At 38.6% G+C, this 57,671-nt stretch carries 47 protein-coding genes (1 of these 47 running past the window's edge); 26 read left to right on the forward strand and 21 right to left on the reverse strand.

Annotated features, from left to right (window positions below):
* Window positions 1–233: 233 nt before the first annotated feature.
* The 4 genes from GJV03_RS12220 to GJV03_RS12235 all read right to left on the reverse strand — a co-directional run bounded on the left by GJV03_RS12220 (window position 234) and on the right by GJV03_RS12235 (window position 5,058).
* Window positions 234–2,873: a bifunctional aconitate hydratase 2/2-methylisocitrate dehydratase gene (locus GJV03_RS12220; RefSeq protein WP_004720906.1), complete on the reverse strand. Its 2,640-nt coding sequence runs from the start codon at window positions 2,871–2,873 to the stop codon at window positions 234–236.
* 384 nt (window positions 2,874–3,257) lie between these two features.
* On the reverse strand, window positions 3,258–3,527 hold the full coding sequence (locus GJV03_RS12225) for a hypothetical protein (protein ID WP_004720907.1): 270 nt from the start codon (window positions 3,525–3,527) through the stop codon (window positions 3,258–3,260).
* Window positions 3,528–3,847: 320 nt separating this feature from the next.
* Window positions 3,848–4,222, reverse strand: a complete 375-nt coding sequence (locus GJV03_RS12230; RefSeq protein WP_154130183.1) for a hypothetical protein — start codon at window positions 4,220–4,222, stop codon at window positions 3,848–3,850.
* A gap of 71 nt (window positions 4,223–4,293) precedes the next feature.
* The gene (locus GJV03_RS12235) at window positions 4,294–5,058 is read right to left on the reverse strand and encodes a glutathione S-transferase (RefSeq protein WP_004821170.1); all 765 of its coding nucleotides are present in this window, start codon (window positions 5,056–5,058) and stop codon (window positions 4,294–4,296) included.
* A gap of 396 nt (window positions 5,059–5,454) precedes the next feature.
* Here GJV03_RS12235 and GJV03_RS12240 point away from each other — a divergent pair, with 396 nt between their 5' ends.
* The 9 genes from GJV03_RS12240 (at window position 5,455) to GJV03_RS12280 (ending at window position 15,387) form a co-directional block, all read left to right on the forward strand.
* Window positions 5,455–6,660 carry an SfnB family sulfur acquisition oxidoreductase gene (locus tag GJV03_RS12240; protein WP_004720914.1) on the forward strand — a complete coding sequence of 402 codons (1,206 nt, stop codon included), beginning with the start codon at window positions 5,455–5,457 and terminating at the stop codon, window positions 6,658–6,660.
* Between the two features lie 36 nt (window positions 6,661–6,696).
* Complete coding sequence (locus tag GJV03_RS12245; RefSeq protein WP_105712789.1) at window positions 6,697–7,929, forward strand: SfnB family sulfur acquisition oxidoreductase; 1,233 nt, start codon at window positions 6,697–6,699, stop codon at window positions 7,927–7,929.
* On the forward strand, window positions 7,929–9,362 hold the full coding sequence (locus tag GJV03_RS12250) for an LLM class flavin-dependent oxidoreductase (protein ID WP_151801700.1): 1,434 nt from the start codon (window positions 7,929–7,931) through the stop codon (window positions 9,360–9,362). Before GJV03_RS12245 ends, GJV03_RS12250 begins: the two co-directional genes overlap by 1 nt.
* 55 nt (window positions 9,363–9,417) lie before the next feature.
* Window positions 9,418–10,299 (forward strand): MetQ/NlpA family ABC transporter substrate-binding protein, encoded by an 882-nt coding sequence (locus GJV03_RS12255; RefSeq protein ID WP_105712791.1) that lies wholly within the window; start codon window positions 9,418–9,420, stop codon window positions 10,297–10,299.
* A gap of 10 nt (window positions 10,300–10,309) precedes the next feature.
* Window positions 10,310–11,146 (forward strand): MetQ/NlpA family ABC transporter substrate-binding protein, encoded by an 837-nt coding sequence (locus GJV03_RS12260; RefSeq protein ID WP_056510766.1) that lies wholly within the window; start codon window positions 10,310–10,312, stop codon window positions 11,144–11,146.
* A gap of 11 nt (window positions 11,147–11,157) precedes the next feature.
* Complete coding sequence (locus GJV03_RS12265) at window positions 11,158–12,228, forward strand: ATP-binding cassette domain-containing protein (protein WP_004720923.1); 1,071 nt, start codon at window positions 11,158–11,160, stop codon at window positions 12,226–12,228.
* Complete coding sequence (locus GJV03_RS12270; RefSeq protein ID WP_004720927.1) at window positions 12,209–12,868, forward strand: methionine ABC transporter permease; 660 nt, start codon at window positions 12,209–12,211, stop codon at window positions 12,866–12,868. The genes GJV03_RS12265 and GJV03_RS12270 overlap by 20 nt, the downstream gene beginning before the upstream one ends.
* A 350-nt stretch (window positions 12,869–13,218) precedes the next feature.
* A complete protein-coding gene (gene ychF / locus GJV03_RS12275) occupies window positions 13,219–14,310 on the forward strand; it encodes a redox-regulated ATPase YchF (protein WP_004720929.1) in 1,092 nt (363 codons plus the stop codon).
* Window positions 14,311–14,775: 465 nt separating this feature from the next.
* Window positions 14,776–15,387, forward strand: coding sequence for a superoxide dismutase (locus tag GJV03_RS12280; RefSeq protein ID WP_154130184.1), 612 nt, complete (start codon window positions 14,776–14,778; stop codon window positions 15,385–15,387).
* Window positions 15,388–15,609: 222 nt separating this feature from the next.
* Here GJV03_RS12280 and GJV03_RS12285 read toward each other — a convergent pair whose 3' ends face one another.
* Window positions 15,610–16,152 (reverse strand): Mpo1-like protein, encoded by a 543-nt coding sequence (locus GJV03_RS12285; RefSeq protein ID WP_004821154.1) that lies wholly within the window; start codon window positions 16,150–16,152, stop codon window positions 15,610–15,612.
* A gap of 332 nt (window positions 16,153–16,484) precedes the next feature.
* Between GJV03_RS12285 and GJV03_RS12290 the strand changes: the two genes are divergently transcribed.
* Both GJV03_RS12290 and GJV03_RS12295 read left to right on the forward strand, forming a co-directional pair.
* Complete coding sequence (locus GJV03_RS12290; protein ID WP_353160533.1) at window positions 16,485–17,186, forward strand: Crp/Fnr family transcriptional regulator; 702 nt, start codon at window positions 16,485–16,487, stop codon at window positions 17,184–17,186.
* Window positions 17,187–17,354: 168 nt separating this feature from the next.
* Window positions 17,355–17,762: a hypothetical protein gene (locus tag GJV03_RS12295; RefSeq protein WP_004720938.1), complete on the forward strand. Its 408-nt coding sequence runs from the start codon at window positions 17,355–17,357 to the stop codon at window positions 17,760–17,762.
* Window positions 17,763–17,839: 77 nt separating this feature from the next.
* Here GJV03_RS12295 and GJV03_RS12300 read toward each other — a convergent pair whose 3' ends face one another.
* Complete coding sequence (locus tag GJV03_RS12300) at window positions 17,840–18,322, reverse strand: hypothetical protein (protein WP_004720940.1); 483 nt, start codon at window positions 18,320–18,322, stop codon at window positions 17,840–17,842.
* 102 nt (window positions 18,323–18,424) lie between these two features.
* Here GJV03_RS12300 and GJV03_RS12305 point away from each other — a divergent pair, with 102 nt between their 5' ends.
* From GJV03_RS12305 to dapC, 6 genes are all read left to right on the forward strand, one after another.
* Window positions 18,425–19,162: an AzlC family ABC transporter permease gene (locus GJV03_RS12305; RefSeq protein ID WP_004720941.1), complete on the forward strand. Its 738-nt coding sequence runs from the start codon at window positions 18,425–18,427 to the stop codon at window positions 19,160–19,162.
* A gap of 1 nt (window position 19,163) precedes the next feature.
* A complete protein-coding gene (gene ygaH / locus GJV03_RS12310) occupies window positions 19,164–19,499 on the forward strand; it encodes an L-valine transporter subunit YgaH (RefSeq protein ID WP_151956842.1) in 336 nt (111 codons plus the stop codon).
* Between the two features lie 168 nt (window positions 19,500–19,667).
* Window positions 19,668–20,165, forward strand: a complete 498-nt coding sequence (locus GJV03_RS12315; protein WP_151956843.1) for a metal-dependent hydrolase — start codon at window positions 19,668–19,670, stop codon at window positions 20,163–20,165.
* A 190-nt stretch (window positions 20,166–20,355) separates the two neighbouring features.
* Window positions 20,356–21,564, forward strand: a complete 1,209-nt coding sequence (purT, locus tag GJV03_RS12320) for a formate-dependent phosphoribosylglycinamide formyltransferase (RefSeq protein ID WP_004720948.1) — start codon at window positions 20,356–20,358, stop codon at window positions 21,562–21,564.
* 26 nt (window positions 21,565–21,590) lie between these two features.
* Window positions 21,591–24,257, forward strand: a complete 2,667-nt coding sequence (glnD, locus tag GJV03_RS12325; RefSeq protein ID WP_056510738.1) for a [protein-PII] uridylyltransferase — start codon at window positions 21,591–21,593, stop codon at window positions 24,255–24,257.
* A gap of 28 nt (window positions 24,258–24,285) precedes the next feature.
* On the forward strand, window positions 24,286–25,455 hold the full coding sequence (dapC, locus tag GJV03_RS12330) for a succinyldiaminopimelate transaminase (RefSeq protein WP_154130186.1): 1,170 nt from the start codon (window positions 24,286–24,288) through the stop codon (window positions 25,453–25,455).
* A 51-nt stretch (window positions 25,456–25,506) separates the two neighbouring features.
* Here the strand turns inward: dapC and GJV03_RS12335 are convergent, their stop codons facing one another.
* Window positions 25,507–27,729: a TonB-dependent receptor gene (locus GJV03_RS12335; RefSeq protein ID WP_154130187.1), complete on the reverse strand. Its 2,223-nt coding sequence runs from the start codon at window positions 27,727–27,729 to the stop codon at window positions 25,507–25,509.
* A gap of 413 nt (window positions 27,730–28,142) precedes the next feature.
* Between GJV03_RS12335 and GJV03_RS12340 the strand changes: the two genes are divergently transcribed.
* Complete coding sequence (locus tag GJV03_RS12340) at window positions 28,143–29,336, forward strand: efflux RND transporter periplasmic adaptor subunit (RefSeq protein ID WP_171501854.1); 1,194 nt, start codon at window positions 28,143–28,145, stop codon at window positions 29,334–29,336.
* Window position 29,337: 1 nt separating this feature from the next.
* A complete protein-coding gene (locus GJV03_RS12345) occupies window positions 29,338–32,508 on the forward strand; it encodes an efflux RND transporter permease subunit (RefSeq protein WP_154130189.1) in 3,171 nt (1,056 codons plus the stop codon).
* A 99-nt stretch (window positions 32,509–32,607) separates the two neighbouring features.
* Here the strand turns inward: GJV03_RS12345 and GJV03_RS12350 are convergent, their stop codons facing one another.
* From GJV03_RS12350 to msrB, 4 genes are all read right to left on the reverse strand, one after another.
* Entirely contained in the window at window positions 32,608–33,228 is a 621-nt protein-coding gene (locus tag GJV03_RS12350; protein WP_154130190.1) for a LysE family translocator, read from the reverse strand.
* Between the two features lie 72 nt (window positions 33,229–33,300).
* On the reverse strand, window positions 33,301–34,146 hold the full coding sequence (locus GJV03_RS12355) for an AraC family transcriptional regulator (protein WP_105712802.1): 846 nt from the start codon (window positions 34,144–34,146) through the stop codon (window positions 33,301–33,303).
* Window positions 34,147–34,181: 35 nt separating this feature from the next.
* A complete protein-coding gene (locus tag GJV03_RS12360; protein WP_004720960.1) occupies window positions 34,182–34,664 on the reverse strand; it encodes a glutathione peroxidase in 483 nt (160 codons plus the stop codon).
* Window positions 34,661–35,080, reverse strand: coding sequence for a peptide-methionine (R)-S-oxide reductase MsrB (gene msrB / locus GJV03_RS12365; protein WP_004821128.1), 420 nt, complete (start codon window positions 35,078–35,080; stop codon window positions 34,661–34,663). The genes GJV03_RS12360 and msrB overlap by 4 nt, the downstream gene beginning before the upstream one ends.
* Before the next feature lie 151 nt (window positions 35,081–35,231).
* On the opposite strand from msrB, the gene GJV03_RS12370 reads away from it, so the two are divergent.
* Window positions 35,232–36,467 carry a pyridoxal phosphate-dependent aminotransferase gene (locus GJV03_RS12370; RefSeq protein ID WP_004720962.1) on the forward strand — a complete coding sequence of 412 codons (1,236 nt, stop codon included), beginning with the start codon at window positions 35,232–35,234 and terminating at the stop codon, window positions 36,465–36,467.
* Between the two features lie 308 nt (window positions 36,468–36,775).
* Complete coding sequence (locus GJV03_RS12375) at window positions 36,776–37,834, forward strand: type II asparaginase (protein ID WP_004720964.1); 1,059 nt, start codon at window positions 36,776–36,778, stop codon at window positions 37,832–37,834.
* Window positions 37,835–37,960: 126 nt separating this feature from the next.
* Here GJV03_RS12375 and GJV03_RS12380 read toward each other — a convergent pair whose 3' ends face one another.
* Window positions 37,961–39,307, reverse strand: coding sequence for an esterase-like activity of phytase family protein (locus tag GJV03_RS12380; RefSeq protein ID WP_154130191.1), 1,347 nt, complete (start codon window positions 39,305–39,307; stop codon window positions 37,961–37,963).
* Window positions 39,308–39,417: 110 nt separating this feature from the next.
* On the opposite strand from GJV03_RS12380, the gene GJV03_RS12385 reads away from it, so the two are divergent.
* The gene (locus tag GJV03_RS12385) at window positions 39,418–39,939 is read left to right on the forward strand and encodes a hypothetical protein (RefSeq protein WP_154130192.1); all 522 of its coding nucleotides are present in this window, start codon (window positions 39,418–39,420) and stop codon (window positions 39,937–39,939) included.
* 86 nt (window positions 39,940–40,025) lie between these two features.
* Here the strand turns inward: GJV03_RS12385 and tsaD are convergent, their stop codons facing one another.
* Window positions 40,026–41,042 carry a tRNA (adenosine(37)-N6)-threonylcarbamoyltransferase complex transferase subunit TsaD gene (gene tsaD, locus GJV03_RS12390; RefSeq protein WP_004720969.1) on the reverse strand — a complete coding sequence of 339 codons (1,017 nt, stop codon included), beginning with the start codon at window positions 41,040–41,042 and terminating at the stop codon, window positions 40,026–40,028.
* A gap of 145 nt (window positions 41,043–41,187) precedes the next feature.
* Between tsaD and rpsU the strand changes: the two genes are divergently transcribed.
* Together rpsU and GJV03_RS12400 are read left to right on the forward strand one after the other, a co-directional pair.
* Window positions 41,188–41,403: a 30S ribosomal protein S21 gene (gene rpsU, locus GJV03_RS12395; protein ID WP_001136722.1), complete on the forward strand. Its 216-nt coding sequence runs from the start codon at window positions 41,188–41,190 to the stop codon at window positions 41,401–41,403.
* A 38-nt stretch (window positions 41,404–41,441) separates the two neighbouring features.
* On the forward strand, window positions 41,442–41,888 hold the full coding sequence (locus tag GJV03_RS12400) for a GatB/YqeY domain-containing protein (protein ID WP_154130193.1): 447 nt from the start codon (window positions 41,442–41,444) through the stop codon (window positions 41,886–41,888).
* 124 nt (window positions 41,889–42,012) lie between these two features.
* Here GJV03_RS12400 and GJV03_RS12405 read toward each other — a convergent pair whose 3' ends face one another.
* The 6 genes from GJV03_RS12405 to GJV03_RS12430 form a co-directional block, all read right to left on the reverse strand.
* The gene (locus tag GJV03_RS12405; protein ID WP_154130194.1) at window positions 42,013–42,573 is read right to left on the reverse strand and encodes a GNAT family protein; all 561 of its coding nucleotides are present in this window, start codon (window positions 42,571–42,573) and stop codon (window positions 42,013–42,015) included.
* Between the two features lie 38 nt (window positions 42,574–42,611).
* Window positions 42,612–42,971: a hypothetical protein gene (locus GJV03_RS12410; protein WP_056510711.1), complete on the reverse strand. Its 360-nt coding sequence runs from the start codon at window positions 42,969–42,971 to the stop codon at window positions 42,612–42,614.
* Window positions 42,972–43,121: 150 nt separating this feature from the next.
* Window positions 43,122–44,519 carry a M48 family metalloprotease gene (locus GJV03_RS12415; RefSeq protein WP_354666853.1) on the reverse strand — a complete coding sequence of 466 codons (1,398 nt, stop codon included), beginning with the start codon at window positions 44,517–44,519 and terminating at the stop codon, window positions 43,122–43,124.
* 172 nt (window positions 44,520–44,691) lie between these two features.
* On the reverse strand, window positions 44,692–45,657 hold the full coding sequence (locus GJV03_RS12420) for a D-glycerate dehydrogenase (RefSeq protein WP_056510709.1): 966 nt from the start codon (window positions 45,655–45,657) through the stop codon (window positions 44,692–44,694).
* 34 nt (window positions 45,658–45,691) lie between these two features.
* On the reverse strand, window positions 45,692–46,399 hold the full coding sequence (locus tag GJV03_RS12425) for a hypothetical protein (protein ID WP_154130196.1): 708 nt from the start codon (window positions 46,397–46,399) through the stop codon (window positions 45,692–45,694).
* Window positions 46,400–46,551: 152 nt separating this feature from the next.
* Window positions 46,552–46,764, reverse strand: coding sequence for a hypothetical protein (locus tag GJV03_RS12430; protein WP_004720981.1), 213 nt, complete (start codon window positions 46,762–46,764; stop codon window positions 46,552–46,554).
* A gap of 730 nt (window positions 46,765–47,494) precedes the next feature.
* Here GJV03_RS12430 and GJV03_RS12435 point away from each other — a divergent pair.
* Window positions 47,495–49,123, forward strand: a complete 1,629-nt coding sequence (locus GJV03_RS12435) for a long-chain-fatty-acid--CoA ligase (RefSeq protein ID WP_004720985.1) — start codon at window positions 47,495–47,497, stop codon at window positions 49,121–49,123.
* Window positions 49,124–49,488: 365 nt separating this feature from the next.
* On the opposite strand, the gene GJV03_RS12440 is transcribed toward GJV03_RS12435, so the two are convergent.
* Window positions 49,489–54,030 (reverse strand): translocation/assembly module TamB domain-containing protein, encoded by a 4,542-nt coding sequence (locus GJV03_RS12440; protein ID WP_154130197.1) that lies wholly within the window; start codon window positions 54,028–54,030, stop codon window positions 49,489–49,491.
* Between the two features lie 35 nt (window positions 54,031–54,065).
* Window positions 54,066–56,810 (reverse strand): BamA/TamA family outer membrane protein, encoded by a 2,745-nt coding sequence (locus GJV03_RS12445; RefSeq protein WP_154130198.1) that lies wholly within the window; start codon window positions 56,808–56,810, stop codon window positions 54,066–54,068.
* Between the two features lie 175 nt (window positions 56,811–56,985).
* On the opposite strand from GJV03_RS12445, the gene GJV03_RS12450 reads away from it, so the two are divergent.
* On the forward strand, window positions 56,986–57,671 hold the 5' portion of the coding sequence (locus tag GJV03_RS12450) for an MFS transporter (RefSeq protein WP_056510679.1). 634 nt of this gene lie beyond the right edge of the window; the window shows 686 of its 1,320 coding nt (coding positions 1–686); it begins with the start codon at window positions 56,986–56,988; its stop codon lies off the right edge, out of view.

A 57,671-nucleotide genomic window follows, 5' to 3' on the forward strand; every position in this document is an offset into this window, starting at 1 on the left:
TTCATATGCATATGTTTCTTTATTTAAAACAACAAAATCGTGTACTTGAGCCATTTCTCACCAGTTTATATAAAATTGATGCAATTCCTTTTACCCTATTGTATAAACCATTCGAATATCATTTTAACCATTATATTTAATTAAATAGCACATATAAGCTTTTTTATACATAAAACTAAGGGCTGATTAATCAGCCCTTAGTTTTAACTCAATTTAATCTATTTTTCAATAAATTAGCTTAATTGAGCAGCAGCAATTTTCTTAGTATCGATGTCTTTAGCAGCATCTGTATACTCGCCCATCTTGTCGAAGTTCAAGTATTGATAGATGTCAGCAGACATGCTGTCGATTTGAGCAGCATATTGTTGATACTCTTCTGGAGAAGGCAATTTACCAAGTACAGCAGCAACAGATGCAAGCTCAGCAGAAGCTAAGTATACATTTGCGCCTTGACCTAAACGGTTCGGGAAGTTACGCGTAGAAGTCGATACACAAGTTGTGTTCGGAGCTACACGTGCTTGGTTACCCATACATAATGAACAACCTGGCATTTCAGTACGCGCGCCAGCTTTACCATAAATGTTATAGAAACCTTCTTCCATCAATTGATGCTCGTCCATACGTGTTGGTGGAGCCAACCATAAACGAGTAGACAATGAACCACCTGGTACTTTATCAAGTAATTTACCAGCAGCACGGAAGTGACCAATGTTCGTCATACAAGAACCAACGAACACTTCGTCAATCTTAACGCCTTGAACATCAGAAAGAAGTTTAGCGTCATCAGGATCGTTCGGGCAGCAAAGAACGGGTTCTTTAATGTCAGCAAGATCAATTTCATACACTTTAGTGTATTCAGCATCAGCATCAGCTTGAAGAAGTGATGGATTCGCTAACCATTTTTCCATGTTCTCAACACGGCGAGCCATAGTACGTGCATCGCCATAACCTTGAGAAATCATCCACTTCAACATTGTGATGTTAGAGTTCAAGTATTCAGCAACTTTCGTTTCAGAAAGTGTGATTGAACAACCAGCAGCAGAACGTTCAGCAGAAGCATCAGAAAGTTCGAATGCTTGCTCTACAGTTAAGTCTGTTTCCATTTCTGTTAAGTCGATTTCTAAGATACGACCAGAGAAAATGTTTTTCTTACCTTTTTTCTCTACAGTTAAGTCACCCGCTTGAATCGCGTAGTAAGGAATTGCATGTACAAGGTCACGTAGCGTGATACCAGGCTGCATTTTACCTTTGAACTTAACAAGTACCGACTCAGGCATATCCAACGGCATAACACCAGTTGCAGCAGCAAACGCGACAAGACCAGAACCCGCTGGGAATGAAATACCGATTGGGAAACGTGTATGTGAGTCACCACCAGTACCAACTGTATCTGGAAGAAGCATACGGTTTAACCAAGAGTGAATAATACCGTCACCTGGACGTAATGAAACACCACCACGGTTCATGATGAAATCAGGAAGCGTATGTTGCATTTGAACGTCAACTGGTTTTGGATATGCAGCTGTGTGACAGAAAGATTGCATCACAAGATCAGCAGAGAAACCTAAGCAAGCTAAGTCTTTCAATTCATCACGAGTCATCGGACCAGTCGTATCTTGCGAACCAACAGTCGTCATTTTCGGTTCACAGTAAGTACCTGGACGAACGCCTTGACCTTCTGGAAGACCACAAGCACGACCAACCATTTTCTGAGCTTGAGTAAAGCCTTTACCAGTGTTTTCAGGTTGAACTGGAACACGGAATAAAGTAGATGCTGGAAGACCTAAAGCTTCACGCGCTTTAGTTGTCAAACCACGACCAACGATTAAGTTGATACGACCACCCGCACGAACTTCGTCAAGAAGAACAGGCGTTTTCAACTCAGATTCAGCGATTTGCTCGCCTGCTTTAAATGCAGTGACTTTTGCAGCAGCATGATCAATTTTAAGAACGATTTCATCGCCCATGTTCATGTTAGCAACATCAATTTCTACAGGTAACGCACCAGCATCTTCCATTGTGTTGAAGAAAATTGGAGCGATTTTAGAACCTAAGCAGTAACCACCGTCTTTTTTGTTCGGGATGTGAGCAATGTCATCACCAAAGAACCAAAGCACTGAGTTAGTCGCAGATTTACGAGAAGAACCCGTACCAACAACGTCACCAACATAAGCAACTTGGTTGCCTTTTGCGATGAGTTCTTTGATTTGGTTTAATGGACCAACTTCACCAGGAACTTCTGGGTTGATACCATCACGTACGTTTTTAAGCATTGCGTTTGCATGCAATGGGATATCTGGACGGCTCCAAGCATCTTGTGCAGGAGACAAATCATCAGTATTTGTTTCGCCAGTTACTTTGAAAACAGTAAGTTTGATTTCTTCTGGAACGTCTTTACGGCTAGTAAACCATTCAGCATCAGCCCAAGATTGCATAACGGCTTGTGCATTTGCATTACCCGCTTTGGCTTTTTCAGCAACGTCATGGAACGCATCAAATACAAGAAGCGTTTTTTTCAATGCTTCAGCAGCTAAGCTTGAAAGTGCAGCATCATCAAGCAATTCAACCAAAGGTGCTACGTTATAACCACCAAGCATAGTACCTAGTAAGTAAACCGCACGCTCTTTAGAAACCAATGGAGAAGTCGCTTCACCTTTAGCAACAGCAGTCAAGAAAGCAGCTTTTACATATGCAGCTTGGTCAACACCTGCTGGAACACGGTTTTCAAGCAAATCTACTAAAAATGCTTCTTCACCCGCTGGTGGATTTTTTAGTAATTCAACCAAGTCAGCAGTTTGAGCATCGTCAAGTGGCTTCGGTGGGACTCCGAGTGCGGCACGTTCTGCAACGTGTTGGCGGTAAGCTTCTAGCACGGTGTAATTCCTCTTTTTAAAAATTTACCTGTGAATTCCTGCTTATTAAAGCTTCACAGGCAATATGGACTGTCAAATTTTACTAAAAATCAAGCCAAAAGTTAATGCAATGAGCGTATTAATTCGTGATGACCATTATTTTATAAATAAATACTCATCACTTTTCGCTTCATTTAACTACAGATCTACACAGTACGCTTTCATCAGACGTTTATGTAAATTATTTCTCAAATTAATTTGAAAAAGCTCTAAAAATATTATCTTTGTAAAACATGAACTTCTCTTTAATAAGATTGAAGTTATGTTTACCTTGCCTTTAGACTGTTTCAGCCATAAAAAAAGCAACATATGTTGCCTTTTTTTTAGAACAAAGTACATTCCACCTTAGTGGACTGTCGTACTGTCTACATACTTTTGGAATTCCGTACGACAACCTTCAAATTTCATTTGCACTTCATCTTCATGAAACATTGAATGTTCAGTACACGCAAATGAAATTTTCACTTGATATAACTTTGCTCGTTCATCAATGACTTCTTGAAAAAAAACTTGATCACCTAAACTCAGTACATAATGACTTCCGCTAATCACAGCGACACCATTGTCATCTTCTAAGAGCAAATCTGCATTATGTAAATAAGCAACTACTTCCATTGTCTCACTCCTATGCTACTTTTTATTTTCTATTTCTATAGTGTATATATGCTTTTCAATTTTTATGCTAATCATTTTTTGTGACGAGGCTTGTCAATTACTTATATATTCTCGATAACTCAATATAAAAAAGACCATGTCATGGTAATCTTCATGCAAAAACACACATAAACGATTTAAAGGGATGAGCACTCAAAAGCCTGCATGTACTGATTACTCAAACTTCACGTTTCTAATGTACACAAATCGTATTCTTTCATTGTCTGCTGATCAGGTATATATCCTGCTTGTTGTGCTTTAAGCCATAAAAAAACCGCTCCTTAGAACGGTTTATAATCTGGCATTGTTGTCGGATCATGCGGTGTATTTAGACATTGTTCAAATGCTTCGTTCTTAAACTTTGCTTGAACTGCATCTTTATCCGCTTTTAGCTCTGCATCTGATAATGCATAGACTTTCTCTAAATACTCAAGTACAAAGCCCTTAGTTGTTGGATCAGTGACTTTATTTGCATATTCAATTGCTTCTTTCTTGGTAATCCCATTTTGACGATCTAAAGTAATAGAACGTGCAGCATTACCAATACTGGTACAGTAACCTTTCCAAATTTCTTCAGGAGTTGCAGGCTTTTTCTCAGTACAACCCGCCATCAATAAAACAGTGCTTATCGCACCTAAAATTACGAACTTCTGCATTAAAAAATCTCCAATTCCACACTATGATACTTAATTTTTCAGTAAATTGGAGAGTTTCTTGCTTTGAAATCTTACATTCCTCGCCAATCTACACGTGCATTGCGCTCAGTGGCGTAAATTCTTTTCACGTATTGCCCTAAAGGCAGTTCTAACAAATGTTGGCTAAATTCGGTAAATTCTTGAGAAATATTTTCTGCATATTCCTTTTCCCACGGTGTCGCAGGTAATTCTAATAACGGCGCAAGAATTGAACATACTGAAATATCTGCCAAACCCAGGCGATCGCCAACAAAATAACGGCAACCGTTATCAATCAAAATCTTATTTAAACTGTCGATAGTCAGCTCTAAATTGTATTTAGATTCTTCGACTTTCTCTTTGTCCAATTGATAACTTTTTGAAACCATGGTTTTAAGAATAGGCTTTGAAATTTTTTCAAATTGACGTAAATAGCCTTTTTCACCAATCATAATTTCTAACGGTTCATCGCCTTCTGCTAAAGCATGTGCCAATCCCCAACGGCGTACATGAATACCTAACTCATTGGCAATCAAATCAATTTCTAAGGTTTTTTCGCGAAGCGTGTGATCTGTACGAAGCAGTCGATGTTCAGGATAAACGTCATCTAGATACAATGCGATTTGAGTCGACCCCGCAATAAAACGTTCTCCATCTTTTAAAATAGGCAGCTTGTTTTGCCCTGTTTTAAGTTGTGCAAATGCACGATGGACACCTGGGATTAAATTCTGCGCAACAAAATCCAATTCTTTATGATCAAGCAACCAACGGGCTTTTTCACAGTAATGCGAGAGTGGGAATTGGTACAACGTACGCATGTAGTCTCCAAATTATTTTTTTAATTAAAAGCTTAGATAAATCTAAAAGTTAAGATTAATCCTGAGTAATCTTGTGTACTTTAGACATTCATCACCTGAATTACAATGTACTTTTTACTTCAATCGCTCGTCATATGACCCAATCCTTATTCCATGGTTATATCAGTTTCTTTATTCTTTATTCTTGATAGGAATAACAAAGCTAACTCTGACTAAGAGTCAGACCTGATAAACTCAAAGTAAATAATAAATTTCAATACTTTAACTTATATTCAATATTAAAAAACTTTGCGATTTTTATCCTAACAATATTTTTAGATAAGTTAAGCACAATAGTTCGTTTAATTTTTACCACAATATTGCTTAGCGTTTTGGTATCTATTGAAAGGTGCCAATATGTCTAGTTTGAATTCTTCTACCTCAGCCTTTGTGATCCAAAACGATCAACAAGCAATAAATGCAGCTTACCAAGTTGCTGATTTTGCTTTGGTAGAACGAAATATACGTGATCAACAACGAATTTTACCTGTTGATGTCATTCAAGAATTAAGCCTCAAAGGATTAGGCGGAATTCGTATTGCCAAAAAATATGGTGGGGCTCAAGTTTCAAATAAAACCCTTGCGCATGTTTTCCGTATTTTATCCAAGGCAGATGCCAGTGTTGGACAGATTCCTCAAAATCAATTTGGCTTGTTAAATGCCATTGAGCATATTGCCAATGAACAGCAAAAACAGTTTATTTATACTGAAATTTTAAATGGTAAACGGCTTTCTAATGGTGGCCCAGAACGCAATACCAAAGATACCCGCACCATTGAAACACGTTTAGAACAGATCAATGGTCAATACCTTTTAAATGGTGAGAAGTTTTATTCAACGGGTTCATATTTTGCCGATTGGTTGGCGATACGTGCAATTCACCCAGATGGTCATATTGTTTTAACGATTATTGATGCAAAAGCTGACGGTGTTGAAATTGTTGATGATTGGGATGGCTTTGGACAACGTACAACAGCAAGTGGCACAGTGCGTTTAAAGAATGTTGTGGTTCATCCAGATCTTATTATGGATGAAAAACCACTTGCCGATGCGTCAAAATATCGTGGGGCGTACTCACAACTGATTCAGGTTGCGATTGATGTGGGCATTGCAGAAGCTGCCTTTGCAGATACTTTATCTGCAATCCATAAAGCACGCCCAATCATTGATGCCAATGTAGATAAAGCCAGTTTTGAAGCGTATACCCTACAAGAAGTCGGTAAGCTCAATATCTTACTCGATGCATCGATTTTATTGCTCGATGAAGCCTCAGAATATTTAGATCAGTTAGATTCACAAGACATCGTCAGTCCTGAACAAGCCAGTAAAGCCTCCATTATCGTCGCTGAGGCAAAAGTGTATGCCAACGATGCAGCACTCCTTATCTCTGAAAAGCTACTTGAATTAGGCGGTAGTCGTTCAAGTCTAGAAACTCATAATCTCGATCAACACTGGCGTAATGCTCGTGTACATACCTTACATGACCCTGTGCGTTGGAAACTTCATGCCATTGGAAACTATTACTTAAATGGTACGCAAAATCAGCGCCATGCGTGGATTTAAAGTTAAACGACTTTGTTACTCATCAGGGAAATATATATGACAACTTATCAAGATATCAATAAAACATTGGATGTACACAATCATCCCTTTGCGCAAGCACATATTATTCAAAATGATCAAGAAGCTTTAGAAATCGCGCAACAGTTGAGTCAGCAATTTAAACAAAATGCGGTACTCCGTGATGCTGAAAGAATTTTACCATTTGATGAGGTTGAAGCTTTTAGTCAATCAGGGTTATGGGCGATCACAGTACCGCGGCAATATGGTGGTGCAGAAGTATCTAGTCACACTGTTGCTAAAATAATTGCATTATTCAGTGGCGTAGATGGCTCTATTGGTCAAATCCCACAAAACCATTTTTATGCATTGGAAGTATTACGTAATACGGGTACAGAGCAGCAAAAGGAAAAACTCTATAGCGAAGTACTTCAAGGCGCACGTTTTGGCAATGCCCTCGCTGAATTTAAGACCAAGACTGCTGCACAAAAGCATACCCAAATTAGTCAAACTGAACATGGTTATGTGGTCAATGGGGAAAAGTTCTATTGCACGGGCAGTCTATTTGCCCATCGCATTCCGACATTAGTCCGTGATGCTGAAGAACGTGAATATTTAGCTTTTATTTCTGCCGATGCACAAGGCTTACAACGTATCAATGATTGGTCAGGCTTTGGACAAAAAACCACAGGCAGTGGCACCGTTAAATTCAATCAAGTTTTTGTTGAATCTGAATATGTCATTCGTTTTGACACTGCATTTTCTGAACCCACCCTCGTTGGCCCATTTGCACAAATTATGCATGCTGCGATTGAAACAGGCATTGCGCGTGCAGCATTTGAAGAAACAATAGAACGGGTTAAAAAAGCACGTGCATGGATTGATGCCAATGTAGAACGTGCAGACCAAGATCCACTGACCATTTATGAATTAGGCCGTGTTGCTGCTGATGTAAGAGCAAGTGAGGTTTTATTAAAACAAGCTGCTCAATCTATTGATGCGGCAAAACCACAACCTACAGTTGAAAATATTGCCAAAGCCTCACTAGATGTGGCTAAAGTCCGTGCACACAGTACTGAAACAGCATTAAAAGCCTCATCCAAGCTAATTGAACTTGCGGGAAGTCGCGGTAGTCAACGTGCCGATGGCTTAGATCGACATTGGCGCAATGTACGGGTACATACACTGCATGATGCATCACGCTGGAAATATTATTTTATTGGAAACTATGTATTAAACAACATCCTTCCACCACGCAGAGGGACATTGTAATGACAAATACATCTCAACATACAGCACCTAAAAAACAAATCTTACTCAATGCTTTTGACATGAACAGTGTCGGCCATATCAATCACGGCTTGTGGACCCATCCGCGTGATGAATCTCATCGTTTTAATGAGCTCAATTACTGGACTGATCTCGCTAAGACCTTGGAGCAAGGTTTATTTGATGGGTTGTTTATCGCAGACATTACTGGTGTTTATGATGTCTACCAGAATGGTATAGATTTAACATTAAAAGAGTCGATTCAACTGCCGAGTCATGACCCATCTACCCTGATTTCAGCAATGGCAGCGGTAACCCAAAATCTAGGTTTTGGCGTGACCGTAAACTTAAGTTATGAAACACCGTACCAATTCGCACGGCGCTTCGCGAGTTTAGATCATCTGACACAAGGTCGGATTGGCTGGAATATTGTGACGGGGTATTTGGACAGTGCTGAACGCTTAATTGGGCAAAAAGGTTTAAAAGATCATGACTTACGTTATGAACAAGCTGAAGAATTTTTAGAGCTTTGCTATAAGTTTTGGGAAGGTTCTTGGGAAAATGATGCGGTACAAAAAGATAAGCAAAAGCGTATTTTTACTGATCCTAAAAAAGTTCATCAAATTAACCATCAAGGGCGCTTTTATCAAAGCCAAGGTGTTTTCCAAGTCTCACCTTCACCACAGCGTACTCCTGTGCTCTTTCAAGCAGGCGCTTCACCACGCGGTTTAGCATTTTCCACACGTCATGCGGAATGTGTCTTTATTGGCGGGGATCAACCTGCAAAAATCAAACAACAAGTGGATAAGATTCGAGAATTGGCTGTGCAGCAAGGCCGTAATCCAGAAGATATTAAAATCTTTGTGGGAATCACAGTGGTTACAGCAGAAACAGATGAATTAGCTCAAGAGAAATTAGCTGAATATGCCCGCTATGCAAGTCCAGAAGCAGGTTTAGCACATTTCTCAAGTTCAGTCGGTATCGACCTATCCAAATATGCTGATGATGAGGCCATCCCATATCAACAAACCAACAGTATTGCTTCAGTCAATAATAAATTTAAGGAAAACCAGATTACACCTAATGATCTTAAAGCACAGCATCAACTCGGTGGTCGTTATCCACTGATTGTTGGAAGTGGTGAAACAATTGCTGAAAAATTAATTCAGTTGATTGATGAAACAGGTATTGATGGTTTTAACCTAACTCGTACTGTTGCACCTGAATCACATCATGACTTTATTCATTTTGTTATTCCTGAACTGCAACAACGTGGCAGATTTAAAACCAAATATGAAAATGGTTCTTTACGCAACAAAATCTTTAAACAGGGTGATCATTTAACCCAACAACACCCTGCTGCTGATTTTCGATGTCAAAACTCAAATCATAACAACAGCATCGAAACGGCAGATCGGCAAAAGCAAACTGCCTAAATAACCTAATCAGCAAACATGATGAATTGAATAATTTCACTTTAAGGGGTGTCACATGACTCAAATAAACTCACCTGCAAATGGTAATCCATCCAAAAAATCAGGCTCCAAGAATAAATTTATTTTGCTTGGCGTGATCATTATTGCCGTGATTGCAGGACTTTTTTATTGGAACCAACATAAAAAAGCCGGTTCAGAAGAAATCACCATTGGTATTAGCCCACCCTTTGCCAAGCCTTTACAAGTTGCAGCAGAGGAAGCCAAGAAACAAGGGATTCATATTAAACTGGTGGAATTTTCAGATTGGAACACACCGAATATCACACTAAATCATGGTGATATTGATGCAAACTATTTCCAACACCAACCATTTTTAAGCAATGCGTTAAAAGAAACTGATTTTAAACTGAAACCGATTGCCACAGGTGTTGCAACTCATGTGGGCTTATATTCTAAAAAATATGATTCTTTAGCGGCGGTACCTGAAAATGCACGTGTAGTAATTCCAAATGACCCAGTCAACCAAGGTCGTGCACTGTTGCTTTTACAACAGGCAAAACTCATCACCTTGAAAGATCCGAATAACCATTTATCAAACTTACAAGACATTAGCTCAAATCCTAAAAACTTTAAATTTATTGAAGTTGAAGGTCCTCAAACTGCGCGTGCTGTAGATGATGCTGATTTAGTATTTAGCTACCCACTTTATTTACGTCTTGCAAAAACCATTGATCCAAACAAAGCATTATTACTCGATGATAATACCAATACACGTTATGCCATCTTGTTTGTTGTAAAAGATGACTATGAGCAAAAGCACCCAGAAAAAGCCAAACAGTTAAAAGAGTTTGTAAAAATTTACCAAACTTCAGACAAGGTCAAACAGGCTTTAAATGATGATATTGGTGAAAATTTATGGTTCCCAGGTTGGAAATAAGGAATAACTCATGTCCCAAGTTTCCAAACTCAAAAACAAGAACCTGCTGATTGGTCTTGCTGTTGTCATCGTATTATTAGGACTTTTTGCCTATCGTTATGTACAAAATCAACAAAAGGATAATGTACTCACGATTGGCATTAGCCCACCTTATGCCGAACTACTACAAACGGTTGCCAAAGAGGTAGAGAAAGATGGTATCCATGTCAAACTGGTCGAATTTTCAGATTGGCAAGCACCCAATGTTGCGGTACAAAACCGTGACATTGACGCTAACTTTTTCCAACAAAGTGTATTTTTAAAGAATGCCATTAAGCAAACCAATTACGATTTGCATGCTTTTGGTACAGGTAGCGGCAGCCATGTCGGTTTATATTCAAAACAATATAAATCCTTAGCAGCCTTACCTCAAAATGCTCGTGTTGTCATCCCGAGTGACCCCGTTAACTCTGCGCGTGCTTTGATCCTGCTACATCGTGCTGGGTTAATTCAAATCAAAGACATCAACAATGAACTTTCCACACTTCAGGATATTGTTTCAAACCCTAAACAGTTGAAGTTTTTAGAAGTCGAAGGTCCACAAACAGCTTTAGCTTATGATGATGCAGATCTGATTTTTGGTTTTCCACATTACTTAAATATGGCAAAAAAAGCTGATCCGCATAGTGCCCTGTTTTTAGATCCCGTCGATAAAAAGTACGCCATTCTTTTTGTGACACGTACCGATTATCAAGACAAAAATCAAAAGTTAGAGAAATTTATTCAAGCTTTCCAAAACTCACAGCAAGTTCGAGATATTTTAGATAAAGATTTCGGCAAAGATATGTGGTTTGCAGGCTGGAAATAAGGAGAATAGAAATGGTGAGTTTCGGTTCGCATGTTGATTTTTCAGTCCCTCATATCAAAATTCGTGATCTGAATAAATACTATGATGGACAAGATCAACAGATCCATGCGTTAAAAAATATCAACTTAGATATTCCTCAAGGCAAGATTTTCGGCATCATCGGTAAAAGTGGCGCAGGTAAATCTTCCTTGATCCGAACCTTAAATGGTTTAGAAGGTATTTCTGAGGGTAGTATTCATATTCATCAACAGAATTTGGCTGAACTCAGTCATGCTGAGTTGATTCAAACACGTCAAAGAATCGGGATGATTTTTCAGCATTTTAATTTAATGTCTGCCAAAACAGTTTGGGACAATGTGGCTTTGCCCTTAAAAATTGCCCATGTCGATAAAGCTGAAATTGAAACACGTGTCAACGATGTTTTAGAACTGGTCGGATTGGGAAATAAAGCGCATAACTACCCTTCACAGCTGTCTGGTGGTCAAAAGCAACGTGTTGGTATTGCTCGTGCGCTGGTGCATCATCCAGAAATATTATTGTGTGATGAAGCTACGTCTGCACTTGATCCTGAAAGTACCTCAGTGGTGTTATCCTTGCTGAAAAAAATCAATCGAGAATTGGGGATTACCATTGTTTTAATTACCCATGAGATGCAAGTGATTCGTGAAATTTGCGATCAAGTGGTGGTGATTGAACATGGTGAAATCGTTGAGTCAGGACAAGTCTGGTCCGTATTTTCACAGCCTCAGCAGAAAATCACACAAGAATTGTTAAACCTAGAACAACTCGATTTGCCCTTTCCAGTGCATACAGAGCTGCAACAAGATTCAACCCATAGCATTTTAAAACTACGTTATGAAACCGATCCGAAAAACTCACCTGATTTAGTTGAACTTTTTCAGGTTTTTGAAAAATCGGTACATTTATATCAAAGTCATATCGACAACATCCAAAACCATTTGATTGGAACGCTGATTGTCGGTACTGAACAAACCCATTTAGACCTGCATAATTTACAAGAAAGGTTAAAACATCAAATTGCGCAAATAGAGGTACTTGGCTATGCAAGACCAACTCATTGATTTATTGCTGACAGGAACCATAGATACCTTACTGATGGTTGGCGTATCTGCCATTGTTGCCTTTTTGATTGGCTTACCTTTGGCAGTGATTTTGGTCAATACATCTGAACAAGGGATTTATCCATCTAAAAAGATTAATCATGCATTAGGCACGGTGATCAACATTACCCGATCTGTTCCCTTTTTGATTTTAATGGTGGCGCTGATTCCTTTAACCCGATGGATTGTCGGAACCAGTTACGGAGTCTGGGCAGCTGTTGTTCCATTAACTTTAGCAGCGACACCTTTCTTTGCCCGTATTGCAGAAGTTAGCTTACGTGAAGTTGATCAAGGTCTAATTGAAGCTGCACAAGCGATGGGCTGTAACCGTAAGCAAATCGTTTGGCATGTACTTTTACCTGAAGCGTTACCCGGCATTGTGGCAGGTTTTACAGTCACAATTGTCACCATGATTAACTCCTCTGCAATTGCAGGTGCAATTGGTGCTGGTGGCTTAGGTGATATTGCCTACCGTTATGGTTACCAACGCTTTGATATGCAAATGATGTTTGCTGTGATTGTGGTCTTGGTGGCTTTGGTCATGATCGTTCAAGCATTTGGTGACAGTTTGGCAAGCCAGTTGGATAAGCGGAAGATTTAAGTTTTTCCAATTAACTTCATTTGCATCAATATAAATAAAATAGATTCCGCTTTTGCCTTGTTGAATTATACAAGGCTTATCCATCTGTAGGGCGACATGGATGTCGTTGTTGGATGCAGGACAGTAACTTTGCTCAATTTGACCTACTTATAAAAATCATACTAAAACTATTGTCACTCCCCTAGAATGCTTATTTTGTTCAATAAAAGTGCTGATCTCAGGCAAATATGTAGCACTTGATATATTTGAGATGATCTGATTTTAAAACTTATAGGTCGCAGACCTGACTTTGTCATGGCTTTCATGTAAAATCATCCGCAATTTTTATATAACACTTTGTGAGTTATTTCATGGGTTTTAATTGCGGTATTGTCGGCTTGCCGAACGTTGGTAAATCTACACTTTTCAATGCATTGACTAAAGCTGCTATTGCTGCGGAAAACTTCCCATTCTGTACCATTGAACCAAATACAGGCATCGTACCTGTACCTGATCCACGTTTAGACAAATTAACAGCCATTGTTAAACCACAACGTGTTATTCCAACTACGATGGAGTTTGTAGATATTGCAGGTTTAGTTGCGGGTGCATCTAAAGGCGAAGGTTTGGGTAACCAATTCCTTGCAAACATCCGTGAAACTGATGCAATTGCACACGTTGTACGTTGTTTTGAAGATGAAAACGTAATTCATGTAAATGGTAAAATTGATCCATTAGATGATATTGCAACGATTAATACTGAACTTGCACTTGCTGACTTGGAAACTGTAACTAAAGCAGTTACCCGTTTGGCAAAATCTGCAAAAAGCGGTGATAAAGAAGCCCTTGCAACAAAAGCAGTTTTAGAAAAAATTCTACCTTTACTTGATGAAGGCAAGCCAGCTCGTGCGGCTGATTTAGATGATGATGAACGTAAACTTGTGCGTGGTTTTGGTTTAATGACATTAAAACCGACCATGTATATCGCAAACGTTGCAGAAGATGGTTTTGAAAATAACCCACACCTTGAAGCTGTGAAAAAGTTAGCTGCTGAGGAAAATGCAATCGTTGTTCCGCTTTGCAACCAAATCGAAGCTGAAATTTCATTGTTGGATGATGAAGATCGTGCTGAATTCCTTGAAGCATTAGGCATGGAAGAACCAGGTCTAAATGTGGTGATTCGTGCAGGTTATAGCTTACTTGGCTTACAAACTTACTTTACAGCAGGTGTTCAAGAAGTACGTGCTTGGACTGTAAAAGTGGGTGCAACTGCACCTCAAGCTGCAGGTGTAATCCACACTGACTTTGAGAAAGGCTTTATTCGTGCAGAATGTATCGCTTATGACGATTTCATCCAATACAACGGTGAAAACGGCGCTAAGGAAGCAGGAAAATGGCGTTTAGAAGGTAAAACTTACATCGTTCAAGATGGTGATGTCTTGCACTTCCGTTTTAACGTATAAGCAGATCTCATGCTTTGATGAGACAGGTTGAAGACTTCTTCAACCTGTTTTTTTTCATCATAGAATCTTTCGCTGGTTCTAGTTTGGTTTATAAATGTCTGACGAATATTTAAAACTTGTTTTCTAAATGTAGATTCAACGATCTTTTGATTGATTTGCGGATCACTTTCACCATTCCTCTTATCGATCTAATTTTAACTCTGCTTTTTAATGAAACACGTATTCAGGTTTTTATAAAAAAATATCAACATTTAAAATTACAATATTCCAGTAAATATACGCGATATTTATTTACATCTTAAAACGCACCAAGCCTCTATCGCTAAGCCCCTGCCTCAATTGATCATTTCTATTTTGAAATCAGCTACACAATAATAAAGTTAAGTAGGTTGCACTTTTGATGCTCATATATAATAATGATAATTATTAGCATTATCACTATACTTAACATCACAGGATTGATTCATGGCTTACTCGCTTCCACAACTGCCTTATGCATACGATGCACTTGAACCTAATATTGATACAAAAACAATGGAAATCCACCATACCAAGCACCATCAAACCTATATCAATAATATCAATGCCACAGTTGAAGGCACAGCATGGGAAAAGTTGTCGATTGAAGAACTGGTTTCAAAAGTGAATGAAGTTCCTGCTGATCTTAAAAATAGCGTAATTAATAATGGTGGTGGGCATGCTAACCACTCTTTATTCTGGACAGTAATGAGCCCTCAAGGTGGTAGAGAGCCAATTAAACAAATCGCTGAAGCAATTGACAGAGATATTGGAGGTTTTGAAAACTTTAAAGAAGCCTTTACTAAAGCAGCACTGACACGATTTGGTAGTGGCTGGGCATGGTTAAGCGTAACCCCTGAAAAGAAAGTCATCGTAGAAAGCAGTGCCAATCAAGATTCACCACTGATGAATGGCAATATCCCGATTCTGGCTTTAGATGTCTGGGAACATGCTTATTATTTAAAATACCAAAACCGTCGTCCCGAATATATTGCGGCATTTTATAATGTTGTGAATTGGGAAGAAGTGAATCGCCGTTATTTAGAAGCAATCCAATGAAATACTATACAGACCATATGACGATGCCAATGTTCAATTCTTCACTGATTAAAAAAATAAAATTTTATATTGGTTGCGCCATTTTTTTCTTTGGTTTAGTGATATTTATCAAAGAATTCTTATTCTAAAACAAACAAAAATATAGAAGTCGATACCCTTTAAGTCAGTTTAAATTACTGACTTAAAGGGTTTTATCATGAACTAGATTCTTTATCTTTCAAATTATTTCGCGTGTAAAGCGTCTAATGATTTTTCATCCATTGCAGTACGTTGCTTTCTGGCTTCTGCTAGCATTTTTTCTTGTAAATCTTTACGAAAACCCAGCAAGAATACAAACTCAGCTAAGACAAATAATGGACCAATCGCTAAACCGACTAAATCATCAACAAATGCAGGTTTTTTCTTTTCATAAAAATGCCCTACAAATTGGAATACCCATCCTACAACAAAAGTACCAATGCTGATACTTAGCCAAGTTCCCATGCCTAATTGAGCAATTTTATAGGCAAATGGATAGGCTACTGCATAAATAAGCAACATTAAAAAGCCGAATAATTTATCCAGACTAAAATAATAAATCACACTTAAAACCAATAGAATCAATGCCAAAGTGATTTCAAAACCTGAAAGCATCACCCCTGCTCTAGCCGTTAGACACATGATTGAAAATACGATCATCGGAATACCAATAAAATGCGTAAATACATTTTTATGGTCTAAATGATAAGCTGCGTACTGGCTAAGAAGTTGCTCTAATCTGTTCATTTTCAGCGTCCTTGTTAATCTCTTCATTTCACTATATAAAAGCGCTAAGATAAAAGTTGTCGTCTAGCTGACAAGTTGAATTGATTTTTCATTTAAATTTGCAAAGAAGTAAATAACAACAGCTTTCACAATAAATTTATTGATACATTATGGCCAGTGACTCTGTCATATTCACGCTAAATTGCTGCCCTTAAAGGAGGATTGTAAATGGTTCTACTCAGTGCTTATCGCTACTGATTTTATCTAAGGAACTTTCTATCCTACTGACTATGCTGTTAGATATATTTGAAAATCAAAGCAAAGATTAACAATGATACATAAAAGGACATATTGTGCTGAATTCAACGGACCTTGAATTATTATCAAAGAATTTATGGTATTCACAACTGCCTATTCCTTTTCAACAATTGATTCAACAACAAGCCCATTATCAAAAATTTGAGCGTGATCAAGCGATTTTCAGATCAGGCGATCTATTTAATGGCATCTATGCGGTCTTAGATGGTCGGGTACGCTTAGGCTATATTGATATTGAAGGAAATGAATCCGTTGCTGCTATTGCAGAACCGATTATGTGGTTTGGAGAAATTTCTTTGGTGGATCAGCAACCACGTTCTCATGATGCCATTGCTGTTGGAAAATGTTTAATTTTACATCTCCCCAGCCAAGCGATTCAGAAAATTTTAAATGACTATCCGCAATATTGGTTCCATATCGCCCAATTGACCAGTCAAAAACTTCGCTTTGCTTTTTTAGAACTCATTTCAATTCAAACCCAGCATATACGACAACGATTGGCTCAGCGTTTGATGTTTATCTTAAACGGCTATGGCAATCATATCCGTATTGAAAATAACATCATTCATTTATCACAAGAACAATTGGCATTGCTGCTCAAATGCTCACGTCAAACTATTAACCAAGAATTACATTTACTCGAACAACAAGGCGTTTTAAAAATTGCCTTTAAAAAAATAGAAATTTTAGATATCAAGCAATTACATTCTATAGCTCACTCACTCGGCCAACTCTAATTTAACTCATTACTTTTCTACTTTTAGACAAATATTAAATTCACCTTAAACGGCTGGAATATATAATCATTTTATAAATAAAATATACAAATTATTTATTCTACTTTGTGAAAAATACAATTATATTTTAGCGAGGCGCTAATGCCATCTCAATAAAAGTTGAAATAAATGAAAAAAATCACAACATTGCTCACAGCGGGATTATTCACTGTACTTAGCGCTTCTGCATTTGCATGCCCTAAAGGTACAACATTGGTTGGTGGTACAGGCCCAAACCATAAAGGCGGCAAATGTGTTGCGGCAAATCCAGCAGCTCAAGCGACTCAAAAAGCAACGGCTGCAAGTACAAAAGCCAAAGCTGATGCAACGCAAGCAAAAGACAAAAGTGTAGCTGCAACAAAAGCTGTTGAAGCGAAACCGAAAGAAGCAGCGACAAAGCTAAAAACTGAAACTGCTGCAAGCAAAGCAAAAGCTGAAGCAACAACCAAAGCAGTGAAAAATGACGCTGCTGCAAAATCAACTGCTGCTAAAGACAAAGCAGTGAAAACAGCATCGACCAATCCGTTAAAACCTTAAGCAACGAAAAGCTTACTTAACGAACATTCATATGAATTAAAAAAATGGCGCATATTTGCGCCATTTTCTAGGGTCTGTTAAAAAATATTATTATTTGCTTTGGTATTGCCTAAACTTGGATTTTCAATTGCATCTTTGCACTGGGCTTTATCACGTTCATATTGCGCTTGATTTTTTTGCATTTCACCATCTTTTTCCAATGTCGATCTTGCCCAAGTATCTAAACTGGTCATGGCTTTACGACACAACGCGTATTTACCTTCTGTCACTGAATCGGTCATTTTGACATTGATACGCCAGTCGGTACTTAATTTCCGTAAAGGTTTACGTACATTGTCTTCAATCAAATTCAATTGCTTACGGTAGACAAAGGGTTCCACCTGATTAATCAGTTTCCATGCTTCATTGGCATAGGTTGTCGCATCATTGGTTAGTTTTGGCGCAGCTTTAATTTCAACTTTTTCTTTAGGTTCAGAAGATGAATTACCACATGCTTGTAAACCTAAAACACCTAACACCAAGGTCATACTCAATAATAATTTCGACTGATTTGCGAACATAAAGTTACGCCTAAATAAACATTTCGCTACTATGCTAGTAAATTCGGGTAGAATACACAATCTTGATTTTACCTTTTGTTTTACTCTCGTTTTAGGTGTCCTGTGTCAGAGCACAATCCCTCAGTCCAAACTGCTGGCTTTTGGCAAGGCGCTAAAGACAGTCAAGCCATCATCTTTACTTATCTGCCTGTATCTTTTGCCTTTGGTGTATCCGCAACCCAATTTGGTTTTAGTGCATGGGAAGCCTTATTTCTATCTTGCTCTATGTACGCTGGTGCTAGCCAATTTCTTGTGGTTGCATTATTGGGCAGTGGCACATCTATTTGGATGACAGCACTTACAGTCATTGCACTGGATATTCGCCATGTACTTTATGGGCCAGCCTTACAAAACCTGATTCAAGACCGTTTAAACCTAAAAAAGACCGCAGTATGGGCATGGGGTTTAACCGATGAAGTTTTTGCGGCTGGAATGATTAAACTTTCCCAACGTCGTCAGGAATGGTCAGAGTCTTGGATGTTAGGACTCAGCTTGTTTAGCTGGATGTCATGGGCCTTAGGTTCCTTTTTAGGTGGTTTATTTGCAGATCAAGTCAGCGACTTGCCGCAATTTTTACAAGCCGCTTTAGACTTCTTGTTACCTGCATTGTTCTTAAGCTTCTTACTAGCAGCCTTTGAGAAAAAACATACTTTTGTGGTTGCCGTATCTTTAGTGGTTTCCGCGTTGGCCTGTTATTTTATCAACATGTCGGCAGCAATTTTTATTGGGATTGCATCTGGGATTTTAGCGGGATTATTTAAACATTATGTTTTAAAGCAAACTGATGAAGTGAGTATTTAAAATGGATTTACAGATTATCTTGGTGGGGATATTGGTCGGTATTGCAAATTTTGCTTCACGCTTTGGTCCATTCTATCTGCTGCAAAAAAGCCAACAACACACACAAACTCGTGGCGCAACATGGTTAAAAATTGCATTAGGCAGTATTGGAATTGCAGCAATCAGTTCAATGTTAATTGTCGCCACTCTTCCAGCATTGATCGAAACTCCAAATAAAAGTTTTGCGATGTTGGTGGGCTTTCTTGTACTCACAGGATTGTATTTTAAATTTAAAAGAATCGTTTTGGCGACACTCACAGCAGCATTGGCCTATGGCTTGGTCTATACCTATCTGTAATTTTGTTGATTAAAGCATATTTTAATGCATCAGCAGATCAGCGTGTAAATTTAAAGTCTTTCGGATTTAAAATGCTTTCATCTAATTAATTTACAATAAAAAACCATGTGAATTAATTAGTTGTGTATGATTGCTTTCAAATAAAATATTTAAAATACGCAACTTGATATGTTTATCGCACACTTACCTTCTGGCTATATACTGGCTAAACTTTTACTCAAGAAATTTAAACAGACAAAAATCACCAATAAAGCTTTTTTTACGCTGATTATGCTTGGTGCAATTTTTCCTGATATTGATCTATTCTATTTCTATTTATTCGATCATAGATCGGTACATCACCATAAGTATTTTTTACATTGGTTTTCATTTTGGATTCCAATCTTTCTAATCGCTTTATTTTATTTTATCCATTCAAAATACACGGCTAAACCTGCCCTGATGATCAGTCTTTTTTCGGGTGCTGCCCTGCTACATATCGGCTTGGATACTTTTGTAGGTGATGTTTGGCTTTTTGCACCGTTTATTGATCAACCCTATGTGTTTTTTGAAGTCAGCTCACGTTATCAGCCGTGGTGGCTAAACTTTATTCTGCACTGGTCGTTTTTTGTAGAACTACTGATCTGCCTCATTGCGTTGATTCTGTTGGTTCGTAAAAAGAATTGATCAAAAATTATTGATCAGTTTTCTTGCGCAAATTCAAAGCCACTTCATTTGTAGTGGCAAACCGCCTATAAGCTAAAAACTTTATAAAAAAATCTGTTAGACAATATCATTATTTTATGTCAATCAGCCCTTAACACACGCCTGAGTTCTGCTATGCTAACAGTCCATAAGACAAGCATGGAAGAATAGCATGAGCGTTACTATTGGTACCCCACTTCAATCATCTGCATTTAAAGTTTTACTGTTAGGTTCAGGAGAGCTTGGTAAAGAAGTGGTGATTTCATTACAACGACTTGGTGTTGAAGTTCACGCGGCAGACCGCTACGAAAACGCACCTGCCATGCAAGTTGCTCATTTCTCTTATGCCTTAAACATGGCAGATGCAACAGAATTAAAAGCTTTAATTGAAAAAGTAAAACCCAATCTTATTGTTCCAGAAATTGAAGCGATTGCTACTCAAGTATTAGTCGAAATCGAACAACAAAATATTGCAACCGTGATCCCTTCGGCAAAAGCAGTGAATTTAACCATGAACCGTGAAGGGATTCGTCGCTTAGCGGCGGAAGAACTTGGTTTACCCACTTCCGCTTACCGTTTTGCCAATACCTTAGAAAGCTTCCGTTCTGCATGTGATGACATTGGTTATCCGAACTTTGTTAAACCTGTAATGTCTTCCTCTGGTAAGGGGCAATCTCGTGTCAAAGAATATGCTGAAGTAGATGCAGCTTGGGAATATGCTCAAACTGGTGGTCGGGTAAATCAAGGTACAGTCATCGTCGAGTCACAAATTGACTTTGATTTTGAAATCACCTTACTCACTGTACGTTCGAAAAATCCAGAAACAGGTGAAATTGAAACCGCTTATTGTGATCCAATTGGGCATCGTCAAGATTCAGGTGACTATGTAGAAAGTTGGCAGCCCCAAGCAATGACAGAAGCAGCTTTAAATGAAGCCAAACGCATTGCCAATAAAGTCACTGTAGCACTTGGTGGCTGTGGGATTTTTGGGGTAGAACTGTTTGTAAAAGGTGATAAAGTATGGTTTAGTGAAGTATCACCGCGTCCACACGATACAGGCTTAGTCACACTTGCATCACAATTCCAAAGCGAATTTGAATTACATGCACGTGCAATTTTGGGTTTACCTGTCAATACTGAACGACATAGTATTGCTGCAAGTGCTGTAATCTATGCAGGTGTAGATGCAAAGAATCTTTCATACGCTGGCTTAAATCTTGCTTTGCAAAATCCTGCGACAGACTTACGCCTGTTCGGTAAACCTGAAGGATTTAAACGTCGTCGTATGGGCGTGGCAACAGCACGTGCTGAAACAACAGACCAAGCACGTGAACTTGCACAAGAAACGGCTGCAAAAGTCACTGTTCATTTAAACAACTAGCCAATATATTTGCGGACAAGACATCCATGATCAACACCTCTCCTCTGTTGGAATATGTAACTGATATACATGACATTAAAGCGATTAATCAATGGCGTAGCGATGTTGAGCAACAGTTAAATGAGGCCTATGATCATGGTACAACAATACGCGAAATTGTCCGTACCCGTTCAAATGTGGTAGATGAAGCCCTTATGTTTCTCTGGAAGCATTCAGGGCTAGATCAAACAGATCTCGGTTTATTTGCTGTTGGTGGCTATGGGCGACGCGAAATGTTGCCCTATTCCGATGTCGACATCATGATTCTTTCAGAAGAAGATCTTTCCCCTGAACAAGAACAAACGGTGACGCAATTTATTTCTACACTTTGGGATGTGGGGAATTTTAAACCGGGTGTCAGTGTACGTACCATCCGAAGTTGTTTTGAACAAGCCACCAATGATCTCACTGTGGCAACCTCGCTGATTGAAGCGCGATTAATTATTGGCAATCAACATCTGGCAAGATGGCCTCGTCGTGTAGTTTCCCAAACTTGGACAGATAAGACTTTCTTTGATGCCAAGATGGATGAACAAGCGCAACGTTATGCGCAACATAACAATACTGAAAGTAATTTAGAACCCGATATTAAAAATGCACCCGGTGGTATTCGGGACATTAACCAAATTGGCTGGATTGCCAAACGGCATTTTCGGGTCAATCGTATTTACGACCTAGTTCATTTGGGTTTTATTTCTGAATTTGAATTGGGCGTCCTAGAAGAAGCTGAAAACTTTCTTTGGGAAATCCGCCATCATTTACACCGTTTAACCAAACGTGATGAAAATCGCCTATTGTTTGATTATCAACGTGATATTGCAGCTAAATTTGGCTATACACGAGAAGATGATCATCATCCAAATTATCCAATTGAACAGTTCATGAAGCGTTATTATCGTACCGCGCAACAGGTTTCGACCTTAAATGAAATGTTATTGGCTTATTTTAATGAATCGGTGATTACCCCACGCTTACCCGACTATGAACGTAAAATCGAAAATATTAACGAACATTTTAAATTGGTTGATGGCAAGCTTGCCGTTCAACAACATAAAACCTTTTCAGAAAATCCAAGCGCTATTTTAGAAATTTTCTATATCTTAGCGAATCGCCCTGAAATCGAGGGTATTCGTGCACGTACATTGCGTCTTTTGACTTTAGCAGCAAAACGCATTGATCAAGCATTTCGTGATAATCCGACCCATCAAGCATTATTCATGGCGATTATCCGCTCTCCATATCGTTTATATGAAACCATGGTGGCAATGAAGCGTTATGGTGTATTAGGAAATTATATTCCTGCATTTGGTCAAATCATGGGGCTGATGCAATATGACTTGTTCCATATTTATACCGTCGATGCACATACCTTACTGTTAATTCGTAACTTAAATCGTTTTAAAGAACCCGGCTTTGCCAAAGACTATCCTGTTGTCAGTTCTGTATTTCAACGCTTAGTCCGCCGTGACATCGTATTCCTTGCTGCATTATTCCATGATATTGCCAAAGGCCGTGGTGGAGATCACAGTGAACTTGGCGCTGAAGATGCAATTGAATTCTGTCTTGCCCATGGGTTTACTGAGCGCGAATGTAATCTGGTTGCTTGGCTCATCCAAAACCATTTACTGATGTCGATGACCGCACAGAAAAAAGATATTTCAGATCCAGATGTGGTGAAAGAGTTTGCTGAAAAGCTTGGTGATATGGAGCATTTAGATTATCTCTATACGCTGACGGTTGCCGATATCAATGCCACCAATCCAAAACTTTGGAATACATGGCGCTCTTCTTTGATGCGTCAACTCTATACCCATGCGCGTGATGTAATTCGTTCTGGTTTGGGTCGACCTGTTGATTATCAAATGCTGATTGAAGATACCAAATTCTCTGCAAGCGAAGTCTTGGTGGATGAGTTTCCACTCGATCAAGTTGAAAAGGTTTGGCAAGAGCTTGGGGACGAATACTTCCTTAAAGAATCCGCAGATGAAATTGCATGGCATACTCGTGCCATTTTGCAACACGGCGACAACCCTGCACCATTGGTGCTCATGCGTGCGCACCGTAAAGCAGCACAAGATGCTGTACAGATCTTTATTTATACTCAAGACCAACCCAATCTGTTTGCCACTACAGTGGCAATTTTGGATCGTATGAATCTGGATGTCCAAGATGCACGGATTATCACTGCAACCAAAGCCTTTAGTTTAGATACTTATGTGGTCTTGGATCGTTTCGGTACCTTATTAACCGATCCTGAACGTGAAGAAACAGTCAAACAGGCGTTAATTAAAGCCTTAAGCGAATCAGATAAATATCCGGGTTTGATGCAACGTCGTATTCCACGTCAACTTCGCCACTTCGATATTGAAAATACCGTGGATGTAACACTTAACGAAGCTTTGCAGCAAAATATGGTAGAAATCTCTACCCTTGACCAACCGGGCTTACTTGCACGCGTTGGTGGTTTATTTATGATGCAAGGTTTAGACATACATTCTGCTAGAATCGCCACGCTGGGTGAAAAAGCAGAAGATATTTTCTTTGTCACCAAAAAAGATGGCACCCCCCTCACTGAAGCTGAGGCTGAAGTCTTTACCGCAAAATTAAAAGCGGCATTAGATGAAGCATCAAATCAAATCTGTGGGCAACATTAATCTTACTTTCTATCGTGGTAATTGTTTCATGAACTCTAGTTTGTCTTTATTACATCCTTATCCATTTGAAAAGTTAAGCCAGCTTTTTCAGGATGTAAAACCTGCAGATTTACCTTTGATCCCACTTTCAATTGGAGAACCAAAGCATCCTGCTCCTGAGTTTGTGAAGCAAGCGATCATTGATAATTTTCAGCACCTTTCAACTTATCCAAACAGCAAAGGTTTACCAGAACTTCGTGAAAGTATTGCTCAGTGGCTAACCCGTCGTTTTAAACTGAATGCGATCAGTGCGGAAGATCATGTTCTTCCAGTTACAGGTACACGTGAAGGGATTTTCTCTTTTGTACAGGCCTTGATTAATCGTGATGATGCACCTTATGTGGTAATGCCTAATCCGTTCTATCAGATTTATGAAGGTGCGACTCTTTTAGCTGGTGCCAAGCCATACTTTGTCAACTGTACCGAAGACAACAATTACCTCGGTGATTTTGATGCTGTACCTGCTGAAGTTTGGGAAAAAACTGCACTTTTGTTTGTTTGTACGCCGGGAAATCCTACTGGTGCGGTACTTTCAAAAGCACAATTTAAAAAGCTAATTGCACTTTCTGACCAATATGACTTTGTGATTGCTTCTGATGAATGTTACTCAGAATTGTGGTTTGATGAAGCACCGATCGGTTTATTAGAAGTCTGTGCTGAATTAGGTCGTGACGACTATAAAAATTGTATCGTATTCCATTCTCTGTCTAAGCGTTCAAACCTACCGGGTATGCGCTCAGGTTTTGTTGCTGGGGATGCAAACTTACTTAAACCTTATTTAAAATTGCGTACTTATCACGGCGCTGCAATGCCAGTCCAACATCAATTGGCTTCAATTGTTGCTTGGAACGATGAAACACATGTTGAAGAAAATCGCAGACTGTATCGTGCCAAATTTGAGTTGTTCCAAAATGAACTCGGCCATCTTTTACCATTACAAAAGCCCGATGCAGGTTTTTATTATTGGTTAAAAGTTGATCATGATGAAAACTTTGCCAAAATGTTAATGGAAAAAGCCAACATTAAAGTTTTACCGGGGCGTTATTTGTCTCGTGATACTGAACAAGGCAATCCTGGTGAAGGTCATGTTCGTATGGCATTGGTCGCAGATATTGCTCAATGTGAGCAAGTGATACAACGTTTAAAAGCTATTTTATAAAAATATACTGTTATAAAAAATGCCCCAAATTTGGGGCATTTTTTGTGGTATTTAAAAATCAAATGCCGCACTTAACATGAATGTACGAGGTTGCCCAGCAACCAAGTAACCGTTATTCGTGTTAGAAGTACTGTTGATGTTGTCGAATAGACCAACTGATGACCAATAATTTTTATCGAAGACATTATTTACACGGAAATTAAAAGTTGTCGGTGTTTGCCCCAACTGAGTTTTATATGTCGCACCAAGATCTAAAGTTGTCCAATCACCTACTTTCAATTTGTTGTCTAAACTCGCATAAGTCGAACCTGTATAGGTGACTTGAGCATTTAAAGACACATCGTGAACTGTTGGCAATTTCCAATCAGCACCAACATTTGCTTGAAATTCTGCAACACCCACTTCCTTTTTATTATCGTAGTTAACATTTCCTGTATTTTTTTGCTTTGCATCAATCCAAGTTGCACCACCTAACACTTTTAAAGAATCCGTCAATTGACCAAAAGTATTGAGTTCAACACCACGATGTACATATTTACCCGCATCACTAAAAATATTGTTTTCAAGTACTGCGCGCTGCTTATCGATATCAAACAAACTTAGGCTTGCACCAAACTGATCATTTTCATATTTGACACCAATTTCTTTTTGTTTAGCAACGAATGGTTTGAGTGTTGTGGTTTCTTTCGTCGTTGAATTGGTATTACTCAAACCTTTAGCTAAAGATTCAATATAATTTGCATAAACTGAAACTTCAGGCAGAATTTTATAACTTAGACCCAAAGCAGGGGTAAACTTACTTTCATCATACTCACCTGATTTAGTTGAAGTTCCATAATTATAGTTTTCTTGCATGATGGTTTGATAACGTCCACCGAGCATGACTGTTAATTTATCATCTAAAGCTTTGAGGTTATCGCCAATGGCAATACTTCTTAAACGCGTCCGAGTCGTTAATTTAGGTGTATCTAAGTTATTCCCAAACAACGCATTTTGTGAATAAGCAGGTTGATCATACTGGATTGGATTATAGATATTGTTGGCTAATGTATTTTTATAGTCCATCACATAAGCATTGCGGGTGTTCTGTTGAAATGCCGATGCAGATAGCACTAAATTATGTTCAATTGAACCTGTGTTTACTTTACTACGCACACCAACTTCACCAGTATTGACCATATCTACACGCGCATTGTCAAATCGATAAATGGTTCCCGCGCCTGTTGTCTGATTGGTCAATGTCATATTTGCTAAACTGTTTTGCTCTTCGCCATGTCGAAAACCATAAGCAGCATAAGCTGTTAAATTATCTGCTAAATCATATTCAGCACGATAACTTCCGAATACATCCTCTTCATTTGAATACGTCCATTTTTGTGCAAAGTTATCTGAGCCATCAATTGCTTTCGGAATCTCGGTAATACCCGTGCCTAAAGTCACGTTTGGACGAGTCGCTTTTAAACGATTATTCACATAACCCATATCGCCAGAAAGACGTAAACGATCACCACGGTAATCCAAACCTATAGAAGCTAAGCCTAAAGATGCTTCTTCATTATCAACAGCAGTATCACCGCCATGATATGCTGTGTTTACTCGTACGCCGAATTGTTGATCTTCACCAAAACGGCGAGAAATATCATTGGCAATATAACCTCCATTGAAGTCCGTACCTACTGTGACACGATTAAGTGGTTCGTTACTTGCACGTTTCGGCAATAAGTTAATTGCACCACCAATCCCACCATTACTTGGCATTGCTCCATTTAAAAATGAGGATGCCCCTTTTAATACTTCAACACGTTCAAACAGCTCTGCAGGAATATACTGACGTGGTAAAATTGAATATAAGCCATTATAGGCTGTGTCGTCTGAGCCCAAGTTAAAGCCACGAATATAATAATTTTCTTGGAAATTACCAAAACCGCGTCCGACACGAACACTTGGATCCGCTTTTAAAACATCCCCAACACTTTTTGCTTGTCGCTCTTGAATATATTGATTGGTATAGCTGGTTAGATTAAACGGTGTATCTATATTTTTCTGATTGCCAAATATCCCAACTTTACCACCAGAAGCCACCTGCCCTCCAGCAAATGCTGGCATTAAACCCTCTGCTGATGCATCTGCACTTGCGACTACTGTAATCGTACTCAGTTGTTTTGCATTACCATTGCTCGACTGAGACAATGAAGCATCTTGTTGTTCAGCATGCGCAATTGCAGCACTTGTCGCCACTGCCATCATCACAATTAAGGGTTTAATTTTTCGCATAGGAGGCTCTAAAACAGTCATCTAAATTAAGCCGCCATATTAAATGATAATCACTCTTACTTAAACTTGCTTTCTCATTTTATAAGCATGTTTTTTTAAATAAAAAAACAATATCTCATGGTATTTATTTATTAAAAAATATTATAAATTAAGCGTAGTCTTGTAGTTTTTATACAAAATTATGCTGATCTTGATGGTTTCTATATTAAAAACATATAAATAATTTTAACCGCTCAAGCCATCTAATAATCAAGGCCTTAAAACAACAAATATCACTAACTTCAACAACCTCTCTATAGCAAAATTCAGCCGCTTAACTTTCAAAAAATCACATTAAGCGCTGTATTGCAACTTGACCAAACATAGAGCCTTTAGAGATACTCAACTTATCTCTACTCATTTAAAAAACTAAAATGAAATCGCATGACCCAATGAAAAAAAAGCGCATAAACTCAAAACTCGGGATCATTATTGCAATTATTTTTATTGTGCTAATCGTAGCTTTTATTGGATGGAAATCTTCAAATAAAAAGCAGCCTTCTCCAGAAAATGCAGCAACATCCGCTTCTAGCGCAAAACCAGCACTGACTGTAACGGTGATACAACCCGAGCTACAAAACTGGAAGCAAAACTTTACAGCCAATGGCAATATTGCTGCATGGCAAGAAGTGGTGATTGGCAGTGAACTTTCGGGGCAACGAATTACCAAAGTCAATGTCAACGTTGGAGATAGCGTACAACGTGGGCAAGTTTTGGCTGAAATTAACAGTGAAAGTATTCGTGCTGAATTGGCGACAGCAAAGGCCAATTATGCAGAAGCGAAAGCTGTGCTAGCTGATGCCAGTATCAATAATCAACGTATTCAACAACTCAAAAATACCGGTGCAATTTCACAACAAGAAGCGACAAAATACCTGACTTCTCAAAGTACAGCACAAGCCCGCTTAGATGCAGCCAAAGCCCAAATTGACAGTAATCAGCTTCGTTTAACGCAAACCCAAGTGATTGCACCCGATCATGGGGTTATTTCAGCACGTACAGCAACAGTTGGCTCATTGGCACAAACGGGACAAGAACTGTTCCGTTTGATCCGTGATAACCGTTTGGAATGGCGTGCCGAAGTAACCTCGACAGACTTATATAAACTTAAAAAAGGCATGACAGCGCATATCACCTCACCTGATCCTAGCCGTTCAGCCGTTTCAGGTAGCGTTCGGATGATTGCACCAGTCATTGACCCGCAAACACGTTATGGTTTGGTCTATGTGGATATACCTACCACTGATGCTGTTCGTATGGGTATGTTTGTCAAAGGTGAGTTTGATCTAGGCGAAAAGCCAGCACTAACAGTGCCTCAAACCGCAGTACTCTTACGTGATGGTTTCTCTTATGTGTTTATTGTCAATAAAGATAATCGAGTAACTCAACAGAAAGTCACACTTGGTCGACGTTTAAATGATCGTGTTGAAATTGTTGATTTAGCAGCAAACACTCAACTGGTTGCATCTGGAACAGGATTCTTGTCAGATGGTGATTTAATCAAACGTGGTCATGCCATTCCAGATACACCATTGACCAAACAACTCGTTAGCACGCAGGAGAAATAACATGAATTTCTCCGCTTGGTCGATTAAAAATCCGATTCCCGGTATCTTGCTTTTTATCATGCTTGGTTTAGCGGGTTTGATGTGCTTTCATTGGATGAAAATACAACAATTTCCCGATATTGAATTACCAATGGTCACGGTCACAGCGGCTTTACCCGGTGCAGCACCGCCGCAACTGGAAACAGAAGTTGCACGTAAAATTGAGAACTCGATTGCAACTTTACAGGGACTTAAAAATCAATATACCAATATCCAAGATGGTGTAGTCACCGTAACTGCAGAGTTTCAACTGGAAAAACCACTGCAAGAAGCTGTTGATGATGTCCGTAATGCGGTTTCACAAGTACGTTCAGATTTACCCGCAGATCTTCGTGATCCAATTGTCAGTAAAATCAACCTTTCAGGTTCACCAATTCTCACCTATACCATTCAGTCCCCTCGTATGGATGAGGAAGCGTTGTCTTGGTTTGTGGATTACGATGTTGCACGTGCAATGTTAAAAGTCAAAGGCGTTGGTGCGGTTTCTCGTGTAGGCGGCGTCACGCGTCAAGTTGATGTTGAATTAGATCCTGAAAAACTCTTAGCATTAAATGCCACAGCAACAGACATCACCCGACAATTACGCCTTGTTCAACAAGATGCATCTGGCGGACAAACCAAAATAGGCGGCAGTGAACAGTCTATTCGTACCATTGCCACAGTAAAAACTGCTGCTGAAATTGCAGCAATGGATATTGCCTTGAGTGATGGTCGCCATATTCGGCTGGATCAAGTTGCCAACATTCGCGACGGCATTGCTGAAAGACGTTCTGCTGCACTGTTAAATGGCCACCCTGTGATTGGCTTTGAAATTACCCGCAGTAAAGGTGCAAGTGAAGTTGATGTTGAAATCGGAGTAAAAGAGGCACTTGAAACATTAAAAGCGGCGCATCCTGATATTAAAATCACTGAAGCATTTAACTTTGTAAATCCTGTGGTTGATAACTATAAAGGCTCAATGTCCTTGCTGTATGAAGGCGCACTTCTTGCAATCTTGGTGGTTTGGTTATTTTTACGAGATTGGCGTGCCACGATCATTGCGGCAACTGCCCTGCCTTTGTCCATTCTACCTGCCCTAATTGGCATGTATTACTTAGGTTTTACTTTAAATATTGTCACACTGTTAGCCATGTCGTTGGTTGTGGGAATACTGGTTGATGATGCCATTGTAGAAATTGAAAATATCATCCGGCATCTTCGAATGGGGAAAACACCTTATGAAGCGGCCATGGAGGCAGCCGATGAAATTGGTTTAGCCGTGATTGCCACCACTTTTACCTTGATTGCAGTGTTCTTACCCACTGCCTTTATGAGTGGTATTGCAGGTAAATTCTTTGTGCAATTTGGCTGGACAGCGGCTTTGGCTATTTTTGCCTCACTCTTGGTGGCACGCTTACTGACGCCTATGATGTCAGCCTATATTCTTAAACCTTGGGTTGGTAAAGTTGAAAGTCATCATGACAATCAAGTATTAGATGATCAAAGCCAACCAATCAAAGATCATGGTGATCTCGAACTTCAACATGATCGTGCCAAAGATGGTCGGGTGATGCGCGCATATATGCGGATGGTCACGTGGTGTTTAAATCATCGTTGGATCACCTTAAGCAGTGCCATCATATTTTTTATTGCTTCATTGATGCTCATCCCATTACTCCCTACAGGCTTTGTTCCACCACCTGACACTGGGCAGACCCAAGTGCGTGTTGAGCTTCCACCAGGTTCACAATTTCCAGATACCTTAAAAGCAGCAGAATACGCGCGTAGTTTAATTAAGGATCATCCTGAAATTAAAAGTGTCTATACCACGATTGGTGGTGGTTCAGCAGGTACAGATCCTTTTGCAGGTGGTGCATCAAGTGAACCAAGAAAAGCAACCTTAACCATTCAAGTCACAGCACGTTCAGACCGTGCTGCAAGTTTGCAAAAAATTGAAAATGACTTGCGCCAACGTTTAGCTCCACTGCCTGGTGCACGGATTCAAGTCGGTATTGCAGGCAATAACAGCCAATATCAAATTGCGCTGTCAGGTGATGACCCTGATGTACTAATCACAACAGCACGTCAAGTAGAACGAGAAATCCGTACTATTCCAAATATTGGTAGTATTACCTCAAGCGCAGCATTGATTCGCCCTGAATTGGTAATTCGCCCTGACTTTGCAAAAGCTGCGGATTTAGGCATTACCACACAAAATATCGCTGAAACTGTGCGTATTGCCACGGCGGGAGATTTTGATCAGAACTTGGCAAAATTAAACCTTTCGCAACGACAAATTCCGATTGTCATCAAACTGCCATTGTCTGCACGTCAAGACCAAGATCTGATTAAACGCTTGATGATTACTGGTAGTAAAGGTCCAGTGATGTTAGGCACCATTGCACAAGTCAATATTGAAAGTGGTCCTTCACAAATTGACCGTTTTAACCGTTTACGTAACATCAACTTTAATATTGAGCTCAATGATCAGCCTTTAGGCGATGTTGCGGCTGCTGTAGATAAACTTCCAACCATCAAAAACTTACCTCCGACAGTAAAACGTACCAATCTGGGTGATGCCGATGTGATGGAACAGCTCTTTGCAAGCTTTGGTTTAGCTATGCTAACAGGCGTATTGTGTATCTATGTGGTCTTGGTGCTACTGTTTAAAGACTTCTTACAACCGATCACCATTTTAGTGGCATTGCCTTTGGCACTGGGTGGTGCGTTTGTGCTACTGCTTTTAGCAAAAAGTAGTTTTTCGATGCCAAGTTTGATTGGCTTAATCATGTTGATGGGAATTGCCAGTAAAAACTCGATTCTTTTGGTCGATTATGCAATTATCGCCCGTAATGAACGGCAGTATTCACGTATGAATGCGCTCTTAGATGCCTGCCATAAGCGTGCACGGCCCATTATTATGACCACTTTAGCGATGGGCGCAGGTATGTTTCCGATTGCCTTAGGAATAGGTACAGATCCAAGTTTTAGAGCACCGATGGCAATCTCTGTAATTGGTGGACTGATTACCAGTACCTTCTTGTCATTATTGGTTATTCCTGTTGTGTATACCTTTATTGATGATATTCACAACATGTTATTCAAACGTAATAAAGCCAATAAATCGAACGAAGCAAGCGTATCTCATTCTTGATTTTTAAAATTGAATCAGATGACAACATAATGTAAAAGAGAATGCCTATCTAGATCTTTATTAGATAGGCATGTTTTTATTTGAGCTAATTTTATTTGATTAATTCAGCAACAAAGCCGCAGCAAATAAGCCAAAGCAAAAGGATGAAAGATAATAAATATATTTGATTTTGGTTTTAAACCAATGCATAGCTTTATTTTGAGTCATCAATCGCACCAAAAACAAGTTCCAGATCAAAACTACACTCACCATCCACAGACAGGTTAAAGTCAGTTGAACAACATTATAGTGTTGATAAATTGCCATAATAATACTGCTATAAAACAGAATATTTTTAGGATTTAATAAACTCGACTGTACCCCCAGTAAGACATATTTCATCCATGCAAAGGTTGGTTTATTTTGGTGTTCTAGATGATAATCCCCTATTAGCTTAGCTTGTTGTGCAAATATGAAACACCGATAAGACAAATAACTTAAATAAGCAATACAGCCCCATTTTACCAGCTTTAAAATTTCATCATCGAGTTTGCCAAGAAAAAACAATGCGCTCAAAATAAGACCAATCACGGCAACATTTCCCAAGACGATCCCTAAGCAAACAGCTCTCGCCGCATGTGGTCCATTTCGAAACAACGAAGTTAAAATAAGAAAAAAATCAGGGCCCGGTGAAAGCAAAGCAATGAAATGGGTGACAATCACAATAATGAACAGTTGCATTACTCGATCCAAAAAATATTTAGATAAGCTTAAATATTTTTAGAACCTATTATCTTGTAGATAATTGCGCAGTTAGAGCATGACAAACTGAGCTTGAAACTGCTTCGGTGTGATTCCAGTATGCGATTTAAACACATGATGAAAATGACTTTGGTCTGTAAATCCCAAATCATGTGCAACTTGAATAATTGCTTCTCCAGACTTCAAACGCTTTCTGGCTATATTTATTTTTTGATTTAATTGATACGCATGTGGTGTTAAGCCAAAATTATTTTTAAACAAGCGAATAATGGCATAACGACTAATCCCTAGACTTTGACTGAGATCTTCTAAAGAAAGCATCTGTTTACTGTGATTCATATCATCAATCATTGCACCCAAATGCTTTTGAAAATAATCAGACTGCTTTAATAACGTAAATTCAAAATTGGGCAATAATATTTCACTCAGGACTTCAATTAATTGTTGTTGTTTGAATAAAATCGATATGGTTGGATCAAATAACAGCTGATTTAACTGCGTAAATGCTTGGTATATATGTGAGTTTGTTAAAATTTGTGGTTTTAGCAACGGAATATGATGGGGATAAAGCTGCTCAATATCTTTGACTAATTCTGAAAAAAGTTGAGCAACCCAATGTGCATCTAGATGCATCATTTGATAACTCCATGCTTGATTTTCCAGTGGATTACATGCGTGTTCCACCTCAGCAGGAATGATTACTACGCTTCCTGTTTGAATTTGCTCTTCGCTGGCAAAATAGCTACTAAAGCGACTTATTCCACAATCCACAGCACCAATCGAAAAGGTCGGATGGCTATGTGATTTATAGCAAATACGACTTTGACATGCCCTACGTGTTTCGACATAGGGCATTTGCGGATCAGTCCAAAATTCAACTGCAGTGTCTAATTGCATCATATCCTCAGTCTTATTTTGGTCTATACAACAGGTTATTCTGCTAAAGCTTTTTCAATATCCTGTTCTATATCCTCAGGCTTCGTGGTTGGAGCATAGCGGTTAATCACTTCACCTTTCTTATTTATTAAGAATTTGGTGAAATTCCACTTAATGCCACTGCCGAGTATGCCCTTACTGTTATTGGTTAAATAACGGAATATCACATGCGCTTCAGGTCCTTTTACATTCACTTTAGCGAACATTGGAAAAGAAACACCATAATTGCGTTGGCAATAAGTGCCGATTTGCTCATTTGTACCGGGGTCTTGTCCACCGAACTGGTTACAAGGAAATCCTAAAACTTCAAGACCTTGGTCTTTATATTTCTCGTAAACCTTTTCTAATCCTGCAAATTGTGGAGTAAAGCCACATTTACTTGCAGTATTTACAATCAATAAAACTTTTCCTTCATAATCAGAAAAAGATTTATTTTCACCCTCTAACAGCTCAGCCTCAAACTGATAAATGTTGGTCATGGATACGTTTCCTCGTCGCCTTTTTCTTGTGATTTTAATTCTAAAGAAGCGGAATTTACGCAGTAGCGTAAGCCCGTTGGTTGTGGTCCATCTTCAAATACATGCCCCAAATGAGCGTCGCAATGATGGCATATAATTTCTACACGTTCCATACCATGTGAATGATCATCTTGTTCTTCTATAACAGTATTATTGATCGGTTTAAAAAAGCTCGGCCAACCACAACCACTGTCATATTTGGTTTCTGAAGAGAATAATTCTTCCCCACAACATCGACATACATAGGTTCCATGCTGCTTGGAATTCCAATACTTTCCAGTAAAGGCAGCTTCAGTGCCCTTTTGTCGAGTGATTTTAAATTCCTCTGGTGATAACTCTCTTTGCCATTCTCGGTCTGTTTTATTGAGTTTTCCCATCATTAAACTCCTTTAAATCTTTGACATTCAATGTCATGCTTCAGTACTTCCATATTTACGCTAGAGCTTGGAAAATTTCTAGCTAAATTTCAACATAGATTGTGATATTTCAGTAATCTATTTTTTTAACTCAAAATAATTGGATAAAATTATGTCCGTTTTAGGTAACACAACCCCACGTGAAATCAAGAAATCGTCAAAGCTAGAGCATGTTTGCTACGACATTCGTGGACCAGTGTTACGAGCGGCCAATGAGATGGAAGAAGCCGGTCATAAAATTATTAAATTAAATATCGGTAACCCCGCCCCGTTCGGCTTTGAAGCCCCGCAAGAAATTATCAATGATGTGGCTTTAAATTTGCCTAATGCTGTCGGTTATACAGATTCAAAAGGAATCTTCCCTGCGCGTAAAGCCATCTGTCAGTATTATCAGCAAAAAGGTATCTTGGATTTACATGTTAAAGATGTGTATATCGGGAATGGTGTATCTGAACTGATCGTTATGGCGATGCAAGGTTTATTGGATGATGGCGATGAAATGCTGGTTCCAATGCCAGATTACCCATTATGGACGGCAGCCGTAAATCTATCAGGTGGTACAGCGATTCACTATAAATGTGATGACCAAAACTACTGGTATCCTGATATGGCGGATATGGAAAGTAAAATCACCCCGAATACTCGTGGTATTGTGGTGATTAACCCAAACAATCCAACAGGTTCAGTCTATCCACGCCATGTTTTAGAACAGATTGTCGCATTGGCAAAAAAACATGATCTGATTTTATTTGCAGATGAAATTTACGACAAAATTGTGTATGACGGTATCGAACATGTCTCTGTTGCAGCATTAGCAGGAAACCATTTATGTGTTTCTTTTAATGGTTTATCTAAAGCCTATCGTATTGCAGGTTACCGTTCTGGTTGGATGGCGATTACGGGTGATAAGTCTCGTGCAATGGATTACATTGAAGGCTTGGACATGCTTGCCTCTATGCGTTTATGTGCCAACCATCAAGCCCAATATGCGATTCAAACTGCTTTAGGTGGATATCAATCAATTAATGATTTGATCCGCCCAGGTGGTCGTTTATATGAACAACGCAATATTGCTTGGGAAATGCTTAACGATATTCCTGGCGTGTCGTGCGTAAAACCAGAAGGTGCAATGTATTGTTTCCCTAGGCTGGATCCTGAAATCTATCCAATTGAAGATGATGAAAAATTCATGTTAGATTTCCTCAAAGCTGAAAAAGTTTTACTGGTTCAAGGAACAGGTTTTAACTGGCCTACACCTGATCATTTCCGTGTGGTATTCCTTCCTGCAGAAAATGAATTACGTGAAGCAATGAACCGCTTAAGTCGTTTCTTGGCAAAAATGCGTTAATCTTTATAAAGTAAAGATAAGCTCAAAAAGGCATTCAAAATTGAATGCCTTTTTTTATTGCTCAATTCATCTGTACAACTAAAAACTTAGTCATTGACGTTATATTGCACAACATCTTCATTGAATGCTGAAAAAACGCACTGGCAAGCACTTTATCCAGTTTTAATAGTATGTAACTATAAATTTGAGTGATTATTTGAAAAATTACATTTTTAAATAAGTATGGGCAACAGCTCAGTATTTATATAGATTTAAAAACTGGTACAAAAAATGCTTATGACCAGAACAATGATTGAAAAGGATAGTTTATGAAAAAGACGGTTACTGCACTTACACTTGCAATTGGCATGCTTTTACCCTTTACGAGTTATGCAAAAAATAATGTCGTTGTCGTCGCAACTGGCGGTACGATCGCGGGTGCTGGAGCAAGTTCTACAAATAGCGCAACATATACTGCTGCGAAAGTTCCTGTAGATGATTTATTGAATGCAGTTCCGCAAATTCAAAATCTTGCCAATGTTACAGGCGTACAGGCTTTACAGGTTGCTTCAGAAAGCATCACTGACAAAGAGCTTTTAACCATTGCACGCAAAGTGAACGAATTGGTTAAAAAGCCTGATGTGAATGGCGTGGTGATTACCCATGGTACAGATACTTTAGAAGAAACTGCTTATTTTCTAAGTCTTACAGTTCATACAGATAAACCAATTGTCGTTGTTGGTTCCATGCGTCCACCTTCAGCGCTTTCAGCTGACGGCCCTTTGAACCTTTATAGTGCTGTTGCGCTTGCTGCCGCAGACAGTGCCAAAGGCAAAGGCGTTTTTGTGTTAATGAATGATGATATTTTTGCAGCACGTGATGTGTCAAAGACCATCAATATTCATACCGATGCTTTTGTCAGCCAATGGGGTGCTTTAGGTACACTGGTTGAAGGTAAACCTTATTGGTTTAGAAACGTTGCAAAACGTTTTAACAATAGCTCTGAGTTTAATATTGAAAACATTCAGGGTGATGCGCTACCAATCGTTCAAATCGTTTATGGTTCAGGCAATATGCTTCCAGATGCCTATGTGGCCTATGCGAAAGCGGGTGCTAAAGCCATTATTCATGCAGGTACAGGTAATGGTTCTGTTGCCAACTATATTGTTCCGACATTAAACCAACTCCAGCAACAAGGTGTACAGATCATTCGTTCTTCACGCGTTCCACAAGGTTTTGTGTTACGTAATGCTGAACAGCCTGATGATAAATATGGTTGGGTGGTTGCTCACGATTTAAATCCGCAAAAAGCAAAACTTTTAGCTGCTTTAGCACTGACCAAAACCAAAGATGCAAAAGAAATTCAACGGATGTTCTGGGAATACTAGTTTAATATCTGAATCAAGCTTAATACTTGAATCAAGTTTAAAACCAGCACAAAGTTAATCGTAAATACATTCATTAAACCGCCAAATTAATTTGGCGGTTTAATTTTATCTTGAATGAATAAATACTTAATCTGCTGTTAAATCCAATTGATCAAGGATATAGAGTGTATTGCCATCAATGATATTTTTATCGTGATCCAAATACTTTTGTTCCAATACCCCATCCGTTTCAGAAAAAGCATAATCATCATCATTGAGAACCCCTAAATGCTGTTCATCAATCACCCATAGACCTTCAATTTTATCGTGCGGATACTGTAACCGCGCAACCAAATCCACCACTAAGGTTTTTTCTACTGGGTAGATACCCTGTTGAGCCAGACCACTCCAGCCTGCTGTTAACACATATTGTTCTAGGGTTTGTTCCGCTATCAACAGACCGAATTGTTCATCTTGCCGAATCGTTGAACTTGGCTTTAGCTTTTCCAAATCAGTGGCATGTTGCAGATTGATTTTATAAATCCGTTTAAATGCTTGAGGATTATCTTTATAGAAATCATCATCACGTTCTGCGACTAGAAATTGCGTGGAACTCAAGGCTGTAATTGCTGTATTTGAATAGGTCTTTGCACCCCCTTCTTGTTGATACAAATACTGAGAAACGACTTTGCTTTCTAAATCAATCATCACAATACGCACAAGATCTGATTTGCTTACTGAAGCATCGGGATTGCTCATGGTGGATTGCATAATGCCCACCAGCTTTTTTTGATCGGGTGTAATGGTTAAACCTTCCATTCCTCGATTCTGGCGTCTATTGGCATATTCTTGAGGTAATAAATAACCCGATGTTCTGCGCTCATCTAAAACATAGGCATTGATACGATCAATTTCTAGCCCATCTGCATTAAAATGCACAATATGAGGACCATATTCATCGCTGACCCAAAAAGTACCATCTTTGAGTGCAACCAAACCTTCAGCATCCAATCCAAATTCATCTGTCCCTATGGCTAATTTCTTTCCATCTTGGTCATAGGCAATTTCTTTACTTGCGCCAAAATGCTGATTAGGCAAACCTGTAATATTTCTGCCCATTGGATCTTTTAATAAAATTTCTTTTATTTTCTGAATAGTTCCATCTTTTTTTAACTCAAATAATCCAATTTTAGGGGTATATTCAGGATCTAAAAAGATTTTGCCATGATCCTGATTGACGTTATACGTGGTATTCGGCCCACGATCTGTAAGTGCATAGAATTGATACTTTTCTGTAGGGTGAGCTGAAATTTCTGAACCAAACCCACCACAACGAAGCTCGATAAAATGGCCGGGTTTTGCACCATCAGGAATATTGTGAATGTTTAAAACCTCATAAGGTAAACGCACGCCTTGGCTAAATTTTTTATAAAGCTGAAGATCTGTGTCAATATTGCTTAGGTTGATATGCTGTTCAGAAGACAATAAGTCCATATGCCAATCTCATTTTTTAATATTCTGATTATTTTCTATCATGAAATCAGATAAACCACAGTAAAAGAAATGCGATAAACTGTATAAATACACATTCAAAGTCAGTATAAATGAAAAGATTTTTTGCCCTATCACTGATTGTTTGTTCTGCATCACTACAATTGGCATATGCTGGGACGACGTTGAAAAAAGTTTCTGAATGTCAGAGTGATTATTTTAATGGCGATTATTGTTCTAAAGCCAACCTTGCCAAATACAAAAATGCGCTTAAATCAATGCAGCCTAATTTTAATAAAAAATATATTTTACTCAATACGGGAACTTCAGATTCTTTAGAAATGGTTGCTATAGATACCCAAACAGGGATTGTCTATCCACTCAATTATCAGTTCACGGGTTGGGAAGATAATGAAGGCAATGTCAAAAAGAAGCCCACTTATACATTTGCATTGAATGACGCCAAATTATGCTTAATGGGTTCGCAATTCGATGGTGATCATCCTGGCACACATGAAACTTATAGCAATATCAAAAATTGTTTTAGCATCAGTCATCAATATGGCCATACAAAATTTGAATCAAATTACGATGATCAGGTTCAATATAACTATGATAACAAAAGCAAAATGTGAAAGCCTTATTCGCGTTAAATTTTAAATCCAAAAAAAAAGAGGCTTTCGCCTCTTTTTTAAATTTAACAATCCGTTCAATATCAGACTTAAACTAATTCAGGTTTAGTCAATTCAGTCATTGGCCAACGTGGTGTTGTCGTCACCGATAAACCATCTTTTTGCCCAGCTTTTAAACGCTGATAACCTGCAAACGCTATCATTGCGCCATTATCTGTACACAAAGCAGGTTCTGCATAATAAACCGTTGCTTTAATTTTAGCTAAATCTGCTTCTAAACGCTCTCTTAAACGTTTATTGGCACTGACACCGCCCGCAATCACCAACCGTCTTAAACCCGACTGTTTTAATGCTTTAATCGACTTTTTAACCAAAGTATCCACCAAAGCTTCTTGGAATGAAGCAGCAATATCTGCATCACGTTGTTCTTCACCTAATTTTTTTAACTGCACTGAAACAGCAGTTTTTAGACCACTAAATGAAAAATCTAGCCCTTGATGCAACATTGGACGTGGAAATTCAAAAGCATTTTTGTCACCTTGTTCCGCCAATTTTGAAATATTTGGACCACCGGGATAAGGTAATTTCAACATTTTAGCGACTTTATCAAAAGCTTCACCAGCAGCATCATCAATCGACTCACCTAGAATTTCGTACTCACCAATTGCGTGTGCTGCCATCAATTGAGTGTGTCCACCTGACACTAATAATGCGACAAACGGAAATTCAGGTGGATTTTCGGATAATAATGGAGCAAGCATATGACCTTCCATATGATGCACGCCAATCGCGGGTTTATTCAGCGCAAAAGCCAAGGTGCGACCAAATAATGCCCCTGTCATCAGTGCACCCATTAAGCCAGGGCCGCGCGTATACGCCACTGCATCGATCTCTGATTTTTTCACACCGCTTTGCTCAAGAAGTTGATTAATCAAAGGAATTAACTTTCGAACATGATCACGAGAAGCCAACTCAGGAACGACACCACCATACTCTGCATGCAATTTAATTTGACTATATAACACCTGTCCTCTTAAGCCGACTTCATTGTCATAGAGCGCTAATCCTGTTTCATCACATGAAGTTTCTAAGCCCAGAACGATCATTAAATTGCCTTTTACCCATTTCAAAATATTGCTAAAGCTATTATAGACTTGTGGTATGAGATGTAAATGAGTAAAATACTGACCTTCACTTGTGATCTAGGGTAATTCGACCCTGATCTTATCCATAACTTAATGAGGATTCTTCATGCCACAAGTTAAATTGAAAGAAGGCGAACCAGTAGACGTAGCTATCCGTCGTTTCAAACGTTCATGCGAAAAAGCTGGTGTTTTAGCTGATGTTCGTAAACGTGAATTCTACGAGAAACCTACTCAAGAACGTAAACGTAAAAAAGCTGCTGCTGTTAAACGCTACCAAAAGAAATTGGCGCGTGAATCAGTACGTACTACTCGCCTTTACTAAGATTAATTTGTGATTGATTGACTCACCTGGACAGATAAATGACTACTTTAAAAAACCAAATAACTGATGTTTTAAAAGCAACAATGCGTGCTAAAGAAATGGGTAAGTTAACGGTAATTCGTGGTCTACAGGCAGCAATCAAGCAAATCGAAGTCGATGAGCGCATAGAGCTTGACGATACTCAGGTTCTTGCGGTCATTGAAAAGCAAATCAAACAACGTAAAGAATCGGTCAAAGCCTTTAAAGGTGCAGGCCGTGAAGATTTAGCTAGTAAAGAACAAGCCGAAATTGAGGTGTTATCTCAGTTTCTACCTGAAGCTATGTCAGAGGACGAGCTTGATTCTCTCATTGCGCAAACTATTACTGCGCAAGGTGCAACTAGCATGAAAGATATGGGTAAGGTGATGAATTCTCTACGTCCGATCATAGCCGGACGTGCCGATCCAGCACAAGTTTCTGCAAAAATTAAAGCAAAACTTGGCTAAACCCAACGTTCTTAAATCTGAATTTCTGTTTGATTTGGTCTATTTAACAACTTTAATAAAAATTATTTTGCAATGAAATAGTTTCTTGTTAAATAGCCCAAAATCGTCAATCTACAATATCACTTCATTTATTTTCTATCTGATAATGGCAAATATCTCTAAAACCACCATCGACTGGATTTTGTACAGATTGATATTGAATATCTTTAAGCAAAAACCCTGCTTTTTCACATAAATTTCGTGCCAATATATTTTCTACATCGACATAAGCATTTAAACCCAAAAAATTCCATTTCGAGAATAAACTACTTACAAATAGTATTAGCGCTTGTGACATGTAGCCTTTTTGCTTAAATTTTGAGTTTCCCCAAAACCCAATAGATGCAGTATTTTGCAACCAATCAATTGCATGGATATCAACAACCCCTAAAAAATCATCAGTTTCTTTTAAACGGATAATAAATACAAAGTTCTCTTTATTTAATAACGCCACCAAACGAGATTGGCAAAATGCCATTGAAGCTGGTAAATTAGGTTCTTCCAATGCCCATACTAAACTTGCAGGAAACTTTCTAAGCTCTGTTAAACTATTTTTTATTGCACTATATAAATCTTCAGCATCAGATACTTGAATGATGTTGAGAACAATCTGATCATTCTCAATTTGAAATTGGTTAAAATCCATAAATAATGTGGCTCAGATGTAAGATGTTAAAGATAAACCTATTTCAAATCACACTGAATATTATATTTTTTAAGTAACTGCATTTCAGGTGACAACATCACTTTATCAATCACATTTTGTTTGGTCATAGATTGCGCTGATGGTGGGAGGTATTGACGATTTTCATCTGTCGTTTTATACATATCATCGACATATTTTTTAACAATGCCACAGAATTGTGACTCTTGTTGCGGGTTAAACTGGCTCAATTTCGGATCTAGACTACGTAAAAAAAATTTCATATCTGCACTGTATTGCGCCGAAATACGCTCAACTTCTCGAACATAGCTTTCTGGTACTGCTGCAAATGTTGAGTGAGCATAGAAAAAAATGCTGCATGCGATTAAAATTTTCTTCATGTGAATCAAATACTTTATTATAACTTTAAGTGATTTTAGCTTAACCTGTTCAAGCAAGAATAGAAAGTAAATTTTCTTTAATGGCACATTTAAAATCACCCATTATTTTTTGTTTTTTAACTCAAGTTCTAAGTTCTTTAAATCAAGCTTTTAAATTTTTAACTTTCGTTCATCTTGCATCACTTTTAAGCGTGTATCGATACGGGCACTCATCGCATTATTCTCTTTAGCCAAGCGCTTGGCATGTAAAAGTGATTTAATTGCATTTTCTTCATCACCAGACCAATATTGAACTTCCGCCCGATTTCTCAGCACATTGACTGTACGCATTGGATTCTTTTTATCTAAATTTGCCGCTTGTTGTAACAATTGCCAGCCAATAATGTCCTTATTATTTTTATTCACAAAACGATTGACCAATTGCTCAGCTTCTTTGGGCTTCTGCTGTCGAATATAAACTTCGGCTAATTTATAACTTAATGCGCGATTTTCTGGGGTTATGATTTGCTTAGTGATGATGGTTTGATAGGCATCATCTAAATTATTTCGCCCTAAATAAATATCAGTTTGAATCAAAGTGACCAAAGTATGTTCTGCGTTAACCTTCTTGGCTAAATTCAGCTGTGTTTGCGCATTGTCATAATCACCTTGCAGCAAATAAAACTCACTTAAAGCCAATAAACCCGCTAAATTATTCGATTGTGCTAAAGCCAGCAATTGACGGTCAGTGGCTTGCCCCGAAATCACTGCGGTATACCATTTAATAATATCAAAATCAGATTGCTGGGCACGAAAAGGAACTTTTGGAAATTGATTTGCCCTTAATCTTGCTTCACTCATACGCTCTGTTGTTAAGGGATGAGTTAACCAAAAATCAGGTAAAAAACTTAAACGACTGGTAGAACGATGCATGGTTTCAAAGAAATCAGCCATACTTTCTGGGTCATATCCAGCCCCATACATAAACTGCATGCCAATCCGATCAGCTTCACGTTCTTGATTTCGGCTATAACTGAGCTGCTTGTCCATCAATGCAGCTTGTGTACCCATCATCACCGCGCCACCAATATCACCATCCGCTTTGGACGCCAATGCAGCACCGACGATAATTCCTGCAAGCGCCAATAAACCTTGACCTTTAAATGCTTCCTGCGAACGGCTGTAATGACGTTGTGTGACATGGGCAATTTCATGTCCCATTACACTAGCAACTTCATCCATATTACTTGAAGCTGTAATCATCCCACTATTTAAGGCAAACATGCCCCCAGGTACTGCAAATGCATTGATCTGAGCATCTTTGATCACCACCAAGCCTACTGGCTGTGAAAGCTGGGTCTGACTGAGAATTTTTGAAAAAACCAGCATAAACTGATCTTCCAGCCAAGGATCTTGCAGAACTGGCATTTGCTGTTGAACTTGACGATAAACTTTTTCACCAATGGTTTTTTCTTTTTGTTGATCAATAAATCCCACCCCACTGCCAATTTCAGGTACTTCAAATTGAGTACTATTTTGAGTTTGCAGAAAATCATCAGCTGAGCTAATTGAAGTGCTTAAGCAGAGACAAAGGCTGAGGAAGGTCTTGTTCAATTGATCGTCCCAATTATTTTAATATTCTAAATATAACATTGAATTTAGTACAAATTCGCAATGAAGTGTTAGGGGGCTGTAAACATTTCATATGTAATTTGCATTGTCAGCAAACATTCAACATCCACTAGAAGTTTTCATTGACTAAATATCTTGGTGTGCGTTGTTCCAAAGCATCGACTAAATTTTGAAAAGCCAGTTCCGCCATTTTCTTGCGCGTCTCGGCAGTTGCTGAGCCGATATGCGGTAAAGTCACGACATTATCCAACTCAAACAATGGCGATTGTTGCAATGGTTCTTTTTGGTATACATCTAGACCCGCAGCAAAAATTTGACGGTTCTGTAAAGCTTCAGTTAATGCCTGTTCATCCACTACTGAACCACGCGCAATATTGACAAAAACAGCATGCTTTTGCATCAAGGCAAACTCTTGAGCACCGATTAATGCTTTAGATTGGCTATTTAAGTCTACTGCAACCACAACAAAATCAGCTTGTTTTAACAGTGCTTCAAGACTTTTATATTGTGCATTAAACTGTTGTGCAACTTCGATTTTTTCACGGCGATTATGATACAAAATATTCATATTAAAGCCATAAAATCCACGTCGTGCAATTGCTGCACCGATATGACCTAAACCGATTATTCCTAAAGTTTTACCAAAAATTTCTTGACCAAATTGTGTCGCATTGACTGTACGTTGCCACTCACCTTGTTTGGTCCAGTGATCTAGACTCGGTACTTTACGTGCAGCACTCATCAACAAAGTAAACGCCAAATCCGCAGTCGTTTCGGTCAATACGTGTGGTGTATTCGACAACCAGATTTTCTTTTGATTTAAATAATCAACATCGTAATTATCATAGCCTACACTGACAGAGGAGATAATTTTTAATTTTTCTGCAGTGGCTATATTGCTTTCATTAATCAAACGACCCGCACCAATCATTGCGTCTGCATCAACAACCGCTTGACGAATTTGTGCATTGATATCGCCTTGCTTAGGATTCAATACAACCAACTGATATTTTTCTGCTAATTTTGCTTGAACTTCTGAGTCGATTTGACTAAATACAACCACTTTTTTATTCATATCCCAGAAAACCTCTCAGTACAGATCTTGAAAACTAATTCAGTTTATTTTGCATAAATTGCCATAGACGGCGTTTTAATAAAGGTTGCTCAATCATCTCTTGTAAACTTGCCAATTCAAACATTTCAGTATTGTTTAAATAAGGCAATTGACCAAGATTGATGACTTTACGCTCTTGCCTTAAAGCATCAACAAACCCTTGGATATACATCGCAGCCCCTCTTCCATCTTGAAGCTGCAACATTGGAAAAGGCCATTTTAAATCATAAAATTGCCCTACAAGCGCCTGCTGTATATTGCCCCATAGTGTTAATTGGTCAGCGCTGATTTGAGTACAATCGACAAAGATGACACAGCTTTCAATGCAATAGGCTTGGATTTCAAATGGCGCAATTTGTAATGCAGGCTCGACAATAAAGTTTGTCTGTTGCTGAATTTGCTCAGGTGCTGAAACTTCTTCAGTTTGCTGTGTTTCAGGATTTCGTTTTAATAGAGAAACTTCACGCTGATGTGCTTTTTCAATCTGTGGCGACTGTACATTTTGATTTTCTAGTTTTGCATCAGATTGAGTTGAATGCGTGTTCAACTCAGGCACAACAGCAATATTCTGTTCAACTTGAGCAATATCACGGTATAGCGCATTTTCATAATGACGTGTTTGAACATCAACCTTGGGGATCCAAAGCTCTATTCCCATCGTAGCCAAAATGCTACGCTGATGTTCTGATACGTTCATATTCATTATGGATTCAATACACACTATTCAAGCTATATTTTAGCTGTGTTTTGACTTTTTTGTCGCATTAATCAAAGTAAAAAAACACGATAAATTAAATTTAAGCGCAAGAATATGTTACATGCTGATTTTAGCGACAATCGTTGAGCACCAACTCACTATAAAGATGTGATTAAAATTCCGTACTTTGCCGTAAGATACATCCCCTGACGAATGATATCTGTACCATTGGCATGATGAACTTTGAGTTCTTGAGTCAACACATCAAATTGAAAAGCATCATAACAATCTTGATGTTGGCATAACCAATTTAAAGTATCAGCAAGATGTTCATCGACAATATAATTTTCAGCTAAAAAATCTTTAGACATTATGATTCAAAGACAATAAAACAAGAGTAGCATTATTCTAACGTAAATTTAGCAATACTTAAAAAACCAAGACAGCCTTAAGCAATAAAACAGCCATATGCAATCAAACGAGGACATCTACCACCATAAGATTGAATGAATCAGCTTGCAAAACTAGATTTTTATTATTTTCATTTAGAGATATAACGCTTTCTAAATATCACCATATTTTATCGAATGATCATAATACAGTGATATTTTGCGATCGCTTCTAGAAAATTAATGATGAGCACCACACTTACGGCACTCTTTAACCACAATATTATGTCCAATTTCATATTCAAAACTGTGGATACACAATAATTTTCTGATTTTTTGAAACATTCTAAAACTCCTTTTAATATCTCACGTCAATATAGTTTCATCCTAAAACATCAATGCCTTAACAAGACATGTAATATGTTTAGCACATATACATATATCTGAATAATACTTTCTCCTAGTTCTTTAGTCTGATATCCCAAATTTCATCATCAAATTTTCAAATTGTGATAATCCAACTAAGCTATTGTTTTTTATTGGTTAAAAGAATAAAAATGTTGCAAAAATATATTGTTTTTAAGCTTGATTTAATCTGACTTTTATATAGGATGAAATGATAGCTTTTTCTATTTAACAATTTTTTTCACTTAGAAAGCTTCTGAGAAAAATACAATTTAAGCCTATCAACAAGATTATAAAGGAATTTTATATGCAAGGACGTATGATGCAGCAACCATTATTAATCAGTAGCCTCATTGAGCATGCTACGCGTTATCATGGTGATACTGCGATTATTTCAAAAAATACCGATGGCACGATTACAAAGACAGATTGGACACATGTAAGCGAAAACGCTAAACGCTTTGCCAATGCACTTGCTGGACTGGGTTTAGGCTTAGGTGACCGAGTTGCAACGATTGCATGGAATAATCATCGTCATCTTGAATCTTGGTATGCAATTTCCGGAAGTGGCTTGGTCTGTCACACCATCAACCCTAGACTCTTTCCTGAACAATTGATCTTTATTATCAATGATGCTCAAGACAAAGTGGTGTTATTTGATAAAACATTTTTACCGCTAATCAAAGCAGTGAAAGCCCTTACCCCTCATGTAGAACATTTCGTTTATCTGGGTGCTTTTGACCAAGATATTGCCGATGCCCTCCCAGATGTTAAGTTCTATGATGTGCTGATTGCAGAACATTCTGTACAGTACGAGTGGCCTAATTTTGAGGAAAATACTGCAAGCTCGCTTTGCTATACATCAGGGACAACAGGCAATCCAAAAGGCGCATTGTATAGTCATCGCTCAACCATTTTACACACCTATGCGATCGCGCTACCCGACTCTCTAAATTTATCTGCAAAAGATATTATGTTACCTGTGGTTCCCATGTTCCATGTCAATGCTTGGGGTACACCTTATGCCGCAGCAATGGTTGGTTGTACGTTGATACTCCCGGGGCCAGGTTTAGATGGCGCCAGCTTAGTACAAATGATTGATGAATATAAAGTCAGTATTGCACTTGGTGTACCGACTATTTGGCAAGGCCTTCTTGCAGCAGCAAAACAATCTGGCAGCACTCTTGAAAGCCTTAAACGCAATGTTGTTGGCGGTTCAGCCTGCCCACCAGCAATGATGAAAGCATTTAGAGATATTTATCATTGTGAAACCATTCATGCATGGGGCATGACTGAAATGAGCCCATTGGGTACAGGTAATCAGCTCAAAGCCAAACACTTAAATTTAAGTGAAGAAGAACAATTTAAAGTTCGCCTATCTCAAGGTCGCCCACCTTTCGGCGTAGATTTACGTATTACCGATGAAGAAAATGGTACACACGAAGTTGCTCGTGATGGACATAGCACGGGGAATCTGCAAGTAAAAGGCCATTGGATTATTGAATCTTATTATGGCAAATCAGAAAAAGCATTAAGTGCTGATGGTTGGTTTGATACTGGTGATATCGCCACGATTAATGAAGATGGCTATTTGCTTTTAAGTGATCGTGCCAAAGATTTAATTAAATCAGGTGGTGAGTGGATTTCTTCTGTTGAGCTTGAAAATATTGCCATGAATCATCCTGAAATTGCGATGGCTGCCGTCATTGCAGCAAACCACCCGAAATGGGATGAACGTCCAGTGGTGATTGCGATTAAACAGCAAGGCACTCACATTACTGAGCAAGATCTACTGGATTACTATGCTGATAAGATTGCAAAATGGCAAATCCCCGACAAAGTCATTTTTGTTGAATCCATTCCTTTAACAGGGACGGGTAAGATGTTAAAGCGTGATTTACGTGAACAATATGGTGATGTGCTATTAACTGAATAACACGATTGAAGTGCTTTAGCGTGTAACGCCATCTTCAAATCAGTTTTAAAAGCCCAATATTTCATTGGGCTTTTCTATTTCTAAAAAATTAGATATTCACCCCATGATCAGCCTTAAATAATCAGTGTTAATCAGCAAAACAAATGCATATAAAGATCCTTAATATATTCACCTATTGGCTTTGCAATAGCATGTGCAAAATCTTTGCACTACTCATATTCCATGCATTTTACGATGTGCTTTGTTTAGCTCAATGATTCATCTCATTTGATATAAACATAAAAAACTCGGATCGTAATCCGAGTTTTTCAATATTGATCAACTACATTTCAATGCCAATTGCATCTAAAATGTTTTATCCATAGCTAGAATCTCCAATGATAGAACACGTCAATGGCTTTTTCTAAAGACTGGCTGGCTTCCAGATATAAACGTTTATTCATTTGATAACGTAAAGTCAGTTTATTCACTGGTGTAAACACCCCCACACCATAACGAATATACAAGTCTGGCGTAATATAACCCGTCAAACTGACCTGAGTATCATCGCCTGTACCTTGTGCATCAAATGACAAACCACTTAAACCAAATGTACGTCCAATTTGGTTGGTAAATGCACGTGTTCCACCTAGCCCCAAACTGATCCCTGCTGCTGCAATCGTATTGTTTACATCCGATTTAAATCCTTCAGCATTACTTAAACCACTGGACCCTTCATTAATACGTCCTGTAATTAAAGCATTCATCGCTTCCTGATCAGACAAACCAGCATCATTATAAACTTGAATGTTTGGACTAGAAGCTGTGCCTGTAATACGTAGACCTACCGTACTGCCAGAAATACTCTTATTGGTATCGACATCCAATGTAGGATTAGACAATGGGCCATTAAAACGAGCAATGGCACGATTTAAGTCTAAGCGCTGACCATAAGCTTCAACGGTTACTTTTTGACTAACACCAATCGCACCATTGGCACGCATTGCAGTTTCCAAACCACGTTGAGAAAGGTAAAGACGGCCCACCAATGGAATACGACTATTAAAGCCTTGGAAAATAACTTTATCGCCCAAGTTTACTGAAACATCTGCACGTATAGACCACGGCTGTGCTGCTTTAAGCACTGCTAGCTGATTTTGACCTTCTTTTACAATACGGACATCAGGTGACACATTGACTACGGTTGCACTGGATTCAGGCATTGAAATTAATGCACTAGGTACATCAACTTTACCTTTAACGGTCAGTTTCTTACTTAAAGGTAAAGCATCCAATTCAATATCGGTATCGACAACTGCAGTGATCAACGGTGCTTGACGAATCAGCAATTTATCGCCATTGAGACGTAATTGTATATGTGGGTCATTTTTCCAATCGATACTGCCATTAATTTTACCGACACCGCGACCACTGTTAAATGCACCATTAATTGTTGCGACGTCTTGACGAATTGAAGTGTAAATCTGAACATTATTCAAATTCACAGGCAGTGAAATCATACTAATTTCACCATTTTTCAAGCGCATTTCACCATCAAACAATGGTTGTGTCAGCGTACCGTTAATTTTTCCTGCAAGTGATAAAGTCCCATCAAGCTTACGTACATCAGCAATAAATGGTTTTAAGATTTTCAGCTGAACTTCATTAAATGCCACCTCACCACGCATCGGCTTAGACTCGACATATGGGTTGACAATGACACTGGCATAGCCTGTTCCAACATTCGGTGCTTTTAAATCAACACGTAACAACAAACCATCTTTTATGCTTTTCGCAATTACACTGGCTTCGTCATAGTTCATCGAAGTTGAAGGGTCATTTGGATCTTCTGCAGCAATACCAATTTGCCCATTACGAGTAACCAGCTTGGCATCTAATTTAGGCTGTGCACCTTTCGCCCATGATGCTTTTGCATAACCATTTAATTTCCCCGTCAGTGCCAAACCTTCTGGCATAAACGCAGCAAAATCATTCAGATCTAAATTTTTAGTAACAAAGGAAACATTACCATTTTGCTGACTTGCGCGGATCGGTTGATCAAAACACAATTGGCTTTGCTGACTTGACCAACAATGCTGCCCAACATATAACTCCGATTTTGAGGCGTTAAAAATAACTGGTGCATTTTGTTGTTGTAATAAGTGTGCTCTTACTGAGTCAAACTCACCTTTTTGAATCTGCCCTAACCAATCATTTTGCGCATTAAATCCACCTGCAAGCTGTACATAAAACTTAGAATAATAGTTCCATGCCTGAAGCTGTAATAAATGTGCTTTACGTGTGCCTGAAAGTGTAATTCCTGCATGCTGAATTTCACGGTTTCCACTGCGTAAAGTATCCATTTGCGCCACCATTTTCGACGCTACAGTTTCAGAGGTTGGCAATTCACCCTTTAAGCTTAATTTTTTAATGCTTAGACTATCATTAAAACTAAAATTATCGACTGTGAGGTTTGCAGTTGCACTCAGACGTGGCTGTGCTTGTAAATTTAAATAACCATATGCTGTGCCACGCAATCCCGGATAGAGCTCATATAATGCAGGTGCATTGACTTTTAATCGTAGATTCTGTGCATTTCCTGTCGCCTGAACTTGGTTATTGGCATAAGACAAAAATAAGTTGTTGGCTTCAAATTGCTGTGGCATCAAGCCTTTTAAATCAGAATTTAAAACAACTGCAAGGTTACCTCGCCCTCTCAATGGTTTGTTATTGATCATGCCTGCAATATTCAATTGTTGAATATTAATTCTCTTCAGACGATCTGACCAATTCCCCTGAGTCTTCACATTCCCAGAAACTTCACCACGCACAGAAGAAACAAAATATTGCGGTTTAAAACGCACCAAAGATGCGTTGATATCCCAACCGATGCCATTGCTGATATGCACCAAGCCATTGGCTAAGATTTTTCCTGCAACACCATCATGCTGTAGCTCAGATATTTTAATTAGCTCTGGTGTACCCGCAACTCTAATCTTTAATAAGCCACTGCCTTGTTTCAGCTGTGACGCATTTAATGCCCCGTCATAATTCACTGCAAAGCCTTTAAAAGCACCACCTGCATTGGCATCGTTAAAAATAACTGCGGCTGTACTTTTACCAGTCAATTGGATTGTTTCAGGGTTGGCTTGATTTGCAAGTCGGCCGGTTAAATTAATCGCATCAAAATTAATCAATTGTTGATTTGGTTTTGCAAAACCATTGGCTTTTATCTGCCCATTGATTAAATCTACTGGTGCTGTTGCGACAATACTTTGTGGATTAAAATCTTTTGCATTGAGCAAGGCATTCCATTTTAACTGGCGTTTTTCAGTAGGTAATTCAACGATTGCATTTCCAGATAAACTACCTTTCGTTGCCACATATTCAAATGCTGGTACGTGTAGATCATTGCCTTTTAGGTCTAACTGAGCTGTGTATTTGCCCTCAGGTAAACTGCCTTTTTCATGTTGACGTACAACGGTTGCCACATGAATATTTTGCTGATCGTCAACCAGTGCAACTTCAACCTGACCTTGTTCACTGCTCAACCAGCCCACATAAGGCACTGCTCGGTCAATATTTTTCCAGTTAACACCCAATAACATCGGTTCAGGCTTTTTACCCTTTTGTTCAGCTTGATCTAATTTAACGTTCCAAGCTTCATATTTATCAAAATCAACATTGGCGGTTAAATGCATGCCTTGTTTTAATTCGCCCACTGAACCAATTTTGGCATCAAGCGAAACAGGTAAAAAGTCTTGAATCACTTGTGGGATAATTTTGTCTTTTGGATTGATTCGATCTAAACGGCCTTGCACATCCCAATGCACATGATCTTGCCAACTGACCAAACCTGCAAGATTTAAAGCACCACCCATCAATTGGCCATTTAAATTATTAATATTCAACTGATTGGTTAAATCGGTATGTGCTAAAGCAGTATATTGACCTTGTGGGATATTTTTACCACTAATGTCTGTATTAATATCTAAGTTTAGGCCTTTAACATCGCCTTGAAATTTCGCCAAGCCATTTTTAGACAGTAATTCTTGTTCCTGCAACAACGGCCAATGATAATCTTTAAAAACCAAAGCACCATTCATTGGAACATCATGACGCATCGGATGGATCACCGCCCAACCCGTTAAAAGATCGGGCGTTTTAGTCGCAACACCTGCTTTAATTGTGTCGAGTGAGCCACGCGCATGTACATAAATATCTTCAACATTTAAACTTTTTAAACTTGGGATCCGCAAAATTGCCTTGGCATTCAGCGGATAATCGCCTTGTTTAAAGTTCATATTACCTGTCGCGTCTTTTACAGATAAATAGCCCATGTCCATTTTAGAGTTTTCAAACTTCAACTCTGTACCCGACCACAATGCATTTTCTAAATGAATATCGTTAAAATCAATTTTTGTAGATGCGGTTTGAAACTGCATATGATCTACATTTGCTTCATCTAAACGTAAAACAAAGGGTAACTTGATTTCGCTAAACTTAAAGGGTTCATCGCTTGGTGGTGTTTTGCTGATAATTCTTAAATTGTTAACATCAGCATGGCTCAGATGAATTTCTTTATCTAATATTGCGCGCCACCCCAAGGAAACATCTGCACGATCAATTTTGACATCAACTGCAGCGAGAGTGACCAAAACATTTTTAAGTATAATCCCTTGAAGCAAGTTACCGCTTTCATATTGGTAATCAATAATTTTCTGGCTTGAAGCAACCCGATCCAATAAAAACTTACTGCCTTTATCGGTACTAAACATCACAGCCAATGCAGCAATCAATAAAATAATGACCAAAAGCAATGACATCAGAATATTACGCAATATATTGCGCTTCTTCGGTGTCTGCTCTTGCTTTAGTTGATCATTTTGCTGTTCATTTTGAACATCTTGATGTTCTTCATCAGCCATAATATTTCCAGTAATTCTCTTATATTTTTAGTTAATTAAAGTTGTGAACCAATAAAGAAGTGCAGTCGAATTGGGCGAGCAGGATCTGAAACACCTGATGCAACATCAATTCGAATCGGACCAATTGGTGACTTCCAACGGATTCCTAAGCCTAAGCTATATTGGGTATCGTTACTAAATGATTTATCGTAAGCATTACCAAAGTCACTGAATATTGCGCCACGCCAACCCTCTTTAAATTGGTAATTGTATTCCAATGAACCGACAGCCAAACCTTGACCACCGACTTTATAGCCATATTCCGTTGGGGATAGACTCTTATAATCGAAGCCTCGCAAACTCTGATCCCCACCAGCAAAATATCTTAAATTATAAGGAACTTGTTCAAAATCTTTGGCAAAAATATAGCCGACATTCAAACCACCAACCACCTGATGATTATCATTTTGACCAAATGAATATAAGCCTTTCCAATCTGCACTGGTGATCGCCATATCCGTATCTGAAAGTAAAGACTGACTGCCAAGTTGAATTTTATAACTTTGCTTATATCCGCGTGTTGGATTGATCCGATTATCACTGGTTGTTTTGGTTGCTTCATAACCCAACAACAATGACTGCTGTTCTTGATTTGAACCAGGAATTAAAAAAGCATCAGGAATATTGGCAATATCTACAGGACCATTTTGAGTAACACGGTCTAAGCGGTAACGCACACCAAGAATATGCTGCCACTCTTTTCTTGAACCTTTAATAATACGGTCTACCCCGGCTACCGCAGACTCAATAACCAAATCCATGTCATTACCAATACCATCACGGGTTTCTCGTTCATAACCCGCAACCAAACTGAAGTAATCATTTAATGGATGTTTATAAGGAATGTTATAGCGAGCATCAATCGCTTGACGAATTTGTGACAATTCCATATTGGCATCAAAAGAATGCCCTAAATGGTTAACAATCGCACGTCTATATTGGCTACGTAAACGTACCCCTGTATCGGTCCCATAACCAATACCTGTCTCTAAACTGTTTAAGCGATCCGCATTTAAAGTCACAATCACAGGAATCTTTTTATTCTCACGTGCCTGATCTTTTAATAGATCATCATCAGATTCTTTTTCTTTCTGCTGCGCTTGAAGCTGCTTTAAGTTCGGATTGACCTCTTCACCTTGCGTTCCCGCAAACTGATTTTCATTGACCACATTTTGAGTCACTTCTTTATCTGACAAATGTGCTTTATCGGCATTGGTTTGCGCAGACAATGTTGTTTCAGTGATTTTTTGCTGATCTACTAAGGCTTGCAGATCAGCAGGAAGCTCAAGTGGTTTTACAATTGCATCCGGTTTAATCGCATCAACCAAGGTATAGTTAAAATAACGTGAGTTGGTTAAGTTATTGGCCAAACCATTAACACGCCATGCAGTGTAATCCGCACCATCTTCCCACGGCGCTAAGGTTTTTAAGATTTTTAAATCGATTGGGAGCGGCTTAGAAGGATCACTCATTCTGAACTCTACATCTTCGAGTTTATAACGATCGCCCGTTTCGTATTTTAAATCAATTTTGGCTTTGTTTTGTGGTTGTTCAACTTTGACATCATGTAAACGCCAATAACCATCAAAAAATCCATTATTCGATGCTGCATCTACTATTCGGCTTTTGGTAGATTCATAAGCACCGTGATTGAGAATATCACCTTCTTCTAAATCAGGAAGTACACCAATAACTTGGAACTGTGCCAGTTTAGAGCCAGCCCCTGTAAACTCAATATTTTGTTCAGCCACTTTGACTGGATCATGTGGAGTAACTTTAACCCCTAAATGAGTATCATCAATTTTAGTAAACTTGAATTCTGCATTGTAATAACCTACTGCTTGGGCAGCCTGTACCGCCAATGTTCTTAACTGTGGCACCGAGCCATTAAAATCAGAATATGCTTCTTGGGTAAAGGTTCCTAATTTTGCTTTTAAGTTAGTTGCAAGAACCGTAGGCGCACCTGTTACGGAAACACCGATTTTTGGAATTGGTACACCGTTGTCTTGCGGTCCACGGATTTTATTGACTAAACTTTTAAAGAAGCCAGGTTTAGCTTTTTCTTCATCAGTATTGCTCTGTGTATTATCAACCAAGGTTTTACCCGATTGATTTTCTTCTACAGAAATTTTATTGTCCGCACGAATGGTTTGTATAAGCTGATCAACATTGACTGGTGCTTGCGTAATTTCATTCAATTCTTGCTGGGTCGCATTAGTCACTTCAACTTGAGGTGCTTTGGTCACCCCATTACGAAAATTTTGCGCATCCGTTTTCGCATCTTCTGCAACTTTATAAATTTCATTTGCTAAAGACTGATCCACAGCAACAGCAGGTAACTCTTCAAGATCTTCAAATTGGATCGGCTTAAAATCATCTTGCACCCCCATATTTTTTTCTTGTTGTTCAAGCATTTTAACGCTATCTACTTGATCAGTTTGTTGAGCTTGTTGAATTTTCTGATCTAACTGGTCGATCTTTTCGTTGGATACGCCTTGTTGAATGGCCGCTGATTCTAATTGTTCTTGAGTATTGCTGATTTTTTCAGAACTTGTACTGATGGTTTCAGAGCTTGATGGCAAGTTCTGATTGCTTTGTATTTGATCGGCATAACTGACAGGGATCGCAAAAACACTTAAAAAAACACTTGAACATATCAGTTTATTGATATGATAACGGTCAAAGTGTAAATGTACACTATGTGAAAGCACAGATTTTTTAAAATTAATTTTTGCTGGCATACCAAGCTCGAATGACCTAAATTTATTTGTAGAAAGATCAATTATTAAAAATCTTTCAAATACCCAAACCAATTGGTTTTACACATGATTTAAGTTAAAAACATGATACATGATTTTGAGAGATAGTTACCATTTCAACACATTTCTTATATATAACTAAATGAAGTCGTCTACAATGGAAAAAAATGAGCATATTTTAGGGACAAGACGTTTTTTACCGATGTTCCTTACCCAGTTTTTTGGCGCCCTGAATGATAATGTTTATAAACAATCATTATTACTCGTCATTACCTATGGTTGGATTCATCATCAGTCTGCCAATATCAGTACACTCAACAATCTCGCTGCGTTACTGTTTATTCTACCCTATTTCATCTTCTCTGCGACCGCAGGTCAGATTGCAGATAAATACGAACGCTCATTTTTAGTCCGAAGTATTAAAATTTTAGAAATCATCATCATGCTGATCGCCTCAGCGGGTTTTTTATTGGGTAATCTTTGGATTTTACTCTTCGCCTTATTTTTAATGGGTACGCATAGTACTTTTTTTGGGCCAATCAAATATGCGATTTTGCCTGAAATTTTAAAACCCAATGAACTGATGTCTGGTAATGCCCTGTTTCAGTCAGGTACATCCATTGCGATTTTAATTGGGATGATTTTAGGCGGCGCAGTCATTTCGCTGTCACAAGGCAATATGATCTGGATTTGCTTAACCATCGTATCTATTGCAGTAGTGGGTTATTTATCCAGTCGTTTTGTCCTTAAACAATCTACTTCAAATGAAGACTTAGAAATCGATTGGAATTTCTTCCGTACCAGTTTCCAAACCATCCGCTATGCTAAAAGTTTACCGTTAAT

It is taken from the genome of Acinetobacter sp. RIT698 (genome assembly GCF_009668065.1).
Taxonomy (GTDB): domain Bacteria; phylum Pseudomonadota; class Gammaproteobacteria; order Pseudomonadales; family Moraxellaceae; genus Acinetobacter; species Acinetobacter guillouiae.

Coding starts and splice junctions, on each gene's coding strand:
- GJV03_RS12410 (WP_056510711.1), bottom strand. CDS start 42,971: ATGAAGAAAATTTTAATCGCATGCAGCATTTTTTTCTATGCTCACTCA.
- rpsU (WP_001136722.1), top strand. CDS start 41,188: ATGCCACAAGTTAAATTGAAAGAAGGCGAACCAGTAGACGTAGCTATC.
- GJV03_RS12230 (WP_154130183.1), bottom strand. CDS start 4,222: ATGCAGAAGTTCGTAATTTTAGGTGCGATAAGCACTGTTTTATTGATG.
- GJV03_RS12245 (WP_105712789.1), top strand. CDS start 6,697: ATGACAACTTATCAAGATATCAATAAAACATTGGATGTACACAATCAT.
- GJV03_RS12350 (WP_154130190.1), bottom strand. CDS start 33,228: ATGCAACTGTTCATTATTGTGATTGTCACCCATTTCATTGCTTTGCTT.
- GJV03_RS12240 (WP_004720914.1), top strand. CDS start 5,455: ATGTCTAGTTTGAATTCTTCTACCTCAGCCTTTGTGATCCAAAACGAT.
- purT (WP_004720948.1), top strand. CDS start 20,356: ATGAGCGTTACTATTGGTACCCCACTTCAATCATCTGCATTTAAAGTT.
- GJV03_RS12265 (WP_004720923.1), top strand. CDS start 11,158: ATGGTGAGTTTCGGTTCGCATGTTGATTTTTCAGTCCCTCATATCAAA.
- GJV03_RS12445 (WP_154130198.1), bottom strand. CDS start 56,810: ATGCCAGCAAAAATTAATTTTAAAAAATCTGTGCTTTCACATAGTGTA.
- glnD (WP_056510738.1), top strand. CDS start 21,591: ATGATCAACACCTCTCCTCTGTTGGAATATGTAACTGATATACATGAC.
- dapC (WP_154130186.1), top strand. CDS start 24,286: ATGAACTCTAGTTTGTCTTTATTACATCCTTATCCATTTGAAAAGTTA.
- GJV03_RS12380 (WP_154130191.1), bottom strand. CDS start 39,307: ATGGACTTATTGTCTTCTGAACAGCATATCAACCTAAGCAATATTGAC.
- GJV03_RS12270 (WP_004720927.1), top strand. CDS start 12,209: ATGCAAGACCAACTCATTGATTTATTGCTGACAGGAACCATAGATACC.
- GJV03_RS12400 (WP_154130193.1), top strand. CDS start 41,442: ATGACTACTTTAAAAAACCAAATAACTGATGTTTTAAAAGCAACAATG.
- GJV03_RS12255 (WP_105712791.1), top strand. CDS start 9,418: ATGACTCAAATAAACTCACCTGCAAATGGTAATCCATCCAAAAAATCA.
- GJV03_RS12430 (WP_004720981.1), bottom strand. CDS start 46,764: ATGTCTAAAGATTTTTTAGCTGAAAATTATATTGTCGATGAACATCTT.
- GJV03_RS12440 (WP_154130197.1), bottom strand. CDS start 54,030: ATGGCTGATGAAGAACATCAAGATGTTCAAAATGAACAGCAAAATGAT.
- GJV03_RS12295 (WP_004720938.1), top strand. CDS start 17,355: ATGAAAAAAATCACAACATTGCTCACAGCGGGATTATTCACTGTACTT.
- GJV03_RS12225 (WP_004720907.1), bottom strand. CDS start 3,527: ATGGAAGTAGTTGCTTATTTACATAATGCAGATTTGCTCTTAGAAGAT.
- GJV03_RS12360 (WP_004720960.1), bottom strand. CDS start 34,664: ATGACCAACATTTATCAGTTTGAGGCTGAGCTGTTAGAGGGTGAAAAT.
- GJV03_RS12345 (WP_154130189.1), top strand. CDS start 29,338: ATGAATTTCTCCGCTTGGTCGATTAAAAATCCGATTCCCGGTATCTTG.
- GJV03_RS12375 (WP_004720964.1), top strand. CDS start 36,776: ATGAAAAAGACGGTTACTGCACTTACACTTGCAATTGGCATGCTTTTA.
- GJV03_RS12280 (WP_154130184.1), top strand. CDS start 14,776: ATGGCTTACTCGCTTCCACAACTGCCTTATGCATACGATGCACTTGAA.
- GJV03_RS12260 (WP_056510766.1), top strand. CDS start 10,310: ATGTCCCAAGTTTCCAAACTCAAAAACAAGAACCTGCTGATTGGTCTT.
- GJV03_RS12300 (WP_004720940.1), bottom strand. CDS start 18,322: ATGTTCGCAAATCAGTCGAAATTATTATTGAGTATGACCTTGGTGTTA.
- GJV03_RS12425 (WP_154130196.1), bottom strand. CDS start 46,399: ATGAATATGAACGTATCAGAACATCAGCGTAGCATTTTGGCTACGATG.
- GJV03_RS12235 (WP_004821170.1), bottom strand. CDS start 5,058: ATGCGTACGTTGTACCAATTCCCACTCTCGCATTACTGTGAAAAAGCC.
- GJV03_RS12340 (WP_171501854.1), top strand. CDS start 28,143: ATGAAATCGCATGACCCAATGAAAAAAAAGCGCATAAACTCAAAACTC.
- GJV03_RS12250 (WP_151801700.1), top strand. CDS start 7,929: ATGACAAATACATCTCAACATACAGCACCTAAAAAACAAATCTTACTC.
- msrB (WP_004821128.1), bottom strand. CDS start 35,080: ATGGGAAAACTCAATAAAACAGACCGAGAATGGCAAAGAGAGTTATCA.
- GJV03_RS12435 (WP_004720985.1), top strand. CDS start 47,495: ATGCAAGGACGTATGATGCAGCAACCATTATTAATCAGTAGCCTCATT.
- GJV03_RS12315 (WP_151956843.1), top strand. CDS start 19,668: ATGTTTATCGCACACTTACCTTCTGGCTATATACTGGCTAAACTTTTA.
- GJV03_RS12385 (WP_154130192.1), top strand. CDS start 39,418: ATGAAAAGATTTTTTGCCCTATCACTGATTGTTTGTTCTGCATCACTA.
- GJV03_RS12370 (WP_004720962.1), top strand. CDS start 35,232: ATGTCCGTTTTAGGTAACACAACCCCACGTGAAATCAAGAAATCGTCA.
- ygaH (WP_151956842.1), top strand. CDS start 19,164: ATGGATTTACAGATTATCTTGGTGGGGATATTGGTCGGTATTGCAAAT.
- GJV03_RS12420 (WP_056510709.1), bottom strand. CDS start 45,657: ATGAATAAAAAAGTGGTTGTATTTAGTCAAATCGACTCAGAAGTTCAA.
- GJV03_RS12335 (WP_154130187.1), bottom strand. CDS start 27,729: ATGCGAAAAATTAAACCCTTAATTGTGATGATGGCAGTGGCGACAAGT.
- ychF (WP_004720929.1), top strand. CDS start 13,219: ATGGGTTTTAATTGCGGTATTGTCGGCTTGCCGAACGTTGGTAAATCT.
- GJV03_RS12285 (WP_004821154.1), bottom strand. CDS start 16,152: ATGAACAGATTAGAGCAACTTCTTAGCCAGTACGCAGCTTATCATTTA.
- tsaD (WP_004720969.1), bottom strand. CDS start 41,042: ATGATCGTTCTGGGCTTAGAAACTTCATGTGATGAAACAGGATTAGCG.
- GJV03_RS12355 (WP_105712802.1), bottom strand. CDS start 34,146: ATGCAATTAGACACTGCAGTTGAATTTTGGACTGATCCGCAAATGCCC.
- GJV03_RS12405 (WP_154130194.1), bottom strand. CDS start 42,573: ATGGATTTTAACCAATTTCAAATTGAGAATGATCAGATTGTTCTCAAC.